Source organism: Aerococcus agrisoli, from assembly GCF_003797145.1.
GTDB lineage: Bacteria > Bacillota > Bacilli > Lactobacillales > Aerococcaceae > Aerococcus > Aerococcus agrisoli.
The window spans coordinates 1-48,358 of sequence record NZ_RKMG01000017.1; the positions used below are offsets into that span (position 1 = coordinate 1).

General features: G+C 36.6%; 51 protein-coding genes and 1 tRNA gene. 39 read left to right on the forward strand and 13 right to left on the reverse strand.

The window, feature by feature from the left end; translation table 11 throughout:
* Positions 1–48: 48 nt before the first annotated feature.
* Together EF384_RS05965 and mgsA are read right to left on the reverse strand one after the other, a co-directional pair.
* Positions 49–528, reverse strand: coding sequence for a GyrI-like domain-containing protein (locus tag EF384_RS05965; RefSeq protein WP_123780239.1), 480 nt, complete (start codon positions 526–528; stop codon positions 49–51).
* Positions 529–660: 132 nt separating this feature from the next.
* Entirely contained in the window at positions 661–1,125 is a 465-nt protein-coding gene (mgsA, locus tag EF384_RS05970; protein WP_123780241.1) for a methylglyoxal synthase, read from the reverse strand.
* A gap of 190 nt (positions 1,126–1,315) precedes the next feature.
* Here mgsA and racE point away from each other — a divergent pair, with 190 nt between their 5' ends.
* Genes racE through EF384_RS05985 form a run of 3 tightly spaced genes read left to right on the forward strand, consistent with a single transcriptional unit; the run spans position 1,316 to position 3,254 of the window.
* On the forward strand, positions 1,316–2,152 hold the full coding sequence (racE, locus tag EF384_RS05975) for a glutamate racemase (protein ID WP_123780243.1): 837 nt from the start codon (positions 1,316–1,318) through the stop codon (positions 2,150–2,152).
* Positions 2,153–2,155: 3 nt separating this feature from the next.
* Entirely contained in the window at positions 2,156–2,779 is a 624-nt protein-coding gene (locus EF384_RS05980) for an XTP/dITP diphosphatase (RefSeq protein WP_123780245.1), read from the forward strand.
* Complete coding sequence (locus EF384_RS05985) at positions 2,760–3,254, forward strand: YfcE family phosphodiesterase (protein WP_123780247.1); 495 nt, start codon at positions 2,760–2,762, stop codon at positions 3,252–3,254. Before EF384_RS05980 ends, EF384_RS05985 begins: the two co-directional genes overlap by 20 nt.
* Before the next feature lie 100 nt (positions 3,255–3,354).
* Here EF384_RS05985 and EF384_RS05990 read toward each other — a convergent pair whose 3' ends face one another.
* Positions 3,355–4,221 (reverse strand): mechanosensitive ion channel family protein, encoded by an 867-nt coding sequence (locus EF384_RS05990; RefSeq protein WP_233570051.1) that lies wholly within the window; start codon positions 4,219–4,221, stop codon positions 3,355–3,357.
* Positions 4,222–4,439: 218 nt separating this feature from the next.
* Between EF384_RS05990 and EF384_RS05995 the strand changes: the two genes are divergently transcribed.
* From EF384_RS05995 to EF384_RS06030, 9 genes are all read left to right on the forward strand, one after another.
* Positions 4,440–4,985 carry a DUF948 domain-containing protein gene (locus tag EF384_RS05995; protein WP_123780249.1) on the forward strand — a complete coding sequence of 182 codons (546 nt, stop codon included), beginning with the start codon at positions 4,440–4,442 and terminating at the stop codon, positions 4,983–4,985.
* A 27-nt stretch (positions 4,986–5,012) separates the two neighbouring features.
* Entirely contained in the window at positions 5,013–5,516 is a 504-nt protein-coding gene (locus EF384_RS06000) for a YtxH domain-containing protein (protein WP_123780251.1), read from the forward strand.
* 280 nt (positions 5,517–5,796) lie between these two features.
* On the forward strand, positions 5,797–6,795 hold the full coding sequence (ccpA, locus tag EF384_RS06005) for a catabolite control protein A (RefSeq protein ID WP_123780253.1): 999 nt from the start codon (positions 5,797–5,799) through the stop codon (positions 6,793–6,795).
* Positions 6,796–6,918: 123 nt separating this feature from the next.
* Positions 6,919–7,152, forward strand: a complete 234-nt coding sequence (locus tag EF384_RS09830; RefSeq protein WP_233570052.1) for a hypothetical protein — start codon at positions 6,919–6,921, stop codon at positions 7,150–7,152.
* A 21-nt stretch (positions 7,153–7,173) separates the two neighbouring features.
* Positions 7,174–8,289 (forward strand): CapA family protein, encoded by a 1,116-nt coding sequence (locus tag EF384_RS06010; protein WP_233570053.1) that lies wholly within the window; start codon positions 7,174–7,176, stop codon positions 8,287–8,289.
* Between the two features lie 251 nt (positions 8,290–8,540).
* Positions 8,541–8,804, forward strand: a complete 264-nt coding sequence (locus tag EF384_RS06015; RefSeq protein WP_123780255.1) for an ACT domain-containing protein — start codon at positions 8,541–8,543, stop codon at positions 8,802–8,804.
* 21 nt (positions 8,805–8,825) lie between these two features.
* A complete protein-coding gene (locus EF384_RS06020; RefSeq protein WP_123780257.1) occupies positions 8,826–10,184 on the forward strand; it encodes a PFL family protein in 1,359 nt (452 codons plus the stop codon).
* Between the two features lie 242 nt (positions 10,185–10,426).
* On the forward strand, positions 10,427–11,971 hold the full coding sequence (locus tag EF384_RS06025) for a PTS sugar transporter subunit IIABC family protein (protein ID WP_123780259.1): 1,545 nt from the start codon (positions 10,427–10,429) through the stop codon (positions 11,969–11,971).
* Between the two features lie 143 nt (positions 11,972–12,114).
* The gene (locus EF384_RS06030; protein ID WP_123780261.1) at positions 12,115–12,939 is read left to right on the forward strand and encodes an aldo/keto reductase; all 825 of its coding nucleotides are present in this window, start codon (positions 12,115–12,117) and stop codon (positions 12,937–12,939) included.
* Positions 12,940–13,018: 79 nt separating this feature from the next.
* Here the strand turns inward: EF384_RS06030 and EF384_RS06035 are convergent, their stop codons facing one another.
* Positions 13,019–15,553 (reverse strand): transglycosylase domain-containing protein, encoded by a 2,535-nt coding sequence (locus EF384_RS06035; protein WP_123780263.1) that lies wholly within the window; start codon positions 15,551–15,553, stop codon positions 13,019–13,021.
* 234 nt (positions 15,554–15,787) lie between these two features.
* Between EF384_RS06035 and EF384_RS06040 the strand changes: the two genes are divergently transcribed.
* Together EF384_RS06040 and EF384_RS06045 are read left to right on the forward strand one after the other, a co-directional pair.
* A complete protein-coding gene (locus EF384_RS06040) occupies positions 15,788–16,702 on the forward strand; it encodes a diacylglycerol/lipid kinase family protein (RefSeq protein ID WP_123780265.1) in 915 nt (304 codons plus the stop codon).
* Between the two features lie 72 nt (positions 16,703–16,774).
* Entirely contained in the window at positions 16,775–17,512 is a 738-nt protein-coding gene (locus EF384_RS06045; RefSeq protein WP_123780267.1) for a YebC/PmpR family DNA-binding transcriptional regulator, read from the forward strand.
* A gap of 121 nt (positions 17,513–17,633) precedes the next feature.
* Here EF384_RS06045 and EF384_RS06050 read toward each other — a convergent pair whose 3' ends face one another.
* The 9 genes from EF384_RS06050 to EF384_RS06090 are packed head-to-tail and all read right to left on the reverse strand — an operon-like array spanning position 17,634 to position 26,156.
* The gene (locus EF384_RS06050) at positions 17,634–18,254 is read right to left on the reverse strand and encodes a V-type ATP synthase subunit D (protein WP_123780269.1); all 621 of its coding nucleotides are present in this window, start codon (positions 18,252–18,254) and stop codon (positions 17,634–17,636) included.
* Positions 18,255–18,268: 14 nt separating this feature from the next.
* Positions 18,269–19,690 carry a V-type ATP synthase subunit B gene (locus EF384_RS06055; protein ID WP_123780271.1) on the reverse strand — a complete coding sequence of 474 codons (1,422 nt, stop codon included), beginning with the start codon at positions 19,688–19,690 and terminating at the stop codon, positions 18,269–18,271.
* A gap of 15 nt (positions 19,691–19,705) precedes the next feature.
* Positions 19,706–21,472, reverse strand: a complete 1,767-nt coding sequence (locus tag EF384_RS06060; protein WP_123780273.1) for a V-type ATP synthase subunit A — start codon at positions 21,470–21,472, stop codon at positions 19,706–19,708.
* Position 21,473: 1 nt separating this feature from the next.
* A complete protein-coding gene (locus EF384_RS06065; RefSeq protein ID WP_123780275.1) occupies positions 21,474–22,061 on the reverse strand; it encodes a V-type ATP synthase subunit E in 588 nt (195 codons plus the stop codon).
* 16 nt (positions 22,062–22,077) lie between these two features.
* A complete protein-coding gene (locus tag EF384_RS06070; RefSeq protein ID WP_123780277.1) occupies positions 22,078–22,386 on the reverse strand; it encodes a V-type ATP synthase subunit F in 309 nt (102 codons plus the stop codon).
* The gene (locus tag EF384_RS06075) at positions 22,386–22,841 is read right to left on the reverse strand and encodes an ATP synthase subunit C (protein WP_123780279.1); all 456 of its coding nucleotides are present in this window, start codon (positions 22,839–22,841) and stop codon (positions 22,386–22,388) included. The genes EF384_RS06070 and EF384_RS06075 overlap by 1 nt, the downstream gene beginning before the upstream one ends.
* Before the next feature lie 15 nt (positions 22,842–22,856).
* The gene (locus tag EF384_RS06080) at positions 22,857–24,800 is read right to left on the reverse strand and encodes a V-type ATP synthase subunit I (protein WP_123780281.1); all 1,944 of its coding nucleotides are present in this window, start codon (positions 24,798–24,800) and stop codon (positions 22,857–22,859) included.
* A complete protein-coding gene (locus EF384_RS06085; protein WP_123780283.1) occupies positions 24,797–25,840 on the reverse strand; it encodes a V0D/AC39 family V-type ATPase subunit in 1,044 nt (347 codons plus the stop codon). Before EF384_RS06085 ends, EF384_RS06080 begins: the two co-directional genes overlap by 4 nt.
* Positions 25,827–26,156 (reverse strand): hypothetical protein, encoded by a 330-nt coding sequence (locus tag EF384_RS06090; RefSeq protein ID WP_123780285.1) that lies wholly within the window; start codon positions 26,154–26,156, stop codon positions 25,827–25,829. Before EF384_RS06090 ends, EF384_RS06085 begins: the two co-directional genes overlap by 14 nt.
* A 231-nt stretch (positions 26,157–26,387) precedes the next feature.
* On the opposite strand from EF384_RS06090, the gene comGA reads away from it, so the two are divergent.
* The 25 genes from comGA to EF384_RS06215 all read left to right on the forward strand — a co-directional run bounded on the left by comGA (position 26,388) and on the right by EF384_RS06215 (position 48,290).
* Positions 26,388–27,416, forward strand: coding sequence for a competence type IV pilus ATPase ComGA (gene comGA, locus EF384_RS06095; protein ID WP_123780287.1), 1,029 nt, complete (start codon positions 26,388–26,390; stop codon positions 27,414–27,416).
* Complete coding sequence (gene comGB / locus EF384_RS06100; protein ID WP_123780289.1) at positions 27,355–28,434, forward strand: competence type IV pilus assembly protein ComGB; 1,080 nt, start codon at positions 27,355–27,357, stop codon at positions 28,432–28,434. Before comGA ends, comGB begins: the two co-directional genes overlap by 62 nt.
* Before the next feature lie 15 nt (positions 28,435–28,449).
* Positions 28,450–28,779 (forward strand): competence type IV pilus major pilin ComGC, encoded by a 330-nt coding sequence (comGC, locus tag EF384_RS06105; protein WP_233570054.1) that lies wholly within the window; start codon positions 28,450–28,452, stop codon positions 28,777–28,779.
* A gap of 44 nt (positions 28,780–28,823) precedes the next feature.
* Complete coding sequence (locus EF384_RS06110; protein WP_123780291.1) at positions 28,824–29,267, forward strand: prepilin-type cleavage/methylation domain-containing protein; 444 nt, start codon at positions 28,824–28,826, stop codon at positions 29,265–29,267.
* Positions 29,248–29,580: a hypothetical protein gene (locus EF384_RS06115; RefSeq protein WP_123780293.1), complete on the forward strand. Its 333-nt coding sequence runs from the start codon at positions 29,248–29,250 to the stop codon at positions 29,578–29,580. The genes EF384_RS06110 and EF384_RS06115 overlap by 20 nt, the downstream gene beginning before the upstream one ends.
* 13 nt (positions 29,581–29,593) lie before the next feature.
* The gene (locus EF384_RS06120) at positions 29,594–30,010 is read left to right on the forward strand and encodes a hypothetical protein (protein ID WP_123780295.1); all 417 of its coding nucleotides are present in this window, start codon (positions 29,594–29,596) and stop codon (positions 30,008–30,010) included.
* A gap of 1 nt (position 30,011) precedes the next feature.
* Positions 30,012–30,608, forward strand: a complete 597-nt coding sequence (locus tag EF384_RS06125; RefSeq protein ID WP_123780297.1) for a hypothetical protein — start codon at positions 30,012–30,014, stop codon at positions 30,606–30,608.
* A gap of 158 nt (positions 30,609–30,766) precedes the next feature.
* A complete protein-coding gene (locus tag EF384_RS06130) occupies positions 30,767–31,855 on the forward strand; it encodes a M24 family metallopeptidase (protein ID WP_123780299.1) in 1,089 nt (362 codons plus the stop codon).
* A gap of 95 nt (positions 31,856–31,950) precedes the next feature.
* Positions 31,951–32,508, forward strand: a complete 558-nt coding sequence (gene efp / locus EF384_RS06135; protein WP_123780301.1) for an elongation factor P — start codon at positions 31,951–31,953, stop codon at positions 32,506–32,508.
* A gap of 23 nt (positions 32,509–32,531) precedes the next feature.
* Entirely contained in the window at positions 32,532–32,906 is a 375-nt protein-coding gene (locus EF384_RS06140; protein ID WP_123780303.1) for an Asp23/Gls24 family envelope stress response protein, read from the forward strand.
* A 23-nt stretch (positions 32,907–32,929) separates the two neighbouring features.
* Entirely contained in the window at positions 32,930–33,616 is a 687-nt protein-coding gene (gene nusB / locus EF384_RS06145; protein WP_123780305.1) for a transcription antitermination factor NusB, read from the forward strand.
* Positions 33,617–33,717: 101 nt separating this feature from the next.
* Positions 33,718–34,572 carry a bifunctional 5,10-methylenetetrahydrofolate dehydrogenase/5,10-methenyltetrahydrofolate cyclohydrolase gene (locus EF384_RS06150; RefSeq protein ID WP_123780306.1) on the forward strand — a complete coding sequence of 285 codons (855 nt, stop codon included), beginning with the start codon at positions 33,718–33,720 and terminating at the stop codon, positions 34,570–34,572.
* On the forward strand, positions 34,556–35,911 hold the full coding sequence (xseA, locus tag EF384_RS06155; protein WP_199729729.1) for an exodeoxyribonuclease VII large subunit: 1,356 nt from the start codon (positions 34,556–34,558) through the stop codon (positions 35,909–35,911). Before EF384_RS06150 ends, xseA begins: the two co-directional genes overlap by 17 nt.
* Positions 35,912–35,924: 13 nt before the next feature.
* The gene (locus EF384_RS06160) at positions 35,925–36,170 is read left to right on the forward strand and encodes an exodeoxyribonuclease VII small subunit (protein ID WP_123780308.1); all 246 of its coding nucleotides are present in this window, start codon (positions 35,925–35,927) and stop codon (positions 36,168–36,170) included.
* Positions 36,170–37,063, forward strand: coding sequence for a polyprenyl synthetase family protein (locus EF384_RS06165; protein ID WP_123780310.1), 894 nt, complete (start codon positions 36,170–36,172; stop codon positions 37,061–37,063). The genes EF384_RS06160 and EF384_RS06165 overlap by 1 nt, the downstream gene beginning before the upstream one ends.
* Before the next feature lie 20 nt (positions 37,064–37,083).
* Positions 37,084–37,899 (forward strand): TlyA family RNA methyltransferase, encoded by an 816-nt coding sequence (locus EF384_RS06170; RefSeq protein ID WP_123780312.1) that lies wholly within the window; start codon positions 37,084–37,086, stop codon positions 37,897–37,899.
* 39 nt (positions 37,900–37,938) lie between these two features.
* Positions 37,939–39,642, forward strand: coding sequence for a DNA repair protein RecN (gene recN, locus EF384_RS06175; protein ID WP_123780314.1), 1,704 nt, complete (start codon positions 37,939–37,941; stop codon positions 39,640–39,642).
* A 15-nt stretch (positions 39,643–39,657) separates the two neighbouring features.
* Positions 39,658–40,596 carry a tRNA (adenosine(37)-N6)-dimethylallyltransferase MiaA gene (miaA, locus tag EF384_RS06180; RefSeq protein ID WP_123780316.1) on the forward strand — a complete coding sequence of 313 codons (939 nt, stop codon included), beginning with the start codon at positions 39,658–39,660 and terminating at the stop codon, positions 40,594–40,596.
* 41 nt (positions 40,597–40,637) lie between these two features.
* On the forward strand, positions 40,638–41,867 hold the full coding sequence (gene hflX, locus EF384_RS06185) for a GTPase HflX (RefSeq protein ID WP_123780318.1): 1,230 nt from the start codon (positions 40,638–40,640) through the stop codon (positions 41,865–41,867).
* 74 nt (positions 41,868–41,941) lie between these two features.
* A tRNA-Arg gene (locus EF384_RS06190) sits at positions 41,942–42,015 on the forward strand.
* A 215-nt stretch (positions 42,016–42,230) separates the two neighbouring features.
* A complete protein-coding gene (locus EF384_RS06195; RefSeq protein ID WP_123780320.1) occupies positions 42,231–42,959 on the forward strand; it encodes a hypothetical protein in 729 nt (242 codons plus the stop codon).
* Between the two features lie 186 nt (positions 42,960–43,145).
* Positions 43,146–44,126 (forward strand): YihY/virulence factor BrkB family protein, encoded by a 981-nt coding sequence (locus EF384_RS06200; RefSeq protein ID WP_123780322.1) that lies wholly within the window; start codon positions 43,146–43,148, stop codon positions 44,124–44,126.
* 14 nt (positions 44,127–44,140) lie between these two features.
* Positions 44,141–45,430: an FtsW/RodA/SpoVE family cell cycle protein gene (locus EF384_RS06205; RefSeq protein WP_233570055.1), complete on the forward strand. Its 1,290-nt coding sequence runs from the start codon at positions 44,141–44,143 to the stop codon at positions 45,428–45,430.
* Positions 45,431–45,473: 43 nt separating this feature from the next.
* The gene (locus tag EF384_RS06210; protein ID WP_123780324.1) at positions 45,474–45,836 is read left to right on the forward strand and encodes a glycine cleavage system H family protein; all 363 of its coding nucleotides are present in this window, start codon (positions 45,474–45,476) and stop codon (positions 45,834–45,836) included.
* 117 nt (positions 45,837–45,953) lie between these two features.
* Positions 45,954–48,290, forward strand: coding sequence for an ABC transporter ATP-binding protein/permease (locus tag EF384_RS06215; protein ID WP_123780326.1), 2,337 nt, complete (start codon positions 45,954–45,956; stop codon positions 48,288–48,290).
* Positions 48,291–48,358: the final 68 nt, after the last annotated feature.

The window sequence follows — 48,358 nt, forward strand, 5'->3', positions numbered from 1 at the left end:
TAACTTTTTGGGTCCACTATAAACATCACACGGCTTTTTTAGTATTTGTTATTGTGCTATAACTGGTAACCACATTTGACCAAGGTGTTGGTCTTCTTTGATTTCCATATGAACCACTGCATTTGGGCCACCAACATAAGCGTAGTCGGTAATTTCGTTTAAAACTTGACCAAATGCTGCATAGGTTAATAAGTCATTCAATGTTTGACGATCATCGGCTTTATCTTCAATGATTAAGTATTTACCTTCAGGGAAGTCCGTAACTTTAACTGTACCATCAATTTCATGGTCAGATTGGACGCCAACAGAATGCATCATTTTATTATCTACGGCTTCATTAATCACAAATAGGTGACCGTCAATCGATTCATCGATTAATTTTTGAACTGTGCCGTCTTCATTTACTTTTTGCCAGAAGGCAGCTTTTTGTTTGTTGATTTCTTCAAAATCTGTGTAATCAGCGACTAATTCAGTACTCACGCCTACTAGTGTAAAGGCTTCTTTGTCTTCAAAATAATGATGGGCCATATTTTTCTACACTCCTTTAAATAATGCTTTTACAAGTTTATTATCCATAAAACGAATAGGTTTTTCAATTTATAAGTGATATTATGAAAAAAGTGCAAACCGAAAAAGAAACAGGTTCAACTTAGCAAGTTTTTATTCAATTAATTTACGGCCAGCATTCCCATTTTCAATATTTTCTAAAATGTCGCGATTCATACGGCCTTGTTCATATTGGGCACGCCAATCTAAGAATCCAGCATCTAAACCGCGAATAAGAACTTCTGCAGTACCAATATTGGTTGCAAGTGGGATGTTGTATACATCACATAAACGGATTAAGGCATTCACGTCAGGTTCATGAGGCATAGCGGCCAATGGATCACGCATAAAAATAACTAAATCCATTGCATTTTCAGAGACAGCGGCACCAATTTGTTGGTCACCACCAAGTGGACCTGATTTGAAACGATGTACGTTTAAACCAGTGGCATCAATAATCCGTTGACCTGTTGTACCCGTGGCAAATAATTCATGCTCGGCTAAAATCGGTTGGTAGGCTAGTGCGAAAGTAACCATCATATCTTTCTTTGAATCATGAGCAATTAGTGCAATTTTCATTCAGAAAATCCTCCATTTCAATCAAAAAGATTACATTTTTAAACGCGATTTGCCTCAAGATGCAGATTGTTAAAATACTTTTAATAAATGCGAAATCCTGAAGTGAACCCCATTATTCTGCTATAATTGTACCATAGAACATAAATTATTCAGTTTGCATTTTCTTTGAATAATTGAGTGGGAGGGTAAAATGAATAGACCAATTGGATTTTTAGATTCAGGTGTTGGTGGGCTAACCGTTGTAAAAGAAGCCATGCGCCAATTACCTAACGAATCAATCATATATATTGGTGACAACGCTCGGTGCCCTTATGGACCGCGAAGCGTTGAAGAAATTTCGAAATTTACCAATCAAATGGTAGATTTTCTTTTAACAAAAGATATTAAACTATTAGTCATTGCGTGTAATACAGCGACTGCCGTATGTTTAGACGAAATTAAAGCTCGCGTAGAAATTCCTGTTATTGGTGTTATCCAACCAGGTGCACGTGCAGCCAATAAATATACTGAAAATGGTAAAATCGGTGTATTGGGTACTGAAGGAACAATTAAAAGTGGCATGTATGTGAAAACATTGCGTCAAAAAAATAAGACTTTAAAAATTACGTCGCTCGCTTGTCCACCATTTGTGCCTTTAGTTGAAAGCCAACAATACAATACACCACTAGCAAAAAAAGTTGTTGCTGAAGCTTTGGTAGCGCTAAAAAATAAAGGCTTAGATACAGTCGTTTTAGGTTGTACCCATTACCCATTGCTACGTGATTTAATTCAAAAAACATTGGGCAATACAGTAACTTTGATAGATTCGGGTCAAGAAACGATATCAGACGTATCCATCTTGTTGGATTATAATGATATTGCAAAATTATCGGATGATGACTCACCAACAAGGCGAAATTATTATACGACTGGATCACCTGAATTATTTAAAGAGATAGCTGATGACTGGTTGGAGGGTGACATTCACGTAGAACGTGTCACTATTAGTGAACTAGAAACCATTCAAGCGAACATGAAAAGGGGTTAACAAATGAAAGAAGTAATGATTGCAACAGCCAATTTAGGCAAAGCCAAGGAATTTAAAAGCCTGTTTGCTCAGTACGACATTGAAGTGAAAACTTTACTAGATTTCCCTGACTACCCAGAAATTCCTGAAACAGGCGAAACTTTCATTGAAAATGCGACAATTAAAGCGACAACCGCTGCGAAAGACTTAAATATTCCAGTCATTGCAGATGACTCCGGCTTATCAGTAGATGCTTTAGATGGCGCTCCTGGCGTTTATTCAGCACGTTACGCTGGACCTGAAAAAAGTGATGCCAATAATCGGAAAAAATTGTTAGCTGCATTAACTGACGTAGCTGATGACCAAAGAACTGCACGTTTCCATACCTATCTAGTGGTCGCCAACGCCGAAGGCCAAGTATTGAAATCATATCATGGTACATTAGATGGCTTCATTACACGTGAAGAACGCGGAGACAATGGTTTTGGTTATGATACTATTTTTTATGTACCGAGCGAAGACAAAACAACCGCACAAATGTCGGCTGAACAAAAAGATAGTTTAAGCCACCGCGGAAATGCACTTCGTTTATTAGCAAAAGATTTAGAAAATGGGGAGTTGAATTTACATGAAGATATTAATCGCTAGTGACAATCATGGGGATCATGAAGCTTTGTTGAATTTAATCGTACAATCGGACGACGATATCGATGTATTCATTCATTGTGGAGATTCTGAATTAGCTGAAGATGATACAATTTGGGGAATTTTCCATACTGTTCAAGGAAATATGGATTATGCCCACTTTAAAGATGCGATTTCATTGGCAACACCTGAAGGAAAAATTGTGGTTACACACGGTCATTTATATGATGCCAACCGTGGCGTTGATAAATTAGTTGATTTAGCCAAAGCAAACGATGCTGAGGTTGTCTTATATGGTCACACACATAAGATGGATGAACAAGATATTGATGGGGTTAAAGTGATTAACCCAGGCTCTATTAGCCAACCTAGAGGTAAATATTCTTATCCATCATTCGCCATTTTAGATTGGACAAATGGTCAAAAAGAAGTGACTTTCTATAATAAAGATTGGGAAGTTATTAACGAAATCGGTTAAATTAAAAGTCGACATCGTCGTTGATGAGACAATAGATTGTAAATTAAAAGCGATTGGCCTCGGCCAATCGCTTTTTTAGTATGGTGATTTTCACAAAAAACTAACCGGGTCTACGAGAATCGTAAACGGGTAGGGTCACGCCATTTTCTACAAGTGTACGTGTCAGTTTTTCATAGTAGTAAGAGCGGACAGGCATCTTATCAGCATCGTTAGTATTTAGCACAACGCGGAAGAATAGACGGCCAAAACTGTCTCGTTGGTAACCCCAAATATTTGGTTGCCCCATTACGCGTTCGTCGGCCACTGTTGCTTCTAAACTATGTTGAATTAATTGCTCGATGTGTTTCAAGTCAGTATTTGGATCAACATATAGGTCGATGTATACATGTTTGGTTGTATTCGATGAGTTGGTTACGTTCGTAATATTGCGATTTGGGATGTAGTGACGAGAACCGTCATCTCCACTAAGAACGGTCGTACGAATGCCTGTTGAGATAATCGTTCCTGATAAACCAGCGATTGTAACATAATCACCAACACCAAATTGATGTTCTAATAAGATAAAGAAGCCATTCACGACATCTGTAATAAATCCTTGTGCACCCAGACCTAAGGCAAGTGAAGCAACCCCGGCACCAGCGATTAGTGTCGCAACGGGTACGCCAATAATTGCTAATATTGAGTAACCTAATAGGAAGAAGTAGGTATATTGCACGACGTTTTCAACTAATTTGTGAATCGTTTTGTTACGTTTTAGTGATCCTGTTTCACGGTTTTCAATACGTTTGGCATCTCGTTCAAAATAGAGGTCAACAATACGGTCGACAATTTTCTTGATTAACCAAAATACGACGATGGTCATGACTAATTCCACCATTACCGATACAATATCCGAAATGATGCCTGCATAATCAATGGATTCTACATAGGTTTGCCACCATTGTTTCAAATAAATCATCCTTTCCATTTATAGCCTTCCTTTTCATAGTATCTAAGACTTTTGGACTTGTAAAGTTATTTGCAAGTCCGTCACTAAATGATTTTACTAGGTAAATGTGTTTTTTTCATGATAAATATACGTGATTATTTTTGTAAAGCCTTTGCATGGTATGGTAAAATACTTTTATAGTTATATTATATTTCCAGGTTCGTATAATGTGGAAATGAAAAAGGAGTGATTTGTACATGACAGGAGGCCAAATTGCAGGCTTAATCGCAGCGATTGCATTTGCAGCTTTAGTCGTCTACATTATCTTGTTCTTACGTGAATTGACAAAAACCATGAAAGAAGTTACGGGGATTGTGAATGAAGCGAATGAATCAGTTAAGGTAGTAACGAAAGATGTGGATGCACTTTCAATTGAGGTTCAAGGGTTACTAAATAAATCCAATGTACTTTTGGATGATGTAAATGGAAAAGTAGCTCAAGTAGATCCATTGTTTAAGGCAATTGGAGATATTGGTGTAACTGTTTCAGATGTCAATGATTCAACACGTAATCTTGTATTAAATATTACCAATACGGCGCAAACCAAAGTGGATGATATTAAAGGCAAGATGACAGAAACACCTGAAGCTAGCGAAGAAGCTACTGCAACAGTGAAGGTAGCGAATGTATCAGGCCAACCAACTGTTTCTGGAATACAAAAGGTAGGTAAATCTGCCAAAGCTTTATACAAAAAACATCAAGTGCGCAAAGCACAAGAAAATTCTACAACTAAACCATACTAAAATTGAATTAGAAAGAGGGAATTCTACATGTCAAGAAATACTGGATCATTCTTATTAGGCGCTATTATCGGTGGTACTGCAGGTGCTGTTGCAGCTTTATTATTTGCACCTAAATCTGGTCGTGAACTACGCGATGATTTAAACCAACAAGCAAATGTTATTCGTGACACTGCCTTAGATTATGCGGATATCGTTTCTGAAAAAGGAAATGCAGTTTACCAAACAGCTACTGAAGCAGCACAAGATATCCGTGTCAACTTATCTGAATCTGCTGAAGCGTTAAAAAATCAATTAAACGAAGCAACACAAGAAGCGAGCAAACAATACCAAACAGCTCGCGAAGAAGTTGCAAATGCTTATACAGCAGCCAAAGATACAACTACAGCAGCTACTGAAATTGCTAAAGAAGAAGTAAAAGCTGGTGCTGAAGAAGCGAAAGTTGTTACAGAAGTAGCAAAAGAAGATAGCCAACCAATCAAAGAAGATGTTGATGCTGTGAAAGAACAAGTACAAGAAGTAAAAGAAAAATAATGTTTACTTTCAAGTAAAGTAAATTTCGAGACCTATAAACAAGCCTATAAATAGGGGCGTTTATAGGTCTTTTTGTATATAAAAATGAAAACAATGCAATATTTTCATAAAATTGATGAAAACTACTTGTCTATTTTTGCAAATACTGATAGAATATGAAAATGTGTATGAAAGCAAACGGGATATAGAAGAAAACGTTTGCAAGAACGCGTTTTTAATGCTATATTTGGCATTGTAAATATGAAAACAAAACGTAAAATATGAAAAAGGGAGCTTAACTATGGATAAACAAACTGTCACTATCTACGATGTAGCGCGTGAAGCGCAAGTTTCAATGGCTACAGTATCACGTGTGGTTAATGGGAATACAAATGTAAAACCATCTACACGAGCAAAAGTATTAGAAGTTATTAAACGATTAGACTACCGTCCAAACGCAGTAGCACGAGGGTTGGCAAGTAAGAAAACAACAACTGTTGGGGTGCTATTACCAGATATTACGAACAACTTCTTTAACTCATTAGCATTAGGTATTGATGACATTGCTTCAATGTATAAATACAACATTATCTTAGATAATGCGGATAATAAAAAAGAATCACAAGTATTATCAAATATCTTGGCTAAACAAGTAGATGGTGTCATCTACATGGGTCACCAATTATCTGATTCGGTACGTGAAGAAATTAATCGTACAAACACACCTTTCGTATTAGCTGGTTTAAATGATACGAAAAATGAAATTCCATCTGTAAATATCGACTATACGCAAGCCTTCTACGAAGTAGTTATAGGTTTATTAGAACAAGGTTACCAACACATTGGTTTCTTAGCTGCAAAACCTTATTTCACTAATAATACTGACCGTTACAACGGTTACGTAAAAGCTTTAGAAGAAGCAGGTAAATCAGTAGATCAAGATTTATTATTTGAAACAGCAGACTCTCGCTTCAAAAATGGTGAAGAAATTGCTAGCCACATTAAAGATTCTAAGGCGGATGCTTTAGTTGTTGTTGGTGATGAATTAGCTGTTAAAGTAACGAACTTCATGGTGGATAATGGCGTAAAAGTGCCAGAAGAATTTGCGATTGTTACATCAAACAATACAGCATTAACTGAAATTGTACGTCCGTCATTAACTTCTATCGAACCACCATTGTATGATATTGGTGCCGTTTCAATGCGTATTTTAACGAAATTAATGCATAAAGAAGAAGACGTAGAAAATCACGTTACTTTACCACATAAATTTGTGTTGAGAGATTCTACTAAACACTAAGATGATTTGTAAGATCAGGCAGAGATGTCTGATCTTTTTTTATATTGTACTTTTCAATCGAAAACTTCTTATTGTTGTTTGAAAACACTTCCATTATGATTACTGTGTAAGGGAGGGGGAATCATGAAACAAGTTAAAGGTGGATACAAAATCCTTATTGCTATTATGGTGATATTTGTGGTTTGTTTAAGTGGTATAGGATTAGCGTTTCAAGCAAAAATGAACGGCGACGATGCTGCCGAGTCAAGTTCACTTGCTAGCCAAGAAAGTGCATCAATGAGTGTTTCTACAAACAAAATTGAGACCCCAGCCTTCTTATCTGATTTGCTTCAAAAAGAATATGCGGCTTTATGGTAAGGGCAAGAGGGTACAGTTGTTTTGCGGTCTGTAGGGGATATATTAATTCATTCGGAAGTTGCTGAGATGGCGAATACATCGAGCAATTTCTTTCTAGATTCGGCAAGTAATTTGAGTGCTATTGCTGCTTTAAATGAGCAAAACCAAATTAACGCAGGAAGTGATGTTGGCAACATAGATCTCGGTGTCGATGAATATAATTTTGACCCCATGATTGCTCGAATTGCGCCGTATACTTCATATGCTGACATTACGGTAGCTAATTTAGAAATTCCTGCTGCCTACCCAACTTTACCAATTTCAACATATCCTAATTTCAATATGCCATCGTCAATTTTGGGGTCCTTGCGCCGTGCCGGTATTGATGCTGTATCTTTTGCGACAAATCATACCTTAGATCAATTTGCGGAGGGTGCTTATACTACCATGGATTATTTAGATCAAGCAGGAATAATGTATTATGGCGCTTATGCCAGTCAAGATGACAAGAATTCGCCGCGTATATTAGATACGAATGGGATAAAGCTTGGCTTTTTAGCATATACATATGGCACCAATGGTATGATGCCGCCTGAGGATGAACCGTGGGTAGTGAATTATGCTTATTTACAAGATATGCTTGATGATGTTGAAGCATTAAAAGACCAAGTGGATGCTGTTGTTGTATCACTTCATTTAGGAACAGAATATGGTACTTTACCAGACGGTGAACAAATTGCGATTACCCAAGCTTTGGCTGATGCAGGCGTGAAATTAATTATTGGCGGGCATCCGCATGATGTACAACCGGTAAATTGGCTGAATGATGGTGACACATATGTGATGTATTCTCAAGCGAGTTTTATGACAGGACAGGTGGAAGATGCGAATAAAGTTGCGGGGATTCATGAGGTAACTTTTGAACGGGATGCGAATGGTGAAGTAAACGTGGTAGATCCGAAGTTTATGCCAACTTATTTTGCGGGAACATATAATCAGGTAATGTATGAAAGCCAACCACTAGCAATGTATAAAGATAACGGGGATGGTTTAGCAAGTTGGTTTAGTGATTTGAAGACCCGGATGCATACATATACGGATGAATTTACCTATGCCGATTACTTGGAAACAGCATGGACAGAGCAAGTTGTTGAATAATTTCATTCGAATAAATGCAATGATTGTTTGAAATGTTTCAAAATAACCCTGTATTTACATTGATTTCGTGAAATTTTTAGCTTAGCATTTAGTTTTCAAGAGATTTCGATTATAATAGGATGAGATTATTATTGGTATGAACAGTTATTTTTTACAGTAAATTATTTACACAATAAAATCAAAAAATATTCTGAAGAAAATAAGCATTGCGTGTTTTTTAAGGGTATAAAAATTAAGGATGGTATATACATATGCAAGCAGTAATTACAGTAATTGGAAAAGATAAAGTAGGTATTTTAGCAACAGCGGCAACTGAATGTGCAAAAGTTGGGGCAAATATCGTAGATGTAGACCAATCAATTTTACAAGATTTCTTCACAATGGTGATGATCGTGAACATCGATGGCTTAACAGTTGAGTTTGAAGCATTCAAACAACAAATGAAAGATTCGCTTGTTGACATGGAAGTTTATGTCATGCACGAAGATATCTTCAACGCAATGCATAAAATTTAAGGTCAATTAAGGAGAAAACATATGTTAGAAATGCAAAATATCATTGAAACAGTTTCAATGATCAAAGACAACAATTTAGATATTCGTACGATTACAATGGGTATTTCCTTAATTGATTGTGCCGATTCTGATATCGACAAATCATGTCAAAAAGTCTATGACAAGATTTATAATGCTGCGAAAAATTTAGTTGCAACAGGTGAAGCAATTGAAGAAAAATATGGTATTCCAATCGTTAACAAACGTATTGCTGTAACACCAATTTCACAATTACTTGCTGCTTCAGGTGGTGACCCATTGAAGTATGCGCATACGCTTGATCGTGTAGCTGAAGATATCGGTGTTAACTACATTGGTGGTTATTCTGCTTTAGTGCATAAAGGTTTCTCTGCTGGAGATATGGCTTTAATTGAGTCAATTCCTCAAGCGATGGCTGAAACAAATCATGTATGTTCATCAGTAAATATTGGTTCTACACGAGCTGGTATCAACATGGATGCAGTTAAAATCATGGGTCAAGTAGTTCGTAAAGCTGCTGAATTAACACAAGATAATGAATGTATGGGTGCTTCTAAAATTGTTGTATTCTGTAACGCAGTTGAAGATAATCCATTCATGGCTGGTGCTTTCCATGGCCAAGGTGAACCTGACTTAGTAATCAACGTGGGTGTTTCTGGACCTGGTGTTGTACGTAACGCGCTTGCTGCATTACCTAAAGATGCATCACTTGAAGTAGTTGCTGATACAATTAAACAAACTGCATTCAAGGTCACTCGTATGGGCCAATTAGTGGGTACTGAAGCGTCTAAGATGTTAGGTGTACCATTCGGTATCGTTGACCTTTCATTAGCACCTACACCTGCTGTAGGGGACTCAGTGGCACATATCCTTGAAGAGATTGGTTTAGACCAAGTTGGTGCACACGGTTCTGTTGCTACATTAGCAATGTTAAATGATGCTGTTAAAAAAGGTGGTATCATGGCTTCATCTCACGTTGGTGGATTATCAGGTGCATTTATTCCTGTTACCGAAGATGCTGGTATGATTGCTGCTGCAGCGAATGGTACGTTGAACCTTGAAACATTAATGTCTATGACAGCTGTTTGTTCAGTTGGTCTAGATATGATTGTTATCCCTGGGGACACAACACCAGAAATCATTTCTGCAATTATCGCGGATGAAGCAGCAATTGGTATGATTAACTCTAAAACGACTGCTGTACGTGTGATTCCTGCAATCGGTCGTTCAGATGATGAATCATTGAACTTTGGTGGTTTATTCGGAGAAGGTACTGTAATGCAAGTGAACCGTACTTCACCAAATGTTTTCATCAACCGTGGTGGTCGTATTCCTGCGCCAATCCAATCATTGAAAAACTAATATTCAAACGATTAAGATGTTTAAATTTTTATAGATGTATGAAAAGTTGGATCCAGTAATGGATCCAACTTTTTTGTTTTACAAAAAGCTATGCTTGGAAGAGTAATTTTAGAAATTATATTTAATAGCATGAAAATATTTTCAAAAATATATTGGCATTTCTGGAAATTAAGATATACTAAATTTGTAAGTATAATATTAAAGTTTAATTATAAATAGGTGAGAACCATAAGGAGGGTATTATGAAGAAAGTAGCGTTATTAGGAAGTAGTGGTGGAAATTTATTTAATTTAGGTGGCAAATACCCTCATAAATTAATCTCTGAAATAATTATTCAATTAAATGCTGCTGAAATTGAAGTTAGTGATTTGATTTTTATCGGGACTGACACTTCAATGGATAAAATAACAGATGATACAATGGCTCAGATTTACACTTTGAATAATGGAACCATTGTAAATTCTAATTTAGATAAATTAAATATCATAAATGACAAGGCAATTGAATTGGATAAAGCGTTAGCATCAAAAATTGTTGCACAAGAATTAGATGGCATTATTTATGTAAGTGCTGATCCAGAAGGTATTAATGATGCATCTGTGAAAGCAGCTGTAGAGGTAGGTATTCCTGTAACTGGTACAGGGGGTACTGCAATGGGTAAAATTCAGGCTAGTGGAGTCAGAGTTATTGCAATGTCTGGAACAACCGGGACTACTAACAGAACAAGAGCTATATCCGTCGCTTCAGCTTTTGCCAAAGAGTTTAACCTAAAATATTCTCCCGTAATAGGAAAAATTGATTCTGGAAAGGATCAAAGTAATATTTTTAAACGTATTAATATACGAGGGATTATGATGTCATCGTTACCGGGATTTATTGCTATGGCATTGATATTAGCAATTAGTAAAATACCTGCATTTTCGGGTTTGAGTACTGTATTTGATTTATTGATTGCAGCATTACCTGTTATTGTTGCTACAATTGCTGCTTACCAAATTTCAGGTTTGGAGGAAGTTGGTATTGTTTCCGGAATTATTGCTGGTGCTTTGTCTGTAGATGGTGGAATTATAGGTGGAATTTTGGCAGGTATAATTGCCGGTATCTTAGCGATTTATCTGATAAAAATTTCATTTAGATGGAATGTTCCTGGTACAACGGCTAATATTATTGCGGGTGGTATTTCAGGGTTAATTGCTGGATTACTTGTATATTTCTTGTTAGCACCAATAGCAGTAACAATTGGAGATGGCATTAGAAATGTGATTCAAGCCGCATTAGACTTCAATTCAATTCTAGCTGGAATAGTTGCAGGTGCATTAATTTGGCCAGCAATTATGGGTGGCATATACCATGCTGCAATTTTACCTATCGTATTATTGGAAATGGAAGCAAATGGCATGAGTTTCTTAGGTGCAATTGATATGGTTGCTTTGGTAATGGTATCTGCAGGAATTACATTAGGCAATATTTTATTCCCAATAAATCAAGAGGATAGAGCAATTGCATTACCAGGATTTTTGATTAATGTCATCTTCGGGACTTTTGTGGAGGCTGCTTATCCATTTATGCTTTCTAGTAAAATCGTATTTTGGGGTGCTATTGTTTCAGGTGCTATAGGTGGTGCAATTGTTGGTTTCTTTAATGTACAGGGTACAGCATATGTTCCTGCAATTGTAGCACCTGCCTTATCAAATGAAGGTGTGGGTATGTTAATAGCTATGGTTACTAGTTTGATTATTGGCGTAATAGTTGTCTATTTCGCTAATAAAGGAAAAAAGATAGATTAGTTAAATCATTAGAAATCGAGTAATAAAATAGGAAAACCCTTAACATATCTATTTGTTAAGGGTTTTCATTTTGTGTACAAATTTAGCTGATTTATAATGGAAAGACAGTGAAAGCTGTAAATCAATTTATAAGGGGTCATAACATGAATTTATTAAATAAAACCTTAACCTTAAACAACGGGGTAGAAATCCCGCAAATCGCTTTAGGAACTTGGCAAACACCAACAGCTAATGCTGTTACATCGGTGAAATTTGCTTTAGAGAATGGCTACAAACACATTGATGGTGCAGTTGGTTATGAAAATGCTAAAGGTATCGGTGTTGGTGTTAAAGCTTCAGGCTTAAAACGCGAAGATGTATTTATCACAAGTAAGGTTCGTGGTGACTCTAAAACTTATGAAAAAGTAATGGATGATTTTCATCAAGAATTAATTGATCTTGACACTGATTATATTGATTTGATTTTAGTGCACTGTCCTACACCTTGGCGTTTCTTCTCCAGAGATGAAAAACGCTGGAATTTCTTTGAAGAAAATCTACAAGTTTGGCGTGCTTTGGAAGAAATCTATGAAAAAGGATTAGTTCGTGCAATTGGGGTATCTAACTTCAACGTAGCGGATATTCAAAACTTACTAGATAACACAAAAATTAAACCAGCAGTAAACCAAATCAAATACCATATTGGTGATACACAAGATGAAATCGTTGCATTTTGTGAAGCTAACGACATTATTATTGAAGCATACTCTTCATTAGGTACTGGTCGTTTACTTGGTAACGAAGATATTAAAGCAATCGCTGATAAATACGGTGTATCTGTTCCGCAATTATGCTACCGTTACCCATTACAAAAAGGCCACATCATTTTACCTAAATCTGTCCATGAAGAATATATCATCGCTAATGCTGAATTAGACTTTGAAATTTCGGCAGAAGATATGGCTATTTTAGACGCCATGGAAATCTAATAATAAACATATTAAGCATACAAAAAACCACTTAGGATCAATTCCTAAGTGGTTTTCTTGTTGTGAGGTAGGGTTAATATTAACCATCTTCCTCGATATTTGTTTCGGCTAATTCTTGTCGACGTGCTTCAGTTTCAGCTAAACGTAGGCGGTAGGCTTGTAATACACCTTGAACCGTTGTATTCACTGAAGAATTTGTTTTAGAACGGTAAGTTTCTAGTACTGACACATATTCATCTACTTTACCATCAATTGCGAAGTCGAAGTGTGCTTCAGCAGGTTCCATCGCAGCAGTAAATAACTCGGTGTTAGTAGCTGCAGTTGAAGGGATAGTATAAGTAGTGCCATAAGGTCCGCTAAAGCTACCAGCCTTGGTTCCTGTGGCTGTAACGACAGTTTCTTCGTGGACACTGTCAGGTTGCTCGTGAATTTCACCAGAACCCATGGTATTTGGATAATAGTAATCCAAGCGGTTACCTAATGTCGTCCAGTATCTTAAGGAACGTTGTGCAGGTGTTCCGTAAACTGCATTTTCATCTTGGCTATATAAGTCACGTTCTTGCGTTGTATTATCGTATCCAATCCATGATGTAAGGGTAACAGTTGGTGTTGAACCATTAGCCCATAAATCTCTAAAGTTTTCAGTCGTCCCAGTTTTCATAATCCAATCTAAATCGGCATCCATTTGGGCTTTATAAATCGCCATAGATCCAGCAGAAGTTGCATCACGTAAAACGTCGGCAATAACATAAGCGACATCTTCATCAAAGACACGCTCTTTATGTGCTTGATGTTGGTAAACAACATTACCATTCGAATCAGTAATTGTCTCAACTAGGTAAGGTTCAACATAGACACCACCATTTGCGAAAGTGGCAAAAGCTGCAGCATTTTCCAATACTGTTGGCCCAGTTGAAGTACCACCTAGCGAAAGAGCGATATGGCCAAATTCATCTGACGCGATCGCATCTTGTAAGCCCATTTTGTAAGCATATGATTGAATATCGACACCTTGTTTTAACATCTCGTTGTATAGATACAAAGTAGGGTTATTCATTGAGTTTGAAAGGGCATAACGTGCTGTTACAAACCCATTTGATAGTGACGTACCAAAGTTTGTTGGTTCATAGATAGTACCATCAGCTTGTTCCACACGCATGTAAGTATCAGCAAGCATGGTATTTGGTCCAGCAATTTGTTCTTGCAAGGCTGGTCCATATGTCAAAATAGGTTTCATTGATGAACCCGGTTGACGACGGACACTAAGCGCATGGTCAACTTGACTCATATCGAAGTCGATACCACCGACAAATCCTAAAATTTGACCAGTATCATTGTCTAATAAGACGGTACCATTTTGAACTGGTTCGACAACTTCAACAGTTTCACCTGTTGCTTCGTCAGTCGTTTCAGAGTAATAAGTTGTACCAAATGAAGCTGCGTATTCTTGAACAGTCGTATTCATTGTTTCGTAGATTTCTGGATCAACAGTTGCTTTGATGGTTAAACCACCATTACGCATTTGACTGTCTGCTTCAGCGTAATATTGATTGTATAAGTCAACATTAGCATCTACGTCAGCCATCGTTAAACCATCAGCTTCAACCATTTGTTCCATCAATATTTCAATTGTTTGTAATTCAACAGCTTGATAAATATAAGAATTGCGTTCTTCAGGCACATCTTCAGTTGAAGCAGGTGAAATGAAATCTTGTGTAATATCATAATTGATTGCTGTTTGGTATTCTTCTTCAGTAATCATGTTCGTTAAACGCATACGTTGTAACACTTCATGACTACGAGTAACACCATCAGTTAAATAATCAGATTCTTTTAACTCACCTGATTGAAGGAAAGGTGTGTAAGTATAAGGATTTTGTGGAATCCCAACTAGGAATGCTGCTTGAGCAAGGGTAACATCTTTGGCAGAAACACCAAAAATACCTTGTGCTGCAGTTTCAATACCCGCAATATTTTCACCTTTATTATTACGACCATATGGAGATTCATTCAGATAACCTTGTAAAATCTGTTCTTTTGAATAGTGATTTTCCAATCGAAGCGCTAATAAAATTTCTTTCGCTTTACGATCGAATGAAACTTCATTTGTTAATAATTTTTGCTTGATCAACTGTTGTGTAATCGTAGATCCACCAGATGAACCACCAACACCTAAAAATGTCGATGTTGCTGCACGAATGATAGCAGATGGCACAACACCTTCGTGCTCGAAGAAGTTCTCATCTTCCGTTGCAACTAAACCATTCACAATATATGGACTCACATTGTCCAATGTAGTATTTACCCGAACAAGGTCAGCACGGATACTAGAGATTTCAGAACCATCGCTATATTGCATGGTTGAAATTTCACCCGCATTGGATACGGCACTCGCCAACTCAGTATCAGTTGGAATAGGCATATCTTCTACCAAACCAAGGAAATATCCAGAGCCAAGACCAAGAACTAAACTTCCACCAAGTACAGCCGTCACAATTACCACTAGGGCTAATTTAGACAGGACTTTGAAGAAGACATTCAGATAATACACAGTTCTATCCTTAGTCGTCATATTTTCCCCACGAACTTTCTTTTCTTCTATATTTTTTTTCAACGGCCACACACATTTCTATAGCATATTTCTTGTAAAAATAGCAAGATTTGATTCTTATTATATCAAAACTAAGACATTCGTGCTATGAGATTTGAGTCATGTAAAGACAATGTAAAAAAACTAGGGTTTTTCATTGAAGATACAAAGAATTTTTATAACTTTTAGTCAAAAATAGCTATCTGTAGTTGAATTTAGTAGAATAAGAGTAGAAAAATACTCAAGGAGGTCATCAAAATGACAAAAGTGATGTTAGTCATCAATCCATCTTCCGGAAAAGGAAGCGGTAAAGAAATTCAAGAAGACTTAGAAGAAGCATTAGGGAAATCATATGACGAAGTAGAAACACGTATGACTGAAGGTGCGGGCGATGCTAAGAACTGGGCTAAAGAAGCTGCTGATGACCAATACGATGGTGTTGTCGTTGTAGGTGGTGATGGTACCGTTAATGAGGGTATTACTGGACTGGCTGAGGCAGAGAATAAAATCCCATTTGGTTTTATTCCATTAGGTACTGCTAATGATTTAGCACGTGCATTAGGGATTAATCTTGATCCTAAAATTGCAGCGAAAGAATTAGCAGACTTTACAACACGTAAAATTGATATTGCGAAAATTAATGACGCTTATTTCTGTAATGTTGCTGCTATTGGTGCAATTCCATCAGCAGTTATGGAAACATCAAGTGAAGAAAAATCAAAATTTGGCTTTTTCGCATATGTACGTGATTCAATGCGTGCACTTTTTAAAGACAAAGAACATACATATGAATTGGTGTTCGACAATGATGAATTAATTGAAATCTCAACGAAAGTGATTATTGTTGCCTTAACCAATAGTGTTGGGTCAGTTGAAAATATGATTCAAGATGCGACACCAGATGATGGTCTTTTACATGTCATGGCTTTAAAAGAAGAAAACCTTTTAACTGAATTACCTAATTTAATCCATGAATTAAATGGTGGTTATATTTCTGAAGCAAATAACATGGTTACGTATAACGTAAAACATGTATCTATTAGCGTTAAAGATGACGACGAAGCAGAAGTAAAAGCCAATATCGACGGGGAAGTTGGACCTGCTTTACCGATTGATATTGAAGTATTACCATCATTTTTAGATGTAATGGTGCCAAATCATAAAACAGAATAGCCTAAATTGCCAATATATCAATATTTTGGTATACTGTTTTAGGTGAAATTAACATGAAAGAAGGAATTTGTCGTGTCAGGACATAATAAATGGAGCAAGATCAAAAATAAAAAAGGTGCAACCGATGCAAAACGTGCCAAAGTATTTCAAAAATTATCTCGTGAAATCTATGTAGCAACAAAAGCTGGTGGACCAGATCCAGAAGCCAACCCTTCATTACGTTTAGTTATGGATAAAGCAAAAGCTGCAAACATGCCTAACGATAACGTAAACCGTGCTATCGAAAAAGGTTCAAGTAACAATGCAGGTGAAAACTATGATGAAATCACTTACGAAGGTTACGGCCCAGGTGGTATCGCAATCTTAGTTGAAACATTGACTGATAACACAAACCGTACTTTAACTAATGTACGTACAATTTTTAACAAAAATGGTGGATCATTAGCTGAAACAGGTGCTGTATCTTACATGTTCGAACGTCAAGGTTACATTGCAATCGAACGTGAAGGTTTAGATATCGATGAAGACGAAATGCTAATGAATGTAATTGAAGCTGGTGGGGAAGATATGACTACTTCTGATGAAGTATTTGAAATCACAACTGAAGCTTCAGAATTCACATCTGTTCGTGATAACCTAGAAGAACAAGGATTTAAATTAGCTCAAGCTGAAATCACTATGGCTGCAAATGTCATGGTTGAATTAGCAGAAGATAAAGTAAGCCAATTAGAAAATCTAATCGACTTACTTGAAGATGATGATGACGTTCAAAACGTACATTACAACACTGAATTACCAGATGCTGAATAAATAGCATTAGGATAATAAAAAAGACGAGTTCGGGAGTTTTACTCTTGAGCTCGTCTTTTTGTATATTTTGAAGTAAAGAAAACGGTCTGAGATTGAGCTCTCAGACCGTTGATATTAGTGATTATTTACTATTTAAAATACGTTTAACCACTTTCAAGCGGGTAAATTCTTCACGTTCTTTTTCTTCAAGTGCAGAAGAAATTGATTTATTCGCATCTTCCAATTGTGGAATCGTCACATTTTGAAGGGCATTTACACGTTTTTGTGTTTTTTGCATGTTATTCGCTAGACGATAAGCAGCATTTTCAACTTCAGCAATTTGAATTAATAATTCTTTCACCTTGCGAAATGCTAAACGTGCTTCATCGGTAGCAACGGTATTGTCATAGAATGAATATGCAGGTTTCATGGCTCTTGCTGTGTATGATACTTCAGGTACTTCAGACCCCATAACACTACGTACACGTAATTTGACGCCATCATCTGGGTCAACATTGGTAGCAGCTTCATGCGTACTTAACATACCATTTTCATAAGCGGCAATGGCTAGTTTTTGATAAGCGATTGCGTAGGCTTCTTTTAAATCATCTTGAAGACCGGATGCTCTACTTAATAGGGTAACCAATTCATTCATTAAGATAATACGTTTACGGTCCATTAATTGATAACCGTTACGAGAAAGAGCTAATGTTTTTTTGATTTGCATCAAGTTCCCTTTAGTAGGGGTATTATTAATATCCATTAAGAGTCACCACCTTAAACTAGGGGATTTTCAGCGTTATTTTGGTTTAAAACTTCGTCTGTAGTTGATTTGTAGTATTTGTCCAAGACTTCAGTATCCATACGTGTTAATTCTTCACGTGGGAAAATACCTAATAGCTTCCAACCTAAATCTAAAGACTCTTGAATGGTACGTGTTTCATCTTGACCTTGACCAACGAAATATTGTTCAAATAATTCGCCGAATTTTAAGTACAATTTATCGATATCAGAAAGTTCTTCTTCACCAATTACTGAAGCTAATGATTTTGCTTCGTTGGCACCAGAATATGATGCGAATAATTGGTTGGCAACATCTGAATGGTCATCACGAGTATAACCATCACCAATACCATCTTTCATTAAACGAGAAAGTGATGGCAAAATACCAACTGGAGGGTATACATTTTTACCTTCTAATGAACGGTCTAAAACGATTTGTCCTTCAGTAATATAACCAGTAAGATCAGGGATTGGGTGAGTGATGTCATCGTTAGGCATTGTTAAGATAGGGATTTGTGTTACAGATCCTGGTCTACCTTTAACGATACCAGCACGTTCATAAATAGTTGCTAATTCTGAATATAAGTAACCTGGGTAACCTTTACGAGAAGGAATTTCTTGTTTTGCAGAAGAAACTTCACGTAAAGCCTCACAGAATGAAGTCATATCTGTTAATACTACTAATACGTGTTTACCTAAGTCATAAGCTAAGTATTCAGCTGTTGTAAGGGCAACACGTGGTGTAATCAAACGTTCCATTACAGGATCATCCGCAGTATTCACAAACATTGTTACATGGTCCATAGCTCCTGATTCTTCAAATGAGCGTCTGAAGTAGTCCGCAATATCATGTTTTACACCCATAGCGGCGAAAACAACAGCGAATTCTTCATCAGAGTTTTCACCCAATTTAGCTTGTTTTACGATTTGAGCAGCAACTTGGTTGTGGCTCATACCATCACCAGAGAAGATTGGTAATTTTTGACCACGAATTAAAGTCATCAAGCTATCAATTGATGAGAAACCTGTTTCAATGTAGTCACGAGGATATACACGTGAAACTGGGTTTAATGGTGCACCGTTCACATCACGTTTGATGTCAGAGTGAATTGCACCTAAATTGTCAATTGGTTGGCCGATACCATCGAAGACACGTCCTTGAATTGCAGGTGATAATTCCATTTCTAGACCATGACCGGTAAATTGTGTATGTGTATTATCTAAAGACATTGAAGTAGTTGAGTCAAATACTTGCACAACTGCTTTTTCGCCTTCCATTGAGATAATTTGACCTAATTTTTCATCAGTACCATTCACACGAAATTTAACGATATCGTTGTAAGCAGCACCTCGAACACCATCAATAACAACTAAAGGGCCGTTAATGGAATTTAGTCCTAAATATTCTATTGCCATTATATTTCCCCCTTATTAACCGTTTTCTTGCATTGCTTTTTCGTAGAATGCATCAATATCTTCAAAGTAGTGATCAAAATCATCTAAATTATCATTTGAGGTATTGTATTTCATGTTGATAACATCAGTAAAGATACTTGATTTATTCACATAAGACATTGGCATACCCCATTGAATCAATGATTTGGCACGGTGATGTAAGTACAAAATAACATCCATCATTTTTTCTTGTTTAGCCATAGGTACAGCAGAGTCAACTTTATGGAAGGTATTTTGTTGTAAGAAACCTTCACGGAAAACACGAGCTGTTTGTAAAACAAGTTTTTGATGATCTGGTAAAACGTCTGAACCAATCAATTTAACAACTTCCATCAATTGATCTTCTTCATGCAAAATGGCCATCATTTCGGCACGGTTTGCTAAGAATTTATCAGAAACGTTTGCTGTATACCATGCACCTAAGTCATCTACATATTGGCTATATGAGTTCATCCAGTTAATAGCAGGGTAGTGACGTTTATGTGCTAATTCTGAATCAAGACCCCAGAAACAACGCACAAAACGTTTGGTATTTTGTGTAACTGGTTCAGAGAAGTCCCCACCTTGTGGTGATACGGCACCAATAATCGAAACTGATCCTTCACCTTGGTTTAATGTACGCATGTAACCAGCACGTTCATAGAAAGTAGCGATACGGCTAGCTAAGTATGCTGGGAAACCTTCTTCAGCAGGCATTTCTTCTAGACGACCAGATAATTCACGTAAGGCTTCTGCCCAACGAGAAGTTGAGTCTGCCATGATGGCAACATCATAACCCATGTCACGGTAGTATTCAGCAATTGTTAAACCAGTATAGATAGAGGCTTCACGAGCTGCAACGGGCATGTTAGATGTGTTGGCGATTAAAACTGTACGTTCCATCAATGGTGCATTTGAACGAGGGTCAATCAATTTTGAGAAGTCTTCTAGAACTTCCGTCATTTCGTTACCACGTTCACCACAACCAATGTAGACGATGACATCGGCGTCAGCATATTTTGCGATTTGATGTTGCATAGTTGTTTTCCCAGTACCGAAACCACCAGGAATCGCGGCTGTACCACCTTTAGCAATTGGGAATACTGAGTCGATAATACGTTGACCAGTAACCAATGGTGTAGTTGATTCAAAACGTGAAGCAACAGGACGTGCTTGACGAATTGGCCATTCTTGATAAGCTTTGATTTCTTCGATGTCACCATTGAATCGACGGACTTTAACAAGTACATCTTCAATTGTGTAGTCACCTTCAGCTACAACTTCAACAACTTCACCCACGATAGTAGGGGGCACTAATACTTTGTGCATTACTGCGTTTGATTCAGGAATTTCAGCGATGATTGTACCACCGGAAATTTGTTCACCTACAGTAACAGTAGGTGTCACATGCCAAAGTTTTTCTTTGTTTAAAGAGTCAACTTGGACACCACGTTTGATCATATAACCTGATTTTTTCTCGATTTCAACTAACGGACGTTCGATACCATCATAAATGTTATTGATTAGGCCAGGACCTAATTGAACTTTGATTGGCATGCTCGTACCGTATACTTTTTCACCAGGTTTCAATCCAGCAGTTTCTTCATAAACTTGGATAGTAGTTTCTTTTTCGTTGATAGAAATTACTTCCCCAACTAGTTTATCTTCACCTACGTGTACCATCTCTTGCATTGATAAGTCAGTTGGACCAGAGATTTTAACGATAGGACCTGAAATAGCATAAATTAAATTTTCATTTGTCATTCTATCCTTCAACCTCCTTGATAGTAAATTCTTCTTCGACGTGGCTTAGTAGGGTAGTGAATGAATAATCAATTAAAATTTGACGTTCTTTTAACACACCACGAGCACCACCGATGAAGTCACGGTCAGAAATTTGCACATTTGATCCTGTTTCTTCACGACAGAAATCCAAAAGTTCTGCATCAGTTTGGTTGATGTAAACAACAAATTCTTCATTTGTTTGATCAGCAAATTTTTTCACATTTTGAATCATCGTTACGAGTTGATCCTTATATGCAGGTGTTTGCATATATTCTTGTAATGAAGCATTAAATTCACTAAATAAAGATTTTTTCAATTTTTCTTCTTGAATGTATAACTCTCTTTGTTGGTGAATTTGGCTTTGAGAAATATTTTTATTAAATTCTTTACGCATTTCTTTTTGTGCGTTGTCGTATTTTGCATCGTATTCTCGACGAATAGATTGTTTGTATTCGTCGTAGTCTTTTTGCAAAGTAGCTTGATATTGATTCACTTGTTCATCAATCACGTCTTGCGCTTGTTGGTTCACTTGCGTTTCAAAATAAGCAAATTTATCTTCTAAATCCATTGCTTAAACTCCCATTCTATAATTGGATACCGATTGCATGTTGAATTGTCTCAGCAATAGTATTGGTAGCATTTTGATATTCATGCGCACCTTGAACTGTTGTGATAAGTGGTGTTGAGCGATTAAAACGCACCTCGTTTACCACATCTTGATTACTGTCAATTAGGGAAGGTGAAATGAAGAGAATACCAATATTTTTATCATCTAAAACTTTATTAAAAGCTTCGGTAAACTCTTGATTACTGCCTACAATTTCGCCTTCAATTCCTACTAGTCGCAATCCAGTCAAAGTATCTAAATTATCGCAGATTACGTAAGTTTTCATTATAGTTGACCTAAGATCATGAATGAGATGATTAAACCGTAAAGTGCAACACCTTCAGCCAAACCAACGAAGATTAATGAACGACCGAAAATTGAACCATCTTCTGATATAGCACCTAAGGCAGCAGATGCAGCAGAAGCAACGGCGATACCACCACCAACACATGAAAGACCTGTTGATAATGCAGCAGCGATGTAACCTAAACCTGTAGCTAAACCTGCAGAAGAAGCAGCTGTTGTAGCAGCTTCACCAGCTGTTGCTAATGCAACTTGTGGGTTATATGCTAAAACGATAGCGATTAGAATACCAGCAACAACGAAAACAATGTTAGTTGTTAAAGTTTTTTTGTAACGATCTTTTGTTTTTTGACCCTTATAGAAGTATCCGAATGGTAAAACGAAGCCTAATACGAAAGTAGCAACCATAGTTAATTTAATTAATAATTCTGTATTCATTTTTTATTTTCTCCCTTAATCTTTAATCCAAATATTTTTAAATTCAATACCGTCACCACGATAGAAGTGACTGAAAATTTCGTAGAATTCAAGACGTAAAACTTGAATGGCAACAACTAAACCTTCAAAACCAGTGATAAACAAGTTACCTAATACAATTACTAACCAGTTGATGTTTCCACCGTTTTCAGCACCAGCAAACATCAGTACAACACTCATCATAGCACCGTGGGAGATAGCGAAAGCACCTACACGGACGAATGAAATTGAGTTTGAGAAATATGTTAATAGTGTTTCAAATGTTTCGAAGAAAATTGATAACCCTTTGATAACCACGTTATCTCCATGTTCTTCAGTGTGGTGTTCAAGTTTTGCGACAATTTCTTCTTTGAAAGCAATAGTGATTAATGAAATAGCTAAGATGAATAGTAATAAACCAATTGCTGGAATTGTGTTACCAGACATATAAAGCACTAACATAAACACTAATACGAAATAGAAAATAAAACCGGCAATACCATTCTTGTCAAATATAGCTTCCCATTTTTCGCCAGCGTTAAAACGTTGAACGATATTCATCACCATAGTTGCAAGAATGAGGAACATCCCAAAGGATACAGCTACGATAAAGACAGTATTCAAACTACCAAAGAATGGTACATCTGTCATATGTGTCATTGGGTGTAACCATAGGGCTGGAATGACGTCTTCAAAACCAAAAATTGAACCGTATAGAAAACCGAATATCGTTGAGCTGACACCAATAGGGGCCAACATACCGATTGGACGAAGTTTCTTATTGAAGAAACCGACCATACCGATAAGGAATAGTAGTAATCCTTGTCCTACATCCCCAAACATTGCACCAAAAAGTAATGAATATGAAATACCTACGATTGTAGTTGGATCTATTTCACGGTAATTAGGAACCCCGTACATTTTGGTTAATAATTCAAAAGGGCGGATAAGGAAGTTGTTTTTCATTTTTGTAGGAGGATTCAAATGTTGATTGTCATCTTTATCCTCGATATACATTGTGACGTCTGGATCATCTTTTACATCGTTACGAAGACTTTGTGCATCCGTTTCAGCCATCCATCCGATTAATAAGTAACGTGTTTCTTTTTGTGCAAATTCTTCACGCGTAATCGCAGCAAATTTACGGACACCGAATGCTTGAGAAAGATCTAGTAAACGACTTTTCGCAGCTAATAAGTCAGGCGCAACTGGTGTCACTAATGCACGCATTTTACGTTTTAATGTAATTAGTTTACTTTCAGTTTCTTCAACCAATTGTTGATATTTAGCTGTGATTTCTCTAAAACTACCAGTTTCTTCAGGTAGGTAAATACGTTCCCATGCAAGTGAGAAGAATAAAGCATCTACACGTTGTCGTGCTTCAACGGGGGTAAAGTATACCCCGTATACATATTTTTCAGTTTCTTCACTCTTCACGAAGATAGCAGGTACCATTGTTTTTACATATTTTTCGAATTTACGGTAATTTTCACGAGTGAAACGACCAAAACGGAATTTAATATGTTGCATTTGGTAAATTTTATCAATCGTAAAGTCAATAGATTGGAAAGGTAAGAATTTTTGGAATTTATCAGATGCATCTGCATATTCTGCTTCTACCTTTGCAATTTCTTGACGTTCTTTTTCTAAACTGCTTTCAACATCTTTGACAAGTGTTTGAGCATTTTCAAAAGTAAATGGTTTATCCAAATGGATGTCTTTACCATGTTCTACATTTGTGTAATCTAATAAGTTATCAATTCGTTCTTCCCAAGGTTCATAAGGGTTTGGACTTGTATAGGGACGAAGTGTTCGAATCTCTGACAACTCTTTCAACGCGTTCTCTAAATGGATAGGATAGCGTGTCAAATATTGATCTGCCATCCGGTCAATATCGTCGCGAGGACCAGTGATATTGACTAAGCGCATTTCAGTTATCATTGATTAAAACTCCTTTCTATTGGTGAGATATTTTTATATGCAATTTTTTCAGTTAATTCTTCTAGTGCAACCAAGGCATGACGACTATCTTCTAAATAGTTAAAAATAGAAAACATGGATTTTGGTGCGCGGATTGCAAAGTGATGTTGTAATGCCGTTAAGAATTCTTCTTCATAACGTTGTAGCGATTGATCAGTAGAAAGATGTTCAAAAATTTCACCGTATCCTAGTTCAGCAACAACATTTTCCAAATTTCGAATATCTGGTGCTTGTAACAGACGATCAATGTATTCATCTGTTAAGCGACTTTTCGCATCTACTAAGGCACTTGTTACATCGTTATCGCTTAGTTGATATAAGAATTTTAGACGATAGATTGTAAAGATATTTAAAATATCAAAACGTGCCCCAAATATTTTTTTAAAACCATTTAACGCTTCACCATCTAAATATTTCTTGCCGGCTTTCCAAATTGATTGAATGACATATTGGTCAAACGCAATTTCAAAAGCGTAGCGATTATAATCATTTTGTTTAAATAGATCATTATATTGTTGAAAGAAAGGGCCGTAAACTGTGTCTGAAAGACTGTTAACTACAGATTTAACATCTGTTGCCATGATTAAATCACTTGTCCGGAATCCACGTTTATCATCAAGATAATGGGTTGCAGGACTCATGATTACCTTCGTTTCACCAAAGTTCACTACAGTTCTCAAAGTGTGTTTAATGAACCAAGATTCGAAAAACATGCCATATCGTTTTAGAAATGCACGTTGGTCAATCGATGCAAATTTGTACAGTTTTAAAAATTCAAAGAAATTCCCATAATTTAACATTAATTCAATTTCTTCACGAGAAGTAACATCTGTATGGAGTACTTCATATGCTTGTTTATAGGAAGGATTTTCGATGATCAAATTTACCAATTCAGGCAAAGTATGAATATCAGTTAACGCATCAATTTTTTGAGTCGTTAATAAATTCTTCCGCATTGCATGGATTTTCGTATCTATTGCAGTATAATTATTCAATTTCATCTACTCCAAGCTTCGTTACTTTTTCCATGAAGCGTTGTACGTAAGCCTCATGTTCATTGTCAAGAATATCTTGAATTCGCTGCATCTTACGGGAAAATTTAGCAGAAAGATCCTTTGTAGTTTCATAATCTTCTTTACTAAAAGCTTCTTTTTGTGCTTCGATTTTAGCCGTATAGTCAGTTTCAGTTGCTTCTAAAAGTGCATGTTTCTTATCGTCAAATTCTTTTTTTAATGCTAATTTGCGATCTTGAACCGTGTCTTCAGCCTCTATCGCTGAAACTTCTATTTGGTATAAACGATTAACAATTTCATCCATTGCAGTTCCCTCCCTTTTTTTAGTGCCAAAATTTTGCGGCCTAACTTAAAGTATAGCATTTAGCGAAATTTCCCAAACCAAATCAATGTCATAATATGCAAAAATCGTTAGAATTTTCAGTTCAGCTTTTTTTTGCATGTTTTAAAAAAATAAATTGAAACATAATAGCGTTTTCTTATCATTTATACGTATAAATTAAATGACCGGAAATGAATAAATGGAGGTGGTGGTGTGAAAGAAATAATTGATACCATAATTCAATTGGCTATTGTAAAGCGAAGTGACGATATTCATATTTTGCCAAATGGCGCATCATATTATGTTTTTCTTAGAGATGGCTATCAATTGAAATTAGAGAAAACCATTGATTTTGAAACTGGTGGTCAGATGATACGTTATCTGAAGTATCTTGCGGATATGGATGTAGGTGAACGCCGGATGCCTCAGGATGGGGCCATTGTTTACGACATTGATGATCAAAAGATTGAACTACGTTTGTCTTCTATCTCAAATTATTTGATGCATGAATCTTTAGTGATACGTGTTTTTCATTCGTCAGAGTTAAAAGAGATTGTGCCATCGATAATGAATGAGGCGGCCTACCAGGTGTTGAATTCATATATGCGTAGGAAAAGTGGCTTAATGATATTTTCGGGTCCAGTTTCATCCGGTAAAACTACGACCATTTATCAGCTACTGAGAAGTGCTTATGAACAGAGGACTAGTCAGATTATTACTATAGAAGAACCCATTGAAATAAAAGAACCTAAATTTTTACAAACTGAGGTGAATGAAAAAGCGGATATTACCTATGACCGCTTGCTAAGTGCCAGTTTACGGCATCATCCAGATATTATTTTAATTGGGGAAATTCGAAGTGAACAAACAGCGCGAATGGTTATTCGAGCGGCATTGACAGGTCATTTAGTGCTTGCCACTGTACATGCCAAAAATACCTTTGGAGTCATTGGGCGTTTGAAAGAATTAGGGATTACCAATGAGCAACTATTGCAGACCTTACTATTAGTTACAGCGCAACGGTTGGTTCCTATTCATAATGAAAGTAATGACGAGGTCACAGACAGATTGGCATTATTTGAGCTATTACACGGTGAAGATTTAAGCCGATTCATATTAAAACAGGATATGCCAGCTAATTTTAAATCATTAAATGCCTTACTAAAGGAGGCAATGGATTATGGACTTATCAGTAAAGCAACCATGGAGGAATATCAAGTGGAAACAGTTACTCACGACTGAAATTACAACATCGTGGAAACCATCATTGCAAGCAGCTGTTCTGTTATATATTGCTGAAATGCTACAAGAAGGTTTTCAGTTAATCGATATTTGTCGTTTTTTGATTATTATTTTCCCAAAACAAGCGAAAGATTTTGAAAAAATGGCATTGGGTTTTGAAAATGGTCATCATTTTTACGAGCTCGTTGGTTTTATGAAGATTAAGGGAAATATTGTATATCAGATTAAGGTAGCTGAGTCATTCGGACAATTTGGATATGGTCTAGAAGAAATTGCAAAGTATATCCAAGAACAAGATATCCATATGCGACGGTTGCGTTCTGTAATGATTTACCCAATAATGCTAATGCTTTTGATGGTGGTTTTGATGTTTGGTTTAAGGGTGTTTCTCTTACCACAACTAGCAGTTTTTATGCAAAATGGGTCATCCCAACTTCTAGCAAGTCTCATATTCTTTCTAGAACATTTGCCGATAATAGCGAGTGTAGTTTTAGGGATAATATTTGTTTTAAGCATGGCTTTTTATTGGTGGCAAAAACAAACAGATCCACTTAAACAGGCACAAGTTTATGTGAAATTACCGATTATTGGCTCCTTGTTCCGTTTGTATTACACCCAGTTTTTTGCATATGAGTTTAGCCAACTTTTTAAACTAGGCTACTCAGTGAAGCAGATTATTACTTCATTAAAACAACAAAATGAAGTGCCATTCTTGCACGCATTTGGTGTTTATTTAGAAACACAATATTTACATGGCAGGGAATTTTCAGACAGTTTGAAGCAAATAAATGTATTTACAAATGAGTTTTCTGCAGTCGTTATGCAAGGAGAACTCTTAAATCAACTAGCTGTAAAAACGCGTTTATATAGTCAACGAACCTTGAAAAGACTTTATGCTGATATTGATCAAAAGATAAAAATTACGCAGTCCGTTTTGTTTTTAACAGTTGCTATTTCGGTAGTAGTTGTTTATTTGATACTCATGCTACCTATGTTAACCATGCTTGAAAGCATTTAGGAGGAAATCATGTTCGTGAAAAAATTGAAAAAGAAATTGCAAAGTATGAATAATAAGAAAGCTTTTACGCTTATAGAAATGGTCCTGGTTCTTATTATTGTAGCGGCACTGTTATTAATTGTTATCCCCAATATGTCAACCCAGGCTGATAGTGCTAAGAAAACTACTGATGAAGCTTTAATTAAAAATGTGGAGACGCAGATGGAGCTGTATAAGTTAGCAAAAAATAAATCTTCGGCTACTCTTGAAGAATTGGAAAGTGATGGATACCTCGAAGGAGAACAAGTTGATGCATATGAGGCTGCTAGTAGTAGTAAAGCAGCTGCAGGAACCACTACTGAATAATCCGTTCATACTATACATTTAGTAAAATTCTCAAGGAGGGGCACATGAAGAAACAGTTGAATAAAGCTTTTACTCTCCTTGAGATGGTTTTTGTACTGATGTTGATCTCATTATCATTAATACTGGCGATACCATACGCCCACCAAGCTCGGGTGAATTATGAATCGAAAGTAATGCTGCATAATGTGATGCAACGTTATGAATATGAATATAAAAAACGAATCTTGTCTGAGGGAACAGTGATAATGGAGTTTTCAAAAAATACTGTGAAATTCAAGTTATCAGCTTCAACGCCTGCAAAACCTGAAGACACCTACACTTTCCCAACAGAAGCTAGATTTCCTGTCTACAGGTCTTTAACCCTGAATCAATCTGGTAAGTCTGTTGATCCACAAACCATATATTTCGAGACACCAACTAGAAAGTATTTCATAGTATTTCAGTTTGTTGGAGGGGGGAGCTACAAAATTGAAGAAGAGAATAGATAAGTATATTAGTCTAATACTTTCAAGCAAAGGCGGATATTTATTTGGGGAAGCGCTTGTTGCTTTTACATTATTTATGTCTATGGTTCTGTTGCTTCTAGGTAACCAAACGCAAGAAATACAGCAACTTAGATATAGTGAAGCAAAACTAGCGCAAACGAGAGAAATGTTTCAAGAAGTTAATGCGAGACAACATGGGATTTCCCTGCATACTGGCATTTTGGTGGATTTTCAAACTGGTAAAGTGGAGGATATGAGAGATGGACAATTTAAGCAAATTCAAATTTTTAACATCTCAAAGGAAACCTTGGAGTAAAAGGGGCTTTACCTTGTTAGAAGCTATTTATGGTTTATTTTTCTATCTTTTTATCCAGCTAATCTTTATGGTCGCCATAAATAGCCAATTGAATCTCTTCTATCAATTTGAAATCATGGCTTATGATGATGTAGATATGTTTATACTAGAAGCTTTAGAGAAAAATCAAGAAGCAAGTTTTTATAAAAGTTCCATTATTACTATTCAATTTAGACGGCCGGATGGCACCTTAAATTTATACCAATATTATCGTGATAGCAGTGGGGTGCCGTGGATTATCGAAAAGCCAAATGATGGTTATGTGCCTAGAATACGAGATGCTAAAAGTTTTGGTGTAGAAAAAGTAGGAGATAATATTTTTAAAATCACCATAACTTTACAAACTGGGAAATCCTATCAATTTATTTTTCCTCTGAAACCGAGGGTATGATATGAATAAAAAAGGTTTTATCTTGTTTACGACACTTTTGTATATGACTTTGCTGACAGCTTTATTTTTGTCGAATTTAAGCATGTATGAAAGCCAAGTAAAAATTAATAAGGAAATTGCTTTAGCCTATGAAAGTCAAACCATGGCAAGACTTGCAATGGAAAAAATTAAGTTAACTATAGAAAATGATACAAACAGCGATGGGACGGCATCAAGTGGGGCTTCATCTGAAACGTCTACATCAGTAAGTGAGTCAACTGCTAGTTCTTCATCAAGTGGTGCTTCATCTGAAACGTCTACATCAGTAAGTGAGTCAACTGCTAGTTCTTCATCAAGTGGTGCTTCATCTGAAACGTCTACATCAGTAAGTGAGTCAACTGCTAGTTCTTCATCAAGTGGTGCTTCATCTGAAACGTCTACATCAAGTACTGAATCATCTGCCAGTTCCATATCATCTACTGCTGAGGCAATCGAAGAATCTTGGTTGGTTGCTTTTGATCAAGGTGAAGTGAATGTATTATGGAATGGTGAAGAATTTTCATGCCAAGTAATTCATTTCGAAAATAATCAAACTTATACATATGATTTTACAAATTGAAAAAGTAAAAAAGGACATAGTGGCCTGATTAAAGCAAGTAAAAATGCAGTAAATTCAAGCAAAAATCAGGTCAAGTTCACTTAAAAGCGTATCTGTGCTATAATAATTGGGCTATAGAAGAGTTTCTTATATAAGAAAGTTATTTTAGTCAATTTGAGGTGAAAAGTTTGGAAAAGAGAATAAGTGCTTTGCAAGAGAGCATGGCAGCTGAAGGTATTAATGCATACTATGTCACTGATCCTTTTAATTTAAGATATATCAGTGGATTCACTGGTACAAGTGGTACAGCCTTGATTACAAGTAATCATGCATACTTTATTACGGATTTTAGATATCGTGAGCAAGCTAAAGCACAATGTATCGGGTATGAAGTGATTATTGCAGGTGGTTCTGCAGCACATACAAGTCCATTAAGATTTGTACAATCAGTCGTAACCGAAGAAAATATTGTTCAATTAGGTTATGAAGAAGAATTTATGACCGTTGCTAAATTTGACGAGTTAGAAGATATCGTTTCTGCAAAATTAATTCCAGCTTCTGGGATGATTGAAGCATTACGTCAAATTAAAGATGAAGAAGAAATTGCGATTATTCAACGCGCTTGTGAAATTGCTGATGCAGCATTTGATCATATTCTTGGATATATCAAAGTTGGCATGTCTGAAATTCAAGTGGCGAATGAATTGGATTTCTTCATGCGTAGCCAAGGTGCTTCAGGCGTTTCGTTTGAAACAATTGTTGCGTCAGGTTATCGTTCAGCAATGCCTCATGGTGTGGCTTCTGAAAAATTAATTGAAGATGGTGACATCGTTACTATGGATTACGGTTGCTACTACAAAGGTTATGTGTCTGATATTACACGTACAATTGCAGTAGGTGAACCATCAGCGAAGATGAAAGAAATCTATGATATCGTTTATCAAGCAAATCAATTAGTAAACGAACAAGCTAGAGCTGGTATTACTGGTGAAGAAATGGACAAAATTGCCCGTGACTTCATTGCAAGCCAAGGCTATGGCGATGACTTTGGTCATTCATTAGGTCATTCAATTGGACTTGATATTCATGAAGGACCAAACGCAAGCATGCATAACAAACAAATTCTACGTCCTAATACGGTAATTACCAATGAACCTGGTATTTATATAGAAGGAATTGGTGGCGTTCGTATTGAGGATGATATGATCCTTACTAACGATGGTAACATCGTGTTAACACACGCACCACGTCACTTAATCGTAGTTTAGTAGAAAAAACGCGTAATGCATCCTACTTTTTAAGCAAGGATGCATTTTAGTATGGTATAATTCGATATGATTAAATTTTTTTAGGAGATGTACAAATGATTACAACAAATGATTTTAAAAATGGTTTAACTATTCAAGACAACGGTAACTTATTCCGTGTAGTAGAATTCCAACATGTAAAACCTGGTAAAGGTTCAGCATTCGTTCGTTCAAAATTAAAAAACTTACGTACTGGTGCTTTATTAGAAAAAACTTGGCGTGCAGGTGAAAAAGTAGAAACTGCTCATATTGAAAACCGTGAAATGCAATACTTATATGCAGACGGTCAAACTCACGTATTCATGGATACTGAAACATATGAACAATTAGAAATTCAAGAAGCACAAATCGAAGATGAATTGAAATTCATGCTTGAAAACATGATGGTTAAAGTCATCACTTTTGGTGCTGAAGTTATTGGTGTTGAATTACCAAAAACTGTTGAATTAGTAGTAACTGAAACTGAGCCTGGTATCAAAGGTGATACTGCTTCAGGTGGTACTAAACCAGCAACTATGGAAACTGGTCTTGTAGTTAACGTACCATTCTTCATCAATGCAGGTGACAAACTAGTTGTTAACACTGACGGTGGAGAATACATGTCACGTGCATAATTTGGGTTAAGGAGTGAATGACTATGGCGGATACAATTGAAGCTTACAAGCACAATAATATGCCAGCAACAGGTGCGATTGAGATTGCACCACAAGTAATTGAAAATATCGCTGCAACAGCAGCTTTACAAATCAAAGGTGTGCGTTCAATTCGACGTGCAACAAAAACGATTCAAAATATTTTTCACCGTGATGCAGGTGTCATTTTACATCAAAATGAACTTGATCAAATGGTCTTAGATATGTCTGTAGAATTAAATTTTGGTGTTGGTGTTATCGCTGTTGCCCAAGCCATTCAAACTCAAGTCATTGACCAAGTTAAATTTATGACGGATATTACGATTGATGTTGTAAATGTGCACGTAACTAGCTTGTATATGGAAAAAACAAGCAAATAATTTTAGCATTAAGGGGAACAAGTATGAATTTAGGGCCATCACAAATAAGAGAACTCGCTGTATTAATATCTTACGAGCAAGAGTTCAATCCACAGTTATCTTTAGAAAAAGCCTTCAACCATATTATTCATAACCATGATAAATTGGGTCAAAAGGTTAATTTTGAAGAACTAACTGAAGAAGAATTTGTCGAATTTGAGAATTATGCAACTAAGTTAAAAGAAAATATTGAAAACTTCTCTGCAAAAAATCACTTCGATAGAATCTTAGATGAAGATGAAGTTCTTGCAGAAGATATCGATGTTCCCGACTATTTACGCGTCTTAGTTGAAGGTGTAAAGGCTAATCGTTTTGAAATTGACCAAATGATTGATAAACATATTCAAGGAAACTGGTCTGTTCAACGTTTAGAATTAATAAACTTACAAATTTTGCGTGTCGCTGTGTTTGAAATTTTATTTACGGACGACAAGGATGTACCTAATGTTGTTGCCGTGAATGAAGCTATTGAATTAGCGAAGTTTTACTCAGATGATCGTGCACGTAAATTTATTAACGGGGTTCTTTCAAACATTTTAAATGATGTGAATGAAACAAAAGCGGAAAAAGCAAGTGATGCAGCAACTGAACAAGTTGAGCTAGAAACTGATGCTTTTGAAGAATTAGTTGAAAATGTCGAAGATTTACAAGAGGATTTACCAGAAGCATAAATACTTTTGAGTAGAGAGGGACTGAGTATGGTGCTCAGTCCCTTTTATTATTGAATAACATTCGATATACTGTGTTTAAGACAAAATGATGGGGTGAAAAAATGATTGAAATTAGATCTAAAGAGTATGTAAAAGTTCAAACCGCACTCTTAAAACAACGCGTGGCTGAATTAATAAAAAATGGTGTGCAACCAAAAGCTGTTATTTTATTATGTGGTGACGATGCAGCAAGTGCAGCATATGCAAAAGTGAAGCAAAAATTTGCTGATAAAATTGGTATTGAAAATGAGTTGGTCATTTTACCAACGAATACAAGCACAGAGGAATTTGTTGCTGAACTTGAAAAATATAATCAAGATGATAGTGTTCAAGGCATCATGATTGAATTACCATTGCCTAAACAAATCGATTACCGGACAGTTGCGATGGCTATCGATATGAATAAAGATTTAGATGCGATTCACCCTATTCATTTAGGTAATTTACTTTCTCATCACCCATCACGTATTCCAAATACACCGTTATCAGCTATGAGCCTTATGGAAGAAGTAAACACAATTTTTAAAGGTAAGCGTGCAGTAATGGTAGGTCGTTCAACAATTGTAGGTAAACCTCTTGCTGAATTGATGTTACAAAAAGGTGCTACTGTGACACTTGCACATAGCCAAACCCAAAATTTAGCAGAATTAACCAGATCAGCTGATATTATCTGTGTCGCTGTCGGCATACCAAACTATATTACAGCAGATATGGTTAGTCCTGGTGCAACTGTCATTGATATTGGGACAACTTATGACGAAAACGGTAAAGTACATGGTGACGTAGACTATGCGAGTGTAGCACCAAAAACACATGCAATCACGCCTGTTCCAGGTGGTGTGGGTCCTGTTACAAAATTAATGGTATTTAAGCAAATGATTGACAAACTTGAGGAAGTGAATGATTTTGCCCGATAAGCAATATTTAACGATTAGTCAATTAACACAGTATATTGCAACAAAATTTGAGAAAGACCCATATCTTCATCAAGTGTATGTGACTGGTGAAGTATCCAATTTCAGAAAACGTCCTAAACACCAATATTTCTCGTTAAAAGATGATGGGGCTGTATTATCCAGTGTGATGTTTTCAGGGGCCTTTAATCAGCTTAAATTTGATCTAGAAGATGGTATGAAAGTATTAGCAGTAGGTCGAATTGGTGTTTTTAATAAATCAGGAAATTATCAACTATATATCGATCATTTAGAACCAGACGGCGTGGGTGCTTTGTATCAAAAGTATGAACAATTGAAACAAGCCTTAACAGCTGAAGGCTTATTCCATTTTGAGCATAAGCCGATACCGCGATATCCTAAAAATATTGCGATTGTAACTTCGCCATCAGGTGCTGTGATTCGTGATATTATTACAACAGTGAAGCGTCGTTTTCCTATTGTTCAATTAACGCTTTATCCAACAGTGGTACAAGGTCAATATGCTGCTGATGACATCGTGAACAATTTGCGTCGTATTGAAGCGAATGGTCAGTATGATACAGTTATAGTTGGACGTGGTGGTGGATCTATTGAAGATTTATGGCCATTTAACGAGGAAAAAGTGGTACGTGCAGTCAGCAATATGACTATTCCTGTTATTTCATCCGTGGGTCATGAAACAGATACGACGTTAGTGGATTTTGTCAGTGACCAGCGCGCGGCAACACCAACAGCCGCAGCAGAAATCGCGACACCCGTTTTAACAGAAGAATTGGTACGTATTCAAGAATTACAAGCGAAATTATACCGTGCGCAAGCTAATCGCATTCAATATTTGAATCAACGATTATTGGAGCAAAAAAATGCTTATGTTTTCCAACAACCTTTACGCTTATATGAAGGTCATCAGTTAAAATTGAAAAACTTGGTGACAAGACTTGTTCAAGCGGAAAGCAATCTTTTGCAAGGGAGAAAACAAAGATTTAACCAAGCAGATACCAAGTTAAATCAAGTTAGTCCTCAAGTAAGTATTCAACGTTATAAAACACAAGTTGAATACATTACGAATCAATTGAAGCAAGGTCAAGTGAATCAATTAACCAAGCATGAGTATAAAGTGAACAATTTAATGGCTCAACTTGATTTACTTTCTCCGCTCAAACGGATGAGTAAAGGTTTTGCCTATGTGACGAATAAACAAGTACCCGTGGATTCAATTGCGCAAGTTGATATTGGAGACCAATTATCGGTTCAATTTGCTGATGGTAAAGTATCAGCTCAAATTACTGGTATCGATAAGAAGCAAATTATCAAGAAATAAAGGAGAATTACAGATGGCCATAGATACATCAAAATTAACATTTGAAGAAGCCTTAGCACAGTTAGAAGCTATCGTAAATCAATTACAAAGTGGCGATATTAAATTAGAAGCTTCTATGCAAGCTTTTCAAGATGGTATGGAATTAAGTAAATTCTGTAGTCAAACACTAGAAAACGCTGAAGAAACAATGACTAAATTGATGACTGAATCAGATCAATTAGAAAATTTTGAAACACCTGCAGATAAAGGTGACAAGTAATGGAAACAAGTCAATTTATCGAAGAAACATTGCCAATCCTTCAAGAAAAAATAGATGATGTGCTAGCGCAAAATAAAGCACAAACACCATCTATTCTTCAAGAATCAATGGCTTACTCTTTAAATACGGGTGGGAAACGCATCCGACCAATGTTATTATTAGCAACACTGAAAGCACTAGGTCAAAATATAACGCAAGGATTTATGACTGCAATAGCTTTGGAATACATTCATACATATTCCCTTATTCATGATGATCTACCAGCAATGGATAATGACGACTATCGTAGAGGTAAATTAACCAATCATAAAGCCTTTGATGAAGCAACGGCTATACTAGCTGGTGACGCATTGCTAACAGATTCGTTTGCTTTAATCGGAAAAGATAGCCTTATCACTAATGCAGAAGTGAAATTAGATTTAATCAATAAATTAGCAGATGCAGCCGGTAGCAAAGGAATGATAGCAGGTCAAATTGGTGATGTACAAGCGGAAGGCAAAGAAATTGATTTGCTAGAAATGAAAGAGATTCACAAAAATAAAACAGGTGAATTACTGCATTATGCAATCTATGCAGGGTATCAAATTGCCAATCCTTCAGCAGAAATCAAAGCATTATTAGATGAATTTGCTTGGACATATGGGATTGCCTATCAAGTACAAAATGATTTGCAAGAAGTTATGTGGTCGGATGATGACCGTGGGAAATTCCAACATTCTGATGCAGCATTAACGAAGAATACTTATCCTAGTATTTTAGGTACTAATGGTGCGATAGAGGCATTATTTGCCAATACGACTAAATGTCGTACCTTGTTGCAACAGATAAAAGATATTGATGAAAGCTTTGATGATCAGTTATTGGCTGGTTTCCTGACATTCCTAAAGATTTAATGAAAGTAAGGTAATATAAAATGGAAAAAGACCGCGCAGATATTTTAGTAGTCCGTCAAGGTTTGACAGACTCAAGAGAAAAAGCTAAGCGCTATATCATGGCAGGCCAAATATTCACTGATAAAGCAGAGCGAGTAGATAAACCGGGGGAAAAACTACCAGTGACTACTGTACTTACACTAAAAGGTGAAGATTTACCTTACGTTTCTCGCGGTGGGCTTAAATTAGTGAAAGCCATGGAATCATTTGCAATTGATTTTAACGAAAAAAGTGTATTAGATATCGGCTCATCTACAGGTGGTTTTACTGATGTTGCCTTACAAAATGGTGCAGCCATGTCTTACGCCCTTGATGTAGGTACCAATCAATTAGACTGGAAATTACGTTCAGATGATCGTGTTGTAGTAATGGAACAAACAAATTTCCGTTACTCTAAACCAGAAGACTTCACCAAAGGCCAACCTGATATCGCTACAATTGACGTATCCTTTATCTCATTGGATTTAATTTTGCCACCATTACGAAGCATCTTAAAAACAGATGGGCAAGTGGTCGCATTAGTGAAACCACAGTTCGAAGCTGGTAAAGATAAAGTTGGGAAAAAAGGTATTGTGCGTGATAAAAAAGTACATAAAGACGTCATCACACATACACTAAATACCGCGATTGGTCTTGGTTATGATGTAGTTGGCCTCACTTTTTCACCAATTACTGGTGGTACTGGGAATATCGAATTCCTGATGTTGTTATCGAACACAGCAGGTGAACCAGGCCAAATTGGGGCAGATATTGATATTGATGCCGTAATTGAAGAGGCACATACAATGTTCCATTAATTTTTTGGGACAAATGTCATTCAGTAGGGAGGATTGTAAATGCTACAGCATCTTACTATTAAAAATTTTGCGATTATCGAAGATTTAACAATCGATTTTGATTCTGGAATGACCGTGTTAACCGGAGAAACCGGGGCAGGTAAATCAATCATTATCGATGCAGTAGGCTTATTAGTCGGTGGTCGCGGTTCAACTGATTTTATCCGTTATGGCACTGACAAGTTTGACTTACGTGGTATCTTCTTTATGCCTGACCTTTCTGCTGAAGGCCGTGCTATGTTAGCGGACAATAATATTCCGTTCGATGATGCACAGTTAATGATTGTGCGCCAATTAGATATGAATGGTAAAAATACGATCAAAGTCAATGGTGTCTCAATGACTGTTTCAATGTTAAAAACACTAGGGACCTATATCGTAGATATCCATGGACAAAATGAGCACCAATCATTAATGCATACAAGTAATCATATTCATTTGCTAGACCATTTTGCCAAACAAGAAATTGGGCCAAAATTACAAGCATATCAAGAGGCTTATCAAGAATATAAGGAAGCTAAATCTTTATTAGAAAGTCAAAACTTAAATGAACAAGAAGCTGCTCAACGCATGGACCTGTTGAAATTTCAAATTAATGAAATAACAGCTGCGAATGTGGTTGTAGGCGAAGTAGATAATTTCATTATTGAGCGTGATCAATTACAAAATTTCCAAAAAATCGCAGATGCATTGGGTCAAACAAATAATTTACTTTCTAATGCTGATTTCAATGTGATTGATTTGATTGGGCAAGCCGTGGGCGAATTGGAAACTATTCGTGATTTTGATCAAAACTATGCTGATTTCTATGAACAAATTACGGGTACTTATTATGCCTTGCAAGATTTAGCATCTAGTATTTCAGACCAAGTTGATCAATTACATTATGATCCAAACCGTTTGGATGAAATTATAGAACGTTTGGCTGTTTACAAGAATTTGCAGCGCAAGTATGGGGAAGACTCAGAAGACATTCTGTTGTATATGACCAATGCCCAAGAAGAACTGAAACAGATTGAAAATCGTGAATCTAACCAACAAAAATTAAAAGATAATTTGGCCGCTAAAAAAGCAAACGCACTGAAATTGGCGAAAGAATTATCTAAGGTACGTCGCGACGTGAAAGGTGATTTAGTTGATGCCATTGAAGGGCAAATGAAGGCCTTATACATGGAGAAAGCCCGTTTCAGAGTGGATATCCTAGAGTTAGATGAGCTTGGGGCATATGGTATTGATGATGTGGCCTTTATGATTGCTACCAACCTTGGCGAACCTTTTAAACCTCTAGTAAAAGTAGCATCTGGTGGTGAATTATCACGTTTGATGTTGGCGATGAAGACAATTTTCCAAAACGCTTCAGGCGTTACGGCAATTATCTTTGATGAGGTGGATACTGGGGTATCAGGACGTGTAGCGCAAGCTATCGCAACGAAGATGTTTGAAATTGCATTGAAAGCACAAGTTTTATGTATTACCCATCTACCTCAAGTTGCCTCTATGGCGGACCATCAACTATTTATTTCCAAACAAGAAAATGCTGACCGTACTTTCACAAAAGTTAGCCTACTTAAAGAGGACGAACGAATTGATGAAGTAGCACGTATGCTGACGGGTTCAAATATAACTGATGTAGCACGACAAGCAGCTGCAGAACAGATTGAAGAAGATCGTGATTTCAAAGAATCATTAAGAAATAAAGGATAAGATAGGAGCGTTTGAATGAAAGCCAAATTAATCGTTATTGGCGGACCAACTGGTGTAGGGAAAACAGCGCTCAGTATAAAAATAGCAAATGAATTCAATGGCGAAATTATTAATGGAGATTCCATGCAAATCTACCAATCATTGAATGTTGGTACGGCAACGCCAAGTTTGGCTGAGCAAGACCAAGCTGTGCATCATTTGATTAATTATGTAGATGTGGGTGAAGGATATTCTGTAGCCCGTTTTAAAGCTGATGCAGAAGCAGCTATGACAGATATCATTGGACGTGGTAAAGTACCTATTTTAGTAGGTGGTACTGGCTTATACCTTGAATCATTTATTTATGATTTGTCGCTGGGTGGGAAAGAAATTGAGAATCCGGCCTTTCGTCAAGAAATGACAGACTTGGCAGCCAAAGAGGGAAATGATGCAGTTTACGCTAAACTACAAGCTTTAGACCCTAAAGCTGCTGAAGCCATTCACCCAAATAATTTACGTCGTGTGATTCGTGCCTTGGAAGTTGGAACTTTTTCAGACAGATTATTTTCTGATCAAGCAGAAACGCATGAAGATCATGTATCACCCTATGATTTGTTGTTAATTGCCTTAGATACCGACCGGCAACTTTTATATAAACGTATTAACCAACGCGTAGATATGATGGTAAAGGAAGGCTTATTAGAGGAAACACAATGGCTGTTAGCGCAAAACTTAGATCCCGACCAACAGTCCATGAAAGCCATTGGATATAAAGAATTATTCCCATATTTTAGAAATGAAGCGACGCTTGAAGCGTCTTTAGAAGAGTTAAAAAAAGATTCACGTCATTATGCTAAACGGCAATTGACCTGGATTCGTAATCGTCTGGATGGTGTTCACTGGTTTAATCTAGTAGAATATCCTGAAAGGCTAGATACTGTTTTAACCTTGGTAAATGATTTTCTCGCTAAATAAGTGATATGATCCTTCCTAGGCAAACAGTCAGAGGAGTAAATATGCAAAAAGTATTTTTAGTAGCAGTACAAACCCAAACAGTGAGTGACCGTCAGTTAACTATGCAAGTTGAAGAACTAAAAGAATTAGTGACGACAGCAGGTGGGGAAGTGGTTGGCGTGTTAACCCAAAAACGTGAACGTTTTGATTCCAGAACCTTAATTGGTAAGGGTAAAGTAGAAGAATTGGCTATGCACGCAGAAGCCAATGAAGCTGATTTGATTATTTTCTATCAACAATTAACCCCATCACAAAATAATAATTTACAAGAAGCTATTGATTTTCCAATCATTGACCGTATTCAATTAATTTTGGATATTTTCGCTATGCGTGCAACTTCTAAAGAAGGGAAATTACAAGTAGCTTTAGCACAAAATGAATATCTATTACCTAGACTAGCTGGTAATTACATTGGCTTGTCTAAATTAGGTGGGGGAATTGGTACGCGTGGTCCTGGTGAAACAAAAATCGAACAGGATAGACGTGTGCTTCGTGCTGAAATTCAACGAATTAAAGGTGAGTTGAAAGAAGTAGAAAAACACCAAAGCCGTACACGAGAGAATCGTGAAAAAGGCGATGTATTCCAACTTGGCTTAATCGGTTATACCAATGCTGGTAAATCTACAATTACGAATGCCTTAACTGATGCGGGTACATTTGAAGAAAATTTACTTTTCGCAACGTTAACGCCATTAACACGTGTATTCTCTTTGAATAATCATTTCAAAATGTCGATTACGGATACTGTTGGTTTTATACAGGATTTACCGCCTAAAATCATTAATGCCTTCCATTCAACTTTGGAAGAAAGTCGACAAGTAGATTTGATGTTAATCGTTATTGATGCATCTTCTCCTTATGCGCGTGAACAAGAAGCTGTTGTTTTGAAAACTTTAAAAGATTTAGACATGCTTGATGTGCCGCATCTGTTTGTTTATAACAAGATGGACTTAATTTCTGTAGAAGATCGTGAAAAATTAAGCTTCAATAAGCCAAATGTACAAATTTCAGCACGTTCAAAAGATTCTATTGAAGACTTGCAAGAAGCAATTATTGAAGGTCTGAAAGAACAATATGAACGCGTAGAGTTAACGATAGATCCAGGTAAAATAGGGCAGTGGTTGAGCTTACAAGACCGTATTTATTTTGATGAAATGTACTTTGATGAAGATACGCAAATGTATCAAATTCGGGTTTTTAAACCAAAATACATACAATTACCTGAAAATTAGCCTGCCTTCTATTGACAAAAGTCTGATAGATAGTGTAGAATTTAGTAGTTGTCATTCCACGGAAGACAACGAATGTTGGGATAGCTCAGCTGGATAGAGCAACGGTCTTCTAAACCGTAGGTCGTGGGTTCGAATCCCACTCTCAACACTAAACAAACAGGCTCAAATCACTGACATTTATCATTGATTTGAGCCTGTTTTTATTTTAAAATTGAGTTTGCCGAGAGTTCTATACAAAAAAATGTATATTTGCTTTTTGGAACTGATTTTTTAAAAGTTAACCTTTTGTAAAGAAGGTATAAATAAGCATGAATTTTCACTTAACTATGATAAAATGGTTATAAGAATATTGGGAGGTAGCGTATGAAAAAGGTATATTCATTTATTGGTGTTTCTATTTTAGCCTTATCACTTGCAGCTTGTGATTCGGTGAATTCTTCTGTAGGTATGTATGCAGATAGCCCAGCGTCTAGTTCTTCAGAAGAAGTGGTTGAATCTTCATCTTCTAGTGCTAGTTTAAATGTTGTAGATGCATCTAGCGATAGTGATGATGCGAGTACAAGTTCAACAGATGGTGCGGTAGCATCTGAAACTGCAGATGACGAGAGTGTTGAAAGTGATTCAAGTGTTGAGGGTGATGTGTCATCTTCTGATTCTGTTGCGAGTGAAGCTGCAGATGCACCTGAACTTTCAGCTGAAGAAATTGAGTCTTCTATCGTAGCTGCACAACCAGTAACTGAAGTAGCACCATCTCAGGCGGTACCTTCTAGTGAAGTTGAGGGTCAAGTTGCCGATGACGGTCAAGCAAGTGCAGGCGCATATGATAACACGCGTGCACGCGAAATTTTAGCTGAAGCAGCACCATTAATTGCTACTGATTCAGAAAATGCTTTCCAATCAGATGAGTATTTCTTTATGCCAACTTTAATTAATGAAGATTTGGCGCAAATCGATGTGTATCGTCAATCACCAGATGGACAAGGGCATGCGAATTTGATTACAGTGTATCGTTATGATGCGTATTCAGGTATTTTAATGTCTATGGACATGGCTACTGGTAATTGGGAGAACGCTGGAAGTCTAGCAGAATAATTTTAGCTGTATCATGCAATCAATTTTAAGACTGATGATCTAGAAATATTGGGCAATAGTATGTCTGATTTTTTCTAGTATCTATCAGTCTTTTCTATTCATTGATAAGACTTGATTTTAACGGATGAAAACTTGTTATTTAGCCTTAAATTGAGTAGTATTAAAGTAAAGAATGAGGTGGTAAATGTGAAGGGAAACTTTAAAGATAAAATTATTCCAATGACCATGGCATCTGTGAATCAAGCGAATATTGCCGGCAGCGCTGCAGAGATGTCGTATTATTTCCTATTATCACTTTTTCCAGTGTTAATGATGATTGCAAATATCATTCCGATGTTACCATTTGATCCAGAATCGGTCGTTTCTCTACTTGAAACATTGCTACCTGATCAAGTGGAACCGGTCATTATTCCAACACTGCAATCCTATTTAGGATCAGATACGACTGGTGCTTTGTCTGTTTCCTTTCTATTAATTTTATGGTCAGGTTCCACTGCTTTTGGGACCATGCAAAATATTTTGAATAGGACCTATGGTGTAACGGATAAACCCAATTTTATTGTTTCTAGGTTGATTTCTTTTGCAATTGCATTTGTATTAGTGATTGTGGCTGTGGCACTAAGTGTGATTTTCGTGTTTGGTCAGACTTTACTAGAAACAGTGAATCAATTTATCCAATTGCCAATGGAATTATTTGCTATTTTCTCTAGTGTTAAATGGCCAATTCTCATTGTTGTGTTAATCATTGTATTTACTTTTATCTACCAATTTATTCCACAACATAATTATCCGATAAAATATTCGGTACCAGGTGCAATAGCTGCTACCTTATTAAGTGCTGTGTTATCAGGTGGATTTAGTTTTTATGTATCGAACTTTGGTGGTTCCTCAGTATCAAATGGGACAATCGGTGTATTCATCGTTTTGATGATTTATCTATGGTTGACCTCAATTGTCATTATTGCAGGTGCCTTAATTAATCACTTGGTCTATCGATTAAAACATGTTGAAGAATTTTTAGATACAAGCCCTAATTATCATACGAGTACATCAGACCACTTCCCAATTATGGATGAACAAAACATTGTGCTAGGCAAATTAAAACGCCAAGCTGCAGATATAACTTTAACGGTAAACCCCGCTAGAGCAAATGAAAATATAGATTAAAGGGGCGCATTAATTTGGAAAAACGTTCGACAAGTCGACGCTTAAAAAAGAAAACAACGAGAAGAGTTGATCCTACTATCGTTATCTGTGTCATGTTATTAGCTATGGTTAGTGTCGTGACCATTTTCTCCACTACATATTTACAATATGATTCTGGATCTTATTCCGCGACAATTATGCAAATTGCATGGTTTGCAATAGGTACCGTATTGGCTGCGGTTGTGATGCAATTGGATAGAGATACCTTATATCAATTTGCACCAGTTGCTTATGGTTTAGGTTTACTTCTTTTGGTATTGGTTTTGATATTCTATGACCGAGATTTAGCGATTACGAATGGGGCGCGATCTTGGATCACGATTGGTCCCTTATCCGTACAACCATCAGAACTAATGAAAGTTGCTTATATTATTATGATGGCCTACCTTGTACATGGCTACAATGATGAGGCGAGAAAACGCAATATTGAAGAAATGCCAGCACGTGAGCGTATCCAATTTGATTTGAAATTCTTAATCAAATTAACTTTATGGACTTTGCCACCGTTAGCCTTGATTATTGCCCAAAATGACTTGGGTACAACGATTGTATTCTTGATGATGTTTATCGGGGTTATCTTTGTTTCCGGGATTACATGGTATATTATTCTACCTGCATTATTTACATTCGTCTTAATTGCACTTATTTTAATTGTGCTAGTAGTATATGAACGTGAGCTATTGTATTCTCTTGGTTTCCAAGATTATCAATTTGCACGTATCGATTCTTGGTTGGATCCATTTGGTAATTCAGCTACTGATTCATATCAGTTAGCTCAAAGTTTGAAAGCTATCGGTTCTGGTCAAATTCTAGGTAAGGGTTTAGGTGTCTTCCAAGTACACGTACCTGTTCGAGAATCCGATATGATTTTTGCTACCATTGGTGAGAATTTTGGTTTTATTGGCTCAAGTTTCGTGGTGCTAGTTTACTTTATTTTAATTTTCCAAATGATTTCAATTGCCTTCAGTGCACATGATGCTTTCTATGCATCGATGGTGTCAGGTGTGGTTATGATGTTTAGTTTCCACATTCTTGAAAATATTGGGATGTCAATTGGACTATTACCATTAACTGGTATCCCATTACCTTTAATTTCTGCAGGGGGTACAGCTTTAGTAACTTCAATGTTGAGTATCGGTCTTGTATTGTCGATACGGTATAATGAAGAAGTTGAAGAAGAAGACTTGGCGAAGAACCCAGTTGTAAAAGCTGTTCGTTGGGTAAATAAATTAGTACCTAGAAAATTATTCAATAAACTAGTTTAGTAGTATAATAAGCTCAAGTAATGTAAATAAAGGAGTCTTATCAATGAACAAAGTATATACAGAAGATGGCATTTATCTTGAAGAATTAAATGATGGTCAAGTTCGTATTGGTTTATCTGCGTATGGGTCTGATGCGGTAGGAGAAGTTTCTTACTTTACCTTTTTAAATGAAGACGAGCTTGTAGCAGATCAACCTTTTTTCTCAGTAGAAGGTTCTAAAGCAGTAACGGATATGGTAGCACCGATTTCAGGGAAAGTTGTTGAACGTCATGATGCATTAGTTGACGAACCTGAAATTCTAAATGCCTTAGATGAAAAAGAAAAATGGATTGTAACCGTGCAAACAGAACAAGCTGTTGCTTGGGATCAATTTTTAGCTGAAGATTTACCGATTGAAGAAGCTTAAGAAATCGAAAACCTAGTTTAGATTGTATAAATAAGATACAATCAAACTAGGTTTTTTTGATAAATCATTTCGTCATCTGTCAGTATGAGTTAACTGACGACTAAGGAGATAAACAAAATGTTAGCATTAAAAAATTTAAAGAAAACATATGTTGTGGGTGGCACAACAACGCACGCCTTAAATGATGTATCGTTGTCATTTAGAAAACAGGAATTTGTGGCGATACTAGGGCCTTCTGGTTCTGGGAAAACGACCTTATTAAATGTGATTGGTGGCCTTGATCAATATGATTCAGGGGATATGATTATCAATGGTCAATCTACCAAAAACTTTAAGGATATTGATTGGGATGCCTACCGTAATAATTCAATTGGCTTTGTTTTCCAATCATATAATATTATTGGTCATCTGGATGTGATTTCCAACGTTGAGTTAGGAATGACCTTATCAGGTGTTAGCAAGGCTGAAAAACATGCGAAAGCAGAAGAAGCTTTAACCCGAGTTGGTTTAAAAGACCATATGAACAAACAACCTAACCAATTATCTGGTGGACAATTACAACGTGTGGCTATAGCACGTGCCTTAGCTAATGATCCGGATGTGTTGTTATGTGATGAACCGACTGGAGCCTTAGATTCAGAAACTGGGCTACAAATTATGGAATTGATTCAAGAGCTAGCGCAAGAAAAATTGGTTATTATGGTTACCCATGATGCAGACTTGGCATATCAATATGCAAATCGTATTATCAAGTTTAAGGATGGGGAAGTATTAGATGATTCAAATCCTTATGATAATACAGATGGTGACGCTAAATTAGATATGAAACGCACTGGTATGTCTTATCTAACTGCCTTGAATCTTTCGTTTAAAAATATTATGACGAAAAAAGGGCGTACATTTATTACGTCATTTGCCTCAAGCATTGGGATTATATCAATTGCTGTCGTTTTATCTTTATCAAATGGGTTCCAAAAACAAATTGATGCAACTCAGGCTGAAACGAGTGCGCAATATCCAATTACTGTGGCTAGTGTAGCGAATAATTCGACCGCAATCACGATTTCAAATGAAGAACAAACAGCTTATCCATCTACAGATACTGTCATTGCTAGTGAAGATGAAGCTACGGCCAATCAACATGAAAATAACCTTACGCAAGAATATGTAGATTATGTTCAAGATATCGATCCATCACTTATTGCAGCCCTGAATTATACCTATGCAGCTCAAATGAATATGCTACGTGAAGTAGATGGAGAAGTGCAATCAGTTGTCTTCTCTAATTATGAACAAGATTCTGCAACCGGAGATATTCAAAGCTTCTATGCAACTGAAATGGGAACGGGTGCTTCTACCTTCCCAGAATCTCCAGAGGGTGATGACAATGCCTTCTTGAGCGAAAATTATGATGTACTAGCTGGTGACTTGCCAAGTGAAACAACAGACCTTGTGCTTGTTGTAGATAAATTTAATAACGTCAATATCAATGCCTTAAACAACTTAGGTTTTAGTTATGAAGATGGGGAAGCCATCAATTTTGACGACATTATCGGCACTGAAATTAGCCTAGTAAGTAATGATGCCTACTATCAAGAATTGCCTACAGGTAATTTTGTGCCAAATCAAGATATAGCTGTAGTTTATGACAATGACTCGAATCAAACCTTACGTATAGCTGCTGTAATTCGTCCAAAAGAAGATGCAACGATGGCTATCTTAAATCAAGGTATCAACTATTCGAACGCATTAACGCAAGAAGTAATTGCTGATAGCCAAGATTCTGCCATTGTTCAAGCGCAAAAAGATAGTGACCTATCAGTGATTACCGGTCAAACCCTAGATGAGGAAGCTAAAGCAACAGCCTTAACAAGTTTAGGTGCAGACGCAATGCCGACTTCTATCATGATTTATCCAAAAGATTTTGAAACGAAAGATCAAGTATTGGATTACTTAGATGCCTATAACGAGGATAAAGCTGAAGAAGATAAAATTCTTTATACCGATTTAGCAAGTACCATGACTGAGTTAACAGGTGGTTTGATGGATGCCACAACTTATGTGCTTGTTGCATTTGCAGGTATTTCACTCGTGACATCAATGATTATGATTGGGATTATTACCTATACTTCAGTCCTTGAACGTACCAAAGAAATTGGTGTTTTGAAAGCCTTAGGTGCACGTAAGAAAGATATTACCCGTGTGTTTGACTCTGAAACATTAATTCTAGGTGTTCTATCGGGCCTATTGGGTGTTGCCGTAGCCTATGCCTTAACATTCCCAATTAATACGATTATCGAAAATCTGACAGACTTGAAAAATGTAGCGCAATTAGATCCACGACATGCAGTCATCTTATTGATCATTTCGACTGTATTAACTGTACTTGGCGGTCACATTCCTGCTCGTATGGCGGCGAAAAAAGATGCTGCTGAAGCTTTGCGTGCAGACTAGTCACTCGTCAACAACTGAAATCGCACAAACAAAAAAGCTGAGACTTTGTATAGTGGACCCAAAAAGTT

Coding starts and splice junctions, on each gene's coding strand:
- EF384_RS06165 (WP_123780310.1), top strand. CDS start 36,170: ATGGAAACAAGTCAATTTATCGAAGAAACATTGCCAATCCTTCAAGAA.
- EF384_RS06060 (WP_123780273.1), bottom strand. CDS start 21,472: ATGACAAATGAAAATTTAATTTATGCTATTTCAGGTCCTATCGTTAAA.
- hflX (WP_123780318.1), top strand. CDS start 40,638: ATGCAAAAAGTATTTTTAGTAGCAGTACAAACCCAAACAGTGAGTGAC.
- EF384_RS06075 (WP_123780279.1), bottom strand. CDS start 22,841: ATGAATACAGAATTATTAATTAAATTAACTATGGTTGCTACTTTCGTA.
- mgsA (WP_123780241.1), bottom strand. CDS start 1,125: ATGAAAATTGCACTAATTGCTCATGATTCAAAGAAAGATATGATGGTT.
- EF384_RS06025 (WP_123780259.1), top strand. CDS start 10,427: ATGAAGAAAGTAGCGTTATTAGGAAGTAGTGGTGGAAATTTATTTAAT.
- EF384_RS06215 (WP_123780326.1), top strand. CDS start 45,954: ATGTTAGCATTAAAAAATTTAAAGAAAACATATGTTGTGGGTGGCACA.
- EF384_RS05985 (WP_123780247.1), top strand. CDS start 2,760: ATGAAGATATTAATCGCTAGTGACAATCATGGGGATCATGAAGCTTTG.
- EF384_RS06000 (WP_123780251.1), top strand. CDS start 5,013: ATGTCAAGAAATACTGGATCATTCTTATTAGGCGCTATTATCGGTGGT.
- EF384_RS09830 (WP_233570052.1), top strand. CDS start 6,919: ATGAAACAAGTTAAAGGTGGATACAAAATCCTTATTGCTATTATGGTG.
- racE (WP_123780243.1), top strand. CDS start 1,316: ATGAATAGACCAATTGGATTTTTAGATTCAGGTGTTGGTGGGCTAACC.
- EF384_RS05995 (WP_123780249.1), top strand. CDS start 4,440: ATGACAGGAGGCCAAATTGCAGGCTTAATCGCAGCGATTGCATTTGCA.
- EF384_RS06050 (WP_123780269.1), bottom strand. CDS start 18,254: ATGGATATTAATAATACCCCTACTAAAGGGAACTTGATGCAAATCAAA.
- EF384_RS06085 (WP_123780283.1), bottom strand. CDS start 25,840: ATGAAATTGAATAATTATACTGCAATAGATACGAAAATCCATGCAATG.
- EF384_RS06090 (WP_123780285.1), bottom strand. CDS start 26,156: ATGGATGAAATTGTTAATCGTTTATACCAAATAGAAGTTTCAGCGATA.
- EF384_RS06065 (WP_123780275.1), bottom strand. CDS start 22,061: ATGGATTTAGAAGATAAATTTGCTTATTTTGAAACGCAAGTGAACCAA.
- miaA (WP_123780316.1), top strand. CDS start 39,658: ATGAAAGCCAAATTAATCGTTATTGGCGGACCAACTGGTGTAGGGAAA.
- EF384_RS06055 (WP_123780271.1), bottom strand. CDS start 19,690: ATGGCAATAGAATATTTAGGACTAAATTCCATTAACGGCCCTTTAGTT.
- EF384_RS06170 (WP_123780312.1), top strand. CDS start 37,084: ATGGAAAAAGACCGCGCAGATATTTTAGTAGTCCGTCAAGGTTTGACA.
- EF384_RS06040 (WP_123780265.1), top strand. CDS start 15,788: ATGACAAAAGTGATGTTAGTCATCAATCCATCTTCCGGAAAAGGAAGC.
- EF384_RS06110 (WP_123780291.1), top strand. CDS start 28,824: ATGAAGAAACAGTTGAATAAAGCTTTTACTCTCCTTGAGATGGTTTTT.
- xseA (WP_199729729.1), top strand. CDS start 34,556: ATGATTTTGCCCGATAAGCAATATTTAACGATTAGTCAATTAACACAG.
- EF384_RS06195 (WP_123780320.1), top strand. CDS start 42,231: ATGAAAAAGGTATATTCATTTATTGGTGTTTCTATTTTAGCCTTATCA.
- EF384_RS05965 (WP_123780239.1), bottom strand. CDS start 528: ATGGCCCATCATTATTTTGAAGACAAAGAAGCCTTTACACTAGTAGGC.
- EF384_RS06015 (WP_123780255.1), top strand. CDS start 8,541: ATGCAAGCAGTAATTACAGTAATTGGAAAAGATAAAGTAGGTATTTTA.
- EF384_RS05990 (WP_233570051.1), bottom strand. CDS start 4,221: ATGGAAAGGATGATTTATTTGAAACAATGGTGGCAAACCTATGTAGAA.
- recN (WP_123780314.1), top strand. CDS start 37,939: ATGCTACAGCATCTTACTATTAAAAATTTTGCGATTATCGAAGATTTA.
- efp (WP_123780301.1), top strand. CDS start 31,951: ATGATTACAACAAATGATTTTAAAAATGGTTTAACTATTCAAGACAAC.
- EF384_RS05980 (WP_123780245.1), top strand. CDS start 2,156: ATGAAAGAAGTAATGATTGCAACAGCCAATTTAGGCAAAGCCAAGGAA.
- EF384_RS06080 (WP_123780281.1), bottom strand. CDS start 24,800: ATGATAACTGAAATGCGCTTAGTCAATATCACTGGTCCTCGCGACGAT.
- comGB (WP_123780289.1), top strand. CDS start 27,355: ATGGACTTATCAGTAAAGCAACCATGGAGGAATATCAAGTGGAAACAG.
- EF384_RS06150 (WP_123780306.1), top strand. CDS start 33,718: ATGATTGAAATTAGATCTAAAGAGTATGTAAAAGTTCAAACCGCACTC.
- ccpA (WP_123780253.1), top strand. CDS start 5,797: ATGGATAAACAAACTGTCACTATCTACGATGTAGCGCGTGAAGCGCAA.
- EF384_RS06030 (WP_123780261.1), top strand. CDS start 12,115: ATGAATTTATTAAATAAAACCTTAACCTTAAACAACGGGGTAGAAATC.
- nusB (WP_123780305.1), top strand. CDS start 32,930: ATGAATTTAGGGCCATCACAAATAAGAGAACTCGCTGTATTAATATCT.
- EF384_RS06140 (WP_123780303.1), top strand. CDS start 32,532: ATGGCGGATACAATTGAAGCTTACAAGCACAATAATATGCCAGCAACA.
- EF384_RS06020 (WP_123780257.1), top strand. CDS start 8,826: ATGTTAGAAATGCAAAATATCATTGAAACAGTTTCAATGATCAAAGAC.
- EF384_RS06210 (WP_123780324.1), top strand. CDS start 45,474: ATGAACAAAGTATATACAGAAGATGGCATTTATCTTGAAGAATTAAAT.
- EF384_RS06125 (WP_123780297.1), top strand. CDS start 30,012: ATGAATAAAAAAGGTTTTATCTTGTTTACGACACTTTTGTATATGACT.
- EF384_RS06160 (WP_123780308.1), top strand. CDS start 35,925: ATGGCCATAGATACATCAAAATTAACATTTGAAGAAGCCTTAGCACAG.
- EF384_RS06070 (WP_123780277.1), bottom strand. CDS start 22,386: ATGAAAACTTACGTAATCTGCGATAATTTAGATACTTTGACTGGATTG.